General features: G+C 61.6%; 56 protein-coding genes (1 of these 56 only partly in view). 38 read left to right on the top strand and 18 right to left on the bottom strand.

Annotated elements, in window-relative coordinates; all coding sequences use genetic code 11:
* The 3 genes in view from zwf to BLQ55_RS10060 are tightly spaced (at most 17 nt apart) and all read left to right on the top strand, a layout consistent with a single transcriptional unit that may run on beyond the window.
* A protein-coding gene (gene zwf / locus BLQ55_RS10070) for a glucose-6-phosphate dehydrogenase (RefSeq protein ID WP_092203908.1) crosses the window boundary here: on the top strand, positions 1–1,464 show its 3' portion. It extends 6 nt beyond the left edge of the window; the window shows 1,464 of its 1,470 coding nt (coding positions 7–1,470); its start codon lies off the left edge, out of view; its stop codon occupies positions 1,462–1,464.
* Entirely contained in the window at positions 1,451–2,164 is a 714-nt protein-coding gene (pgl, locus tag BLQ55_RS10065) for a 6-phosphogluconolactonase (protein WP_092203906.1), read from the top strand. Before zwf ends, pgl begins: the two co-directional genes overlap by 14 nt.
* A 17-nt stretch (positions 2,165–2,181) precedes the next feature.
* The gene (locus BLQ55_RS10060; protein ID WP_060738863.1) at positions 2,182–2,847 is read left to right on the top strand and encodes a bifunctional 4-hydroxy-2-oxoglutarate aldolase/2-dehydro-3-deoxy-phosphogluconate aldolase; all 666 of its coding nucleotides are present in this window, start codon (positions 2,182–2,184) and stop codon (positions 2,845–2,847) included.
* Between the two features lie 262 nt (positions 2,848–3,109).
* On the opposite strand, the gene BLQ55_RS10055 is transcribed toward BLQ55_RS10060, so the two are convergent.
* Both BLQ55_RS10055 and BLQ55_RS10050 read right to left on the bottom strand, forming a co-directional pair.
* Positions 3,110–4,297 carry an aminotransferase class V-fold PLP-dependent enzyme gene (locus tag BLQ55_RS10055; protein ID WP_092253666.1) on the bottom strand — a complete coding sequence of 396 codons (1,188 nt, stop codon included), beginning with the start codon at positions 4,295–4,297 and terminating at the stop codon, positions 3,110–3,112.
* A gap of 16 nt (positions 4,298–4,313) precedes the next feature.
* A complete protein-coding gene (locus tag BLQ55_RS10050; protein WP_092203902.1) occupies positions 4,314–4,550 on the bottom strand; it encodes a DUF3820 family protein in 237 nt (78 codons plus the stop codon).
* Positions 4,551–4,757: 207 nt separating this feature from the next.
* Between BLQ55_RS10050 and BLQ55_RS10045 the strand changes: the two genes are divergently transcribed.
* From BLQ55_RS10045 to BLQ55_RS10030, 4 genes are all read left to right on the top strand, one after another.
* Complete coding sequence (locus tag BLQ55_RS10045; RefSeq protein ID WP_092203900.1) at positions 4,758–5,225, top strand: ferritin-like domain-containing protein; 468 nt, start codon at positions 4,758–4,760, stop codon at positions 5,223–5,225.
* A gap of 242 nt (positions 5,226–5,467) precedes the next feature.
* Positions 5,468–7,468, top strand: coding sequence for an FUSC family protein (locus BLQ55_RS10040; protein WP_092253664.1), 2,001 nt, complete (start codon positions 5,468–5,470; stop codon positions 7,466–7,468).
* Complete coding sequence (locus tag BLQ55_RS10035) at positions 7,455–7,661, top strand: DUF1656 domain-containing protein (RefSeq protein ID WP_092203896.1); 207 nt, start codon at positions 7,455–7,457, stop codon at positions 7,659–7,661. The genes BLQ55_RS10040 and BLQ55_RS10035 overlap by 14 nt, the downstream gene beginning before the upstream one ends.
* 9 nt (positions 7,662–7,670) lie before the next feature.
* Positions 7,671–8,534: an efflux RND transporter periplasmic adaptor subunit gene (locus BLQ55_RS10030; RefSeq protein ID WP_092203894.1), complete on the top strand. Its 864-nt coding sequence runs from the start codon at positions 7,671–7,673 to the stop codon at positions 8,532–8,534.
* Between the two features lie 152 nt (positions 8,535–8,686).
* Here BLQ55_RS10030 and BLQ55_RS10025 read toward each other — a convergent pair whose 3' ends face one another.
* Entirely contained in the window at positions 8,687–9,157 is a 471-nt protein-coding gene (locus tag BLQ55_RS10025; RefSeq protein ID WP_092253662.1) for a MaoC family dehydratase, read from the bottom strand.
* Positions 9,158–9,197: 40 nt separating this feature from the next.
* Positions 9,198–10,142, bottom strand: coding sequence for an alpha/beta hydrolase (locus tag BLQ55_RS10020; RefSeq protein WP_092253660.1), 945 nt, complete (start codon positions 10,140–10,142; stop codon positions 9,198–9,200).
* A 224-nt stretch (positions 10,143–10,366) separates the two neighbouring features.
* Here BLQ55_RS10020 and fadD2 point away from each other — a divergent pair, with 224 nt between their 5' ends.
* On the top strand, positions 10,367–12,055 hold the full coding sequence (gene fadD2, locus BLQ55_RS10015; protein WP_092253658.1) for a long-chain-fatty-acid--CoA ligase FadD2: 1,689 nt from the start codon (positions 10,367–10,369) through the stop codon (positions 12,053–12,055).
* 363 nt (positions 12,056–12,418) lie between these two features.
* Entirely contained in the window at positions 12,419–14,110 is a 1,692-nt protein-coding gene (gene fadD1 / locus BLQ55_RS10010) for a long-chain-fatty-acid--CoA ligase FadD1 (RefSeq protein ID WP_092203888.1), read from the top strand.
* 208 nt (positions 14,111–14,318) lie between these two features.
* Here the strand turns inward: fadD1 and BLQ55_RS10005 are convergent, their stop codons facing one another.
* The gene (locus BLQ55_RS10005) at positions 14,319–14,696 is read right to left on the bottom strand and encodes a hypothetical protein (RefSeq protein ID WP_060738853.1); all 378 of its coding nucleotides are present in this window, start codon (positions 14,694–14,696) and stop codon (positions 14,319–14,321) included.
* A gap of 196 nt (positions 14,697–14,892) precedes the next feature.
* Here BLQ55_RS10005 and BLQ55_RS10000 point away from each other — a divergent pair, with 196 nt between their 5' ends.
* From BLQ55_RS10000 to def, 3 genes are all read left to right on the top strand, one after another.
* Complete coding sequence (locus BLQ55_RS10000; protein ID WP_060738852.1) at positions 14,893–15,084, top strand: CsbD family protein; 192 nt, start codon at positions 14,893–14,895, stop codon at positions 15,082–15,084.
* Between the two features lie 173 nt (positions 15,085–15,257).
* A complete protein-coding gene (locus tag BLQ55_RS09995; RefSeq protein WP_060738851.1) occupies positions 15,258–16,208 on the top strand; it encodes a YihY/virulence factor BrkB family protein in 951 nt (316 codons plus the stop codon).
* Positions 16,205–16,744 (top strand): peptide deformylase, encoded by a 540-nt coding sequence (gene def / locus BLQ55_RS09990; protein WP_092203886.1) that lies wholly within the window; start codon positions 16,205–16,207, stop codon positions 16,742–16,744. The genes BLQ55_RS09995 and def overlap by 4 nt, the downstream gene beginning before the upstream one ends.
* A 122-nt stretch (positions 16,745–16,866) precedes the next feature.
* Here the strand turns inward: def and BLQ55_RS09985 are convergent, their stop codons facing one another.
* The 3 genes from BLQ55_RS09985 to BLQ55_RS09975 all read right to left on the bottom strand — a co-directional run bounded on the left by BLQ55_RS09985 (position 16,867) and on the right by BLQ55_RS09975 (position 19,321).
* Positions 16,867–17,286: a GNAT family N-acetyltransferase gene (locus BLQ55_RS09985; protein WP_092203884.1), complete on the bottom strand. Its 420-nt coding sequence runs from the start codon at positions 17,284–17,286 to the stop codon at positions 16,867–16,869.
* Between the two features lie 290 nt (positions 17,287–17,576).
* Positions 17,577–18,131: a hypothetical protein gene (locus BLQ55_RS09980; protein WP_092203882.1), complete on the bottom strand. Its 555-nt coding sequence runs from the start codon at positions 18,129–18,131 to the stop codon at positions 17,577–17,579.
* 158 nt (positions 18,132–18,289) lie between these two features.
* Positions 18,290–19,321: an HTH-type transcriptional regulator GntR gene (locus BLQ55_RS09975; RefSeq protein WP_092203880.1), complete on the bottom strand. Its 1,032-nt coding sequence runs from the start codon at positions 19,319–19,321 to the stop codon at positions 18,290–18,292.
* Positions 19,322–19,537: 216 nt separating this feature from the next.
* On the opposite strand from BLQ55_RS09975, the gene BLQ55_RS09970 reads away from it, so the two are divergent.
* Positions 19,538–20,071, top strand: coding sequence for a gluconokinase (locus BLQ55_RS09970; protein WP_092203878.1), 534 nt, complete (start codon positions 19,538–19,540; stop codon positions 20,069–20,071).
* A gap of 91 nt (positions 20,072–20,162) precedes the next feature.
* A complete protein-coding gene (locus tag BLQ55_RS09965) occupies positions 20,163–21,515 on the top strand; it encodes a GntP family permease (RefSeq protein WP_092203876.1) in 1,353 nt (450 codons plus the stop codon).
* A gap of 182 nt (positions 21,516–21,697) precedes the next feature.
* Here the strand turns inward: BLQ55_RS09965 and alaC are convergent, their stop codons facing one another.
* Complete coding sequence (gene alaC / locus BLQ55_RS09960; RefSeq protein WP_060738844.1) at positions 21,698–22,915, bottom strand: alanine transaminase; 1,218 nt, start codon at positions 22,913–22,915, stop codon at positions 21,698–21,700.
* 207 nt (positions 22,916–23,122) lie between these two features.
* Between alaC and BLQ55_RS09955 the strand changes: the two genes are divergently transcribed.
* A complete protein-coding gene (locus tag BLQ55_RS09955; protein ID WP_092203874.1) occupies positions 23,123–23,785 on the top strand; it encodes a LysE family translocator in 663 nt (220 codons plus the stop codon).
* A gap of 80 nt (positions 23,786–23,865) precedes the next feature.
* Positions 23,866–24,354 carry a GyrI-like domain-containing protein gene (locus tag BLQ55_RS09950; protein WP_092253656.1) on the top strand — a complete coding sequence of 163 codons (489 nt, stop codon included), beginning with the start codon at positions 23,866–23,868 and terminating at the stop codon, positions 24,352–24,354.
* A 135-nt stretch (positions 24,355–24,489) separates the two neighbouring features.
* Here the strand turns inward: BLQ55_RS09950 and BLQ55_RS09945 are convergent, their stop codons facing one another.
* The gene (locus BLQ55_RS09945) at positions 24,490–24,975 is read right to left on the bottom strand and encodes a GNAT family N-acetyltransferase (protein ID WP_092203870.1); all 486 of its coding nucleotides are present in this window, start codon (positions 24,973–24,975) and stop codon (positions 24,490–24,492) included.
* 142 nt (positions 24,976–25,117) lie between these two features.
* Between BLQ55_RS09945 and BLQ55_RS09940 the strand changes: the two genes are divergently transcribed.
* The 4 genes from BLQ55_RS09940 (at position 25,118) to BLQ55_RS09930 (ending at position 27,362) form a co-directional block, all read left to right on the top strand.
* Positions 25,118–25,552 carry a YybH family protein gene (locus tag BLQ55_RS09940; protein WP_092203868.1) on the top strand — a complete coding sequence of 145 codons (435 nt, stop codon included), beginning with the start codon at positions 25,118–25,120 and terminating at the stop codon, positions 25,550–25,552.
* A 68-nt stretch (positions 25,553–25,620) separates the two neighbouring features.
* Positions 25,621–25,965 (top strand): YciI family protein, encoded by a 345-nt coding sequence (locus tag BLQ55_RS09935; RefSeq protein WP_092203866.1) that lies wholly within the window; start codon positions 25,621–25,623, stop codon positions 25,963–25,965.
* Between the two features lie 27 nt (positions 25,966–25,992).
* Positions 25,993–26,124: a hypothetical protein gene (locus tag BLQ55_RS32455; protein WP_256326558.1), complete on the top strand. Its 132-nt coding sequence runs from the start codon at positions 25,993–25,995 to the stop codon at positions 26,122–26,124.
* Positions 26,124–27,362 (top strand): RNA polymerase sigma factor, encoded by a 1,239-nt coding sequence (locus BLQ55_RS09930; RefSeq protein ID WP_092253654.1) that lies wholly within the window; start codon positions 26,124–26,126, stop codon positions 27,360–27,362. The genes BLQ55_RS32455 and BLQ55_RS09930 overlap by 1 nt, the downstream gene beginning before the upstream one ends.
* Before the next feature lie 427 nt (positions 27,363–27,789).
* Here BLQ55_RS09930 and BLQ55_RS09925 read toward each other — a convergent pair whose 3' ends face one another.
* The 4 genes from BLQ55_RS09925 to BLQ55_RS09910 form a co-directional block, all read right to left on the bottom strand.
* On the bottom strand, positions 27,790–29,133 hold the full coding sequence (locus BLQ55_RS09925; protein ID WP_092203862.1) for an imelysin family protein: 1,344 nt from the start codon (positions 29,131–29,133) through the stop codon (positions 27,790–27,792).
* Between the two features lie 260 nt (positions 29,134–29,393).
* Positions 29,394–31,445, bottom strand: a complete 2,052-nt coding sequence (locus BLQ55_RS09920) for a putative bifunctional diguanylate cyclase/phosphodiesterase (protein ID WP_092253652.1) — start codon at positions 31,443–31,445, stop codon at positions 29,394–29,396.
* Positions 31,446–31,739: 294 nt separating this feature from the next.
* A complete protein-coding gene (locus BLQ55_RS09915) occupies positions 31,740–32,336 on the bottom strand; it encodes a superoxide dismutase (protein WP_003198616.1) in 597 nt (198 codons plus the stop codon).
* A gap of 175 nt (positions 32,337–32,511) precedes the next feature.
* Entirely contained in the window at positions 32,512–33,114 is a 603-nt protein-coding gene (locus BLQ55_RS09910; RefSeq protein ID WP_092203858.1) for a LysE/ArgO family amino acid transporter, read from the bottom strand.
* Positions 33,115–33,211: 97 nt separating this feature from the next.
* Here BLQ55_RS09910 and BLQ55_RS09905 point away from each other — a divergent pair, with 97 nt between their 5' ends.
* The 4 genes from BLQ55_RS09905 (at position 33,212) to BLQ55_RS09890 (ending at position 37,211) form a co-directional block, all read left to right on the top strand.
* A complete protein-coding gene (locus BLQ55_RS09905; protein WP_060738833.1) occupies positions 33,212–34,120 on the top strand; it encodes a LysR family transcriptional regulator ArgP in 909 nt (302 codons plus the stop codon).
* A gap of 42 nt (positions 34,121–34,162) precedes the next feature.
* The gene (locus tag BLQ55_RS09900) at positions 34,163–35,155 is read left to right on the top strand and encodes an NAD-dependent epimerase/dehydratase family protein (RefSeq protein WP_092253650.1); all 993 of its coding nucleotides are present in this window, start codon (positions 34,163–34,165) and stop codon (positions 35,153–35,155) included.
* A gap of 106 nt (positions 35,156–35,261) precedes the next feature.
* Positions 35,262–36,137, top strand: a complete 876-nt coding sequence (locus BLQ55_RS09895; RefSeq protein ID WP_092203854.1) for an ATPase — start codon at positions 35,262–35,264, stop codon at positions 36,135–36,137.
* A gap of 231 nt (positions 36,138–36,368) precedes the next feature.
* Entirely contained in the window at positions 36,369–37,211 is an 843-nt protein-coding gene (locus BLQ55_RS09890) for a cache domain-containing protein (RefSeq protein ID WP_092203850.1), read from the top strand.
* Between the two features lie 143 nt (positions 37,212–37,354).
* Here BLQ55_RS09890 and rapA read toward each other — a convergent pair whose 3' ends face one another.
* Positions 37,355–40,201 carry an RNA polymerase-associated protein RapA gene (rapA, locus tag BLQ55_RS09885; protein ID WP_092166068.1) on the bottom strand — a complete coding sequence of 949 codons (2,847 nt, stop codon included), beginning with the start codon at positions 40,199–40,201 and terminating at the stop codon, positions 37,355–37,357.
* Between the two features lie 230 nt (positions 40,202–40,431).
* Here rapA and BLQ55_RS09880 point away from each other — a divergent pair, with 230 nt between their 5' ends.
* From BLQ55_RS09880 to ccoM, 3 genes are all read left to right on the top strand, one after another.
* Positions 40,432–40,773, top strand: a complete 342-nt coding sequence (locus BLQ55_RS09880; protein ID WP_092203848.1) for an aspartate-semialdehyde dehydrogenase — start codon at positions 40,432–40,434, stop codon at positions 40,771–40,773.
* A 94-nt stretch (positions 40,774–40,867) separates the two neighbouring features.
* Positions 40,868–41,029: a hypothetical protein gene (locus tag BLQ55_RS32135; protein ID WP_003184513.1), complete on the top strand. Its 162-nt coding sequence runs from the start codon at positions 40,868–40,870 to the stop codon at positions 41,027–41,029.
* A gap of 144 nt (positions 41,030–41,173) precedes the next feature.
* Positions 41,174–41,290, top strand: a complete 117-nt coding sequence (ccoM, locus tag BLQ55_RS32690; protein ID WP_025212288.1) for a cytochrome c oxidase subunit CcoM — start codon at positions 41,174–41,176, stop codon at positions 41,288–41,290.
* 255 nt (positions 41,291–41,545) lie between these two features.
* On the opposite strand, the gene BLQ55_RS09870 is transcribed toward ccoM, so the two are convergent.
* Together BLQ55_RS09870 and BLQ55_RS09865 are read right to left on the bottom strand one after the other, a co-directional pair.
* Positions 41,546–43,021 (bottom strand): inorganic phosphate transporter, encoded by a 1,476-nt coding sequence (locus tag BLQ55_RS09870; RefSeq protein WP_060738827.1) that lies wholly within the window; start codon positions 43,019–43,021, stop codon positions 41,546–41,548.
* 366 nt (positions 43,022–43,387) lie between these two features.
* Positions 43,388–43,588 carry a hypothetical protein gene (locus BLQ55_RS09865; RefSeq protein ID WP_003198635.1) on the bottom strand — a complete coding sequence of 67 codons (201 nt, stop codon included), beginning with the start codon at positions 43,586–43,588 and terminating at the stop codon, positions 43,388–43,390.
* A 575-nt stretch (positions 43,589–44,163) separates the two neighbouring features.
* Between BLQ55_RS09865 and pcaR the strand changes: the two genes are divergently transcribed.
* The 11 genes from pcaR to pcaC all read left to right on the top strand — a co-directional run bounded on the left by pcaR (position 44,164) and on the right by pcaC (position 55,227).
* Positions 44,164–45,006: a pca regulon transcriptional regulator PcaR gene (pcaR, locus tag BLQ55_RS09860; protein ID WP_072409756.1), complete on the top strand. Its 843-nt coding sequence runs from the start codon at positions 44,164–44,166 to the stop codon at positions 45,004–45,006.
* Between the two features lie 141 nt (positions 45,007–45,147).
* On the top strand, positions 45,148–46,494 hold the full coding sequence (locus tag BLQ55_RS09855) for a 4-hydroxybenzoate transporter PcaK (RefSeq protein ID WP_092253649.1): 1,347 nt from the start codon (positions 45,148–45,150) through the stop codon (positions 46,492–46,494).
* 286 nt (positions 46,495–46,780) lie between these two features.
* Positions 46,781–47,641 carry a CoA transferase subunit A gene (locus tag BLQ55_RS09850; protein ID WP_072409760.1) on the top strand — a complete coding sequence of 287 codons (861 nt, stop codon included), beginning with the start codon at positions 46,781–46,783 and terminating at the stop codon, positions 47,639–47,641.
* Complete coding sequence (locus BLQ55_RS09845; protein WP_092203844.1) at positions 47,638–48,417, top strand: CoA-transferase subunit beta; 780 nt, start codon at positions 47,638–47,640, stop codon at positions 48,415–48,417. Before BLQ55_RS09850 ends, BLQ55_RS09845 begins: the two co-directional genes overlap by 4 nt.
* Complete coding sequence (gene pcaF, locus BLQ55_RS09840; protein ID WP_176814202.1) at positions 48,414–49,619, top strand: 3-oxoadipyl-CoA thiolase; 1,206 nt, start codon at positions 48,414–48,416, stop codon at positions 49,617–49,619. Before BLQ55_RS09845 ends, pcaF begins: the two co-directional genes overlap by 4 nt.
* Positions 49,620–49,656: 37 nt before the next feature.
* Entirely contained in the window at positions 49,657–50,361 is a 705-nt protein-coding gene (pcaH, locus tag BLQ55_RS09835; protein ID WP_092144292.1) for a protocatechuate 3,4-dioxygenase subunit beta, read from the top strand.
* A gap of 1 nt (position 50,362) precedes the next feature.
* The gene (gene pcaG / locus BLQ55_RS09830) at positions 50,363–50,929 is read left to right on the top strand and encodes a protocatechuate 3,4-dioxygenase subunit alpha (RefSeq protein ID WP_092203840.1); all 567 of its coding nucleotides are present in this window, start codon (positions 50,363–50,365) and stop codon (positions 50,927–50,929) included.
* A gap of 205 nt (positions 50,930–51,134) precedes the next feature.
* The gene (locus BLQ55_RS09825) at positions 51,135–52,433 is read left to right on the top strand and encodes an MFS family transporter (RefSeq protein WP_092203838.1); all 1,299 of its coding nucleotides are present in this window, start codon (positions 51,135–51,137) and stop codon (positions 52,431–52,433) included.
* A 213-nt stretch (positions 52,434–52,646) separates the two neighbouring features.
* The gene (locus BLQ55_RS09820) at positions 52,647–54,011 is read left to right on the top strand and encodes a 3-carboxy-cis,cis-muconate cycloisomerase (protein WP_092253646.1); all 1,365 of its coding nucleotides are present in this window, start codon (positions 52,647–52,649) and stop codon (positions 54,009–54,011) included.
* 12 nt (positions 54,012–54,023) lie between these two features.
* The gene (gene pcaD, locus BLQ55_RS09815) at positions 54,024–54,824 is read left to right on the top strand and encodes a 3-oxoadipate enol-lactonase (RefSeq protein ID WP_092203834.1); all 801 of its coding nucleotides are present in this window, start codon (positions 54,024–54,026) and stop codon (positions 54,822–54,824) included.
* A gap of 10 nt (positions 54,825–54,834) precedes the next feature.
* The gene (pcaC, locus tag BLQ55_RS09810) at positions 54,835–55,227 is read left to right on the top strand and encodes a 4-carboxymuconolactone decarboxylase (protein ID WP_092203832.1); all 393 of its coding nucleotides are present in this window, start codon (positions 54,835–54,837) and stop codon (positions 55,225–55,227) included.
* Positions 55,228–55,452: 225 nt separating this feature from the next.
* Here the strand turns inward: pcaC and BLQ55_RS09805 are convergent.
* Positions 55,453–55,737, bottom strand: a 285-nt coding sequence (locus BLQ55_RS09805) for an OprD family outer membrane porin (protein WP_143011715.1), incomplete at its 5' end; no start/stop codon positions are given.

Genomic DNA, 55,737 nt, shown 5'->3' with positions numbered 1-55,737 from the left:
TCGATTACGGTTGAACCGTGCACCTTTGCCTTGTTCGGCGCGTTGGGCGATCTGGCCTTGCGCAAGCTCTTTCCTGCCCTGTACCAGCTCGATGGCGCCCAATTGTTGCACGAGGACACGCGGATCATCGCGCTGGCCCGTGAGCCTGGCGGTGAGCAGCAGCACCTGGCATTCATCGCCGCCGAGCTGCGCCGTTATGTCGGCGAAAAAGACCTGGACGAAGCCGTGCTCGAGCGCTTCCTGGCGCGTTTGACCTATCTGCACGTGGATTTCCTCAAGGCCGACGATTATGTCGCCCTGGCCGAAGCGGCCGGTTCGGCCCAGCAGGTCATTGCCTATTTCGCCACCCCGGCGGCGGTGTATGGGGCGATCTGCGAGAACCTGGCGAAGGTCGGCTTGAGCGAGAATACCCGGGTCGTGCTGGAGAAACCCATTGGCTCGGACCTGGAGTCGTCGCGCAAGGTCAACGATGCCGTGGCGCAGTTCTTCCCGGAGAACCGTACTTATCGCATCGACCATTACCTGGGCAAGGAGACGGTGCAGAACCTGATCGCGCTGCGGTTCGCCAACAGCCTGTTCGAAACCCAGTGGAACCAGAACTACATTTCCCACGTGGAAATCACCGTGGCCGAGAAGGTCGGTATCGAAGGCCGCTGGGGCTATTTCGACAAGGCCGGCCAACTGCGGGACATGATCCAGAACCACCTGCTGCAACTGCTGTGCCTGATCGCCATGGACCCGCCGGCCGACTTGTCCGCCGACAGTATCCGTGACGAGAAGGTCAAGGTGCTCAAGGCCCTCGCGCCGATCAGCCCGGAAGGCTTGACCACCCAGGTGGTGCGCGGCCAGTACATCGCCGGCCACAGCGAGGGCAAGTCGGTGCCTGGCTACCTCGAAGAACCCAATTCCAACACCCAGAGCGACACCGAGACGTTCGTCGCCCTGCGCGCCGACATCCGCAACTGGCGTTGGGCCGGGGTACCGTTTTACCTGCGTACCGGCAAGCGCATGCCGCAGAAGCTGTCGCAGATCGTCATCCACTTCAAGGAACCGTCCCACTACATCTTCGCGCCCGAGCAGCGTTTGCAGATCAGCAACAAGCTGATCATCCGCCTGCAACCGGACGAAGGGATTTCCTTGCGGGTGATGACCAAGGAGCAGGGCCTGGACAAGGGCATGCAATTGCGCAGCGGTCCGCTGCAACTCAACTTCTCCGACACCTATCGCAGCGCACGGATTCCCGATGCCTACGAGCGGTTGTTGCTGGAAGTCATGAACGGCAATCAGAACCTGTTTGTCCGTAAAGACGAAATCGAAGCCGCGTGGACGTGGTGTGACCAGTTGATTGCCGGGTGGAAAAAATCCGGCGATGCGCCCAAGCCGTATGCGGCTGGGTCCTGGGGGCCGATGAGCTCCATTGCTCTGATCACGCGGGATGGGAGGTCATGGTATGGCGATATCTGAAGTGAAACTGCCCCAGGGCGTCAGCGCCCGTGAATTCAAGAACCCGGTGCTGCTGGCCGAAGGCCTGGCGCTGAACGTGGCCGAGCAGTTGCGCAATGCGATCGATGCCCGCGGCACGGGGACCCTGGTGGTGTCCGGTGGCCGCAGTCCGGTGGCGTTTTTCCAGCACTTGGCCAAGCAGCCGCTGGACTGGTCCAAGGTGGTGGTCAGCCTGGCCGACGAGCGCTGGGTACCGGTTGAACACGCCGACAGCAACGCCGGTTTGCTCAAGCGTTACCTGTTGCAGGGCGCAGCGGCCAAGGTCCAGTTCCTGAGCCTCTACAGCGCCAGCGCTCACCTGGAAGCGGCTGCCGAGCAGGCCGATCGTTTGCTGGCCGAGCTGCCGCCCATCGACGTGCTGGTATTGGGCATGGGCGATGACGGGCATACCGCCTCGCTGTTCCCCGGCAGCCCGAACCTGGCCCAAGCCCTGGACGCCAATGGCGCACGCCGCTGCTGGCCGATGCTGGCACCGACCGTGCCGCATCAGCGCTTGACCATGAGCCGCGCCTTGCTGGCTTCGGCGCAACACAAAGTGCTGTCGATTTCCGGTCAGTCGAAATTGACCACCCTGAACGCTGCGGTGGCAGGTGACGATGTCGCCGAAATGCCGATCCGTGCGTTTTTGCAACCTACGTTAGAGATTTACTGGTGCCCATGAACCAAGGATCAGCCGCTATGACAAACCCATCCCCGACCGTTTCCATGGCGGACAAAGTTGCCCTGATCGACAGCCTCTGCGCCAAGGCGCGGATCCTGCCGGTGATCACCATCGCCCGTGAACAGGACATCCTGCCGCTGGCCGATGCCCTGGCCGCCGGTGGCCTGACGGCGCTGGAAGTGACGTTGCGTTCCCAGCACGGCCTCAAGGCCATCCAGGTGCTGCGCGAGCAGCGTCCGGAACTGGTGACCGGCGCCGGCACGGTACTCGATCGCCACATGCTGGACGCCGCCGAGGCGGCCGGCTCGCAGTTCATCGTCACCCCGGGCATCACCCGTGACCTGCTCGAAGCCAGCGTCTACAGCTCCATCCCCTTGTTGCCGGGCATCAGCAATGCCTCGGGCATCATGGAAGGCTACAGCCTGGGCTATCGCCGCTTCAAACTGTTCCCGGCCGAAGTCAGCGGTGGCGTCGCGGCCATCAAGGCCTTGGGCGGCCCGTTCGGCGAAGTGAAATTCTGTCCGACCGGCGGCGTGAGCCCTGCCAACATCAAGAGCTACATGGCGTTGAAAAACGTGATGTGCGTGGGCGGAAGCTGGATGCTTGATCCGGAGTGGATCAAGAACGGCGACTGGGCCCGCATTCAGGAATGCACTGCCGAGGCCTTGGCGCTGCTGGACTGATTGTTTTACCGAACCTCGTTGGGTGTTCTACGGTTTTACGGTGCGCTTGGTCGGCGCGCCGTTTTTTTTGCCTGGGGTTTTATGCTGGCACAGATTTCCTGTGGCCAGAGAGCAAGCTCCCGCTGGGCTGTGTAGGAGCTGGCGAAGCCTGCGATCTTTTGATCTTTCGCTTGAGACTCAAGTGTCTGGGCAAAGATCGCAGCCTCGCTCCGCTCGTCAGCTCCTACAGGTCCAGCGGGAGCAGGCTCCCTCGTCACAGGGGCTAGGTGCGGCTCAGATGGATCAGCGCCTGGGTCAACCGCTCGATATCACTCGCCAAGGTAATCAACCCTGGGGTAATGCGGATGCATGGCCCGACGCTGGTATGGCGCACCACGGTAAAAATCCCATGCTCATCGAGCAGTCGAGCGGCCATCGTCTGTTGGTCGGCCTGGTTGGTGAAGCGCATCGCCGTGATGCCGCAATAGAGGCGCCGGTCATCCGGGGTCATCACCTCGATGCCCGGCACATCGCGCACGGCATTCACCCACAGGTCGCGCAGGTAGCAGAGGCGCGGGCCTTTGGCCAGGGCGCCGCCCAGGCTGCGGTGTTCTTCGAAGACCAGGGGCAGGGTGAGCAAGGCCGGGATATTGGGCGTGCTGTGGGGTGTGCGCGAGCGGATGTCGGTGGCGGGGTAGTGGTCTTCGTCCATGTCCGGATCGATGTCGGCCAACCGCTGCGGGGCGATGTACAGGAAGCCCTGGGAGAGCGGGCCGCCGATCCACTTCTGCAGGTTGAACCCGGCAAATTCGATCCCGAGCTTCTTCAGGTCGAAATCGATCTGGCCCAGGGCGTGGGCACCGTCGAGGATGATATCGACGGCAAACGCCCGGGCGTTCTCGGCAATGGCCTGGACCGGCATCACCAGCCCGGTCAGGTGGTTGACGTAGGTCAGCGCCATCAGTTTGAGGCGAGGGTAGCGAATGAATGCTTCGCGGTAAGTGCTCACCAGGCTGTCGAAACTGGCGGGGTGCTGGTGGACGATTTCGATCACCTCCGCGCCACGTTGGCGGGCCAGCCAGCGCATGGCGCTTTTGACCGAGGCATATTCCATGTCACAGATCAGCACTTGATCGCCCGGCTTGAGGCCGTTGTAGTTGCGAATCAAGGTTTGCAGGGCATCCACCGCGCTGTTGGCCAACGTCACGCTCTGGGGGGAGGCGTGGATCAGCCGGGCCACCTGTCGCCGAATGGCTTCGCCGTGTTCCCGGTCGAACTGCTGGCGCACATACACCGAGTTGCCGCGGTTGATGAACTCGATGTTGCGCTGGTATTCCTCCACCACGGTGCGGGACATGCGTGCGAAGTAGCCGTTTTCCAGATTGAGTGGCCCGGCGGGATCGATGTCGTAGCGGTCGACAAAGGTTCGCCAGAAGGCTTCATCGTGGGCGCGCAGCGTGTTCTCGGGCATGGCGGGTCTCAGTCAGTCAATGGCGAGGTTTGGGCAGGCCATGTTTGGCGCGCAGCGGGTCGAGCAGGTCGGACAAGCCGTTATGATCGATTTCCTGCATCAATGCCAGCAAACCGCCGAGTTCACCGTGGGGGAAACCCTGGCGAGCGAACCAGTTGAGGTATTGACCTGGCAGGTCGGCAAGGATTCGACCCTTGTACTTGCCAAAGGGCATTTGACGCGTGACGAGCAACTCGAGCTTTTCCGGATTCATGGCAATCGTCTTGATTTCAAATCTGTCTCGAAAATACAGGCATTCTGCATGCAGGCCAAATGACAGATCATGCAAATAGCGCGGATACAGATTTCAGGGTATTTATTAACTAATTGATTTTTAAGTGTTTTTATTGGTTTTGATGGCTGGCATGGCTGATGCAATATCCCTTGCAGGTTTTCTATTCACCAGCAAAGGAACTGAAAAATGACTGACATCAACAAAGAATCCATCTCCGTCTTGAACGACCTGATCGAGACCTGCAAGGATGGCCAGGAAGGGTTCAAGACCTGCGCTGAAGACATCAAGCATCCAGAGCTCAAGACGCTGTTCGTCCAGCGCTCCGCCGATTGCGCCACCGCGGCGGCCGAGCTGCAGGCAGCCGTTCGTTCGTTGGGCGGTGATCCGGAAACGTCCACCAGCGTTGCCGGTGACCTGCACCGTCGCTGGGTGGACGTGAAATCCATGTTCACCGGCAAGGATGAAGAAGCGGTGCTCAACGAAGCCGAGCGCGGCGAGGACCATGCGCTCAAGGCTTATAAAGAGGCGCTGGAGAAAATCAACAAGCACAACCTGGTGGGCATTCGTGACCTGGTCGAACGTCAGTACCATGGCGTGCAACGCAACCATGACCAGGTCAAGGCTCTGCGCAACCAGGCGCGTGCCCAGAGTTAAACACGCAGCCAACGCCAAAAAAAACGCCAGCCTGCCTGGCGTTTTTTTGTTTGGGGCTCGGATTGAAGGTGACACTGTTGTGGCGAGTCAGGTTGGCGCACTCAGCCTCGATCAGAAAAAGTGTGTTGTTGAATCCATCCATAATCAGCTCTGGACTCTAATAGGTAGCTAGCTAATAATTGCGCCGCCTATCCCTCCGCATTGCATCTATTGTTATTGGCGTCCCCCAAAGAGTTTTTCGCGTGCCCATTACCTTCCAGGCTTTGTTCGCCCCCGACCGCCTCGCTGTGCAGTTCGCCATCAAGACCGTGCTTGGCGCCGGGCTGGCGTTATGGCTGGCGTTGCGCTGGGGGTTGGAGCAGCCGTCGTGGGCGCTGATGACGGCGATCATCGTCGCCCAGCCACTGTCCGGGATGGTGGTGCAGAAAGGGCTGGCACGATTGGTCGGCACGTTGGTGGGCACCGTCATGTCGGTGGTGTTCATGGGGCTGTTTGCCCAGGCGCCCTGGTTGTTCCTGCTGGCCTTGGCGCTCTGGCTGGGCCTTTGCACGGCCTGTTCGACGCTGCTGCGCAGTGCCTGGTCGTATTCATTCGTATTGGCCGGCTACACGGTGGCGATCATTGCCCTGCCGGCCATTTCCCATCCGCTGGGGGTGTTTGACCAAGCGGTGGCGCGCTGTACCGAGATCAGCCTGGGCATCGTCTGTGCCACGGCGGCCAGTGCCTTGCTCTGGCCGTTGCGGGTCGAGCGGCAACTGGCCGGTCAGGCCCTGGCTGCCTGGCAGAGTGGCATGCAGGCGGCCCGTGCGACCCTGGCGGGCGATGCCCAGGCCCGTAAAGGATTGCTGGAAATTCTGGGCAGGATCGTCGCGGTGGATGCCCAGCGCGAACATGCCTGGTTCGAAGGCAGCCGAGGTCGACAGCGAGCCCGGGCCATCAGCGGCTTGAGCCAGAAATTGCTGATGCTGCTGCGTATCTCGCGCTCGGTGCGCCGGCAGTGGAAGCAGCTTGACCCCGAGGAAGCGGTGGCGCTCCAGCCATGGATGAACGAGGTGCGGCAAGCCCTCGATGCCGACAGTGCGACCCTGCAGGCCCTGCGTCCCCGGGTATGGGATGCGTCCCACGACCCCCAGATCAGCGCGGCGCAAAGTTACTGCCTGGCGCGGTTCGCCTTGTTGCTCGATACCGCCCTGGCCGCCTGCGCCGCCCTGACGGCGGTGCAGGAGGGCAGGGAGGCGGCGGATCCACCCCGCACCTTGACGCCCCATCGCGACTTGTCCCTGGCCATGGTCTTCGGCGCGCGTAGCGCCCTGGCATTCCTGGCGGTGGCCTGTTTCTGGCTGGCGACCGCCTGGCCCGCCGCATCGGGTGCGCTGGTACTGACGTGCGTGGTGTGCAGCCTGTTCGCCAGTCGCGAAAACGGCGCGCAGATCGGCATGAGTTTTCTGCGGGGCATCTTTTTGGCCGTGCCGACGGCGTTCGTGATCGGCGAGCTCGTGCTACCGCAATGGAGCAGTTTCGCGATGCTGTGCATGGCCATGGGCGTGCCGTTGTTTTTCGGGGCATTGGGCATGGCCAAGCCGCAGATCTTCGCCACGGCGACGTCGTTCTGCCTGCATTTCGTGGTGTTGATTTCACCGCTCAATGCCATGAAATACGACGTCGCGGCGTTCTTCAACAATGCCCAGGCCATGATGATCGGCGTGGGCGCGGCGGTGTTGGCCTTCAATCTGTTGATTTTGCGCAACCCGGCCTGGCACAGCCGCCGTCTGCTGGCCGCGACCCTTCACGATCTGGTGCGCCTGACCCATCGCCGCCTGCCGGGGGCCGAGAGTTGGTTCGGCGGGCGCATGGCCGACCGGCTGTTGCAGCTCGCCAGGCATTACCCTGAACTGCCGGCGCAGTCGCGCAGCCGTTGGGATGATGGTTTGCTTGGCCTGGACATCGGCGATGAGCTGTTGCATTTGCGCCTGAGCCTGGCCGTCGCCCAAGTGCCCGATACCCGGGCGCAGCGCCGTTATTTCGAAGCGCTGGAGCAGGTGCTCGAACGTGGTCCGGCCGGTGACCAGGCCGATGCGCTGGCCCCGGCGAGCGCCGAGTTCCTGGACGTGTTGTCGACCCAGCCGCCCGGCGATGCACTGAAGCTGGCCCAGGGCGCGGTGGTGCAATTGCAAAACAGCTGGCGCGCCTGGTGCAGCCAGCACGAACCTGAACGACGGGAGCACAGCCATGGGCTTGCGTGAGTGGTCGATTGGCGGGGTGTTGCTCAGCCCGTTCCTGATTTATTTGGTACTGGCGTTGCTGGTGACCGGCGCGTTGCGCCTGTTGCTCAGCCTGGTGCCGGCCGGGCGGTGGATCTGGCATGAAGCCTTGTTCGACTGCGCCCTGTATGTCTGTGTCCTGACTGTCATTACCGTGGTCCTCGGGCCGCTATAGGAGTTGAACATGCGTACTTCCGTACGTGTCGCCGTCACGCTGTGCATGGTGGCCGTGGCGATCTTCGCCGGCTTTCACCTGTGGCAGTACTACATGCTCACGCCCTGGACTCGCGATGCGCGGATCCGCGCTGACGTGGTAGTGATCGCACCCGACGTGTCGGGCTGGGTGCGCGAGCTCAAGGCTGTGGATAACCAGCAGGTCAAGGCCGGTGATCTGCTGTTGAGCATCGACCGCGAGCGTTTCGAGGCGGCGGTGGAGAAGGCCCGGGCCGTGGTCCAGACACGCCAGCAGCAACTGAGCCTGCGCGAACACGAAGCCAGTCGCCGCGCCGCCCTGGGCCCCCAGGCCATCAGTGCCGAATTGCGGGAAAACGCCCAGATCAACGCTGGCATCGCCCGCGGCGAACTGCGCGAAGCCCAGGCCGAGGCCAAGGTCGCCGAGCTCAACCTGGCCCGCAGCCAGGTCCTGGCCCCCCGCAGCGGCCATATCACCAACCTGCGCCTGGCCGAAGGCAACTACGTGAATGCCGGCCAGCCGGTCATGGCGCTGATCGATGACTCGACGTTCTATGTGCAGGCCTATTTCGAAGAAACCAAATTGCCCAGGATTCGTGTGGGCGATCCGGTCAAGATCTGGCTGATGAGTGCCGGCCATGCGCTGGAGGGGCATGTCGAAAGCATCAGCCGCGGCATTACCGACCGCAACACCAACCCCGATGCGCAGTTGCTGGCGGAGGTGGAGCCGACCTTCAACTGGGTGCGCCTGGCCCAGCGGATCCCGGTGCGGATCAAGTTGGACAAGGTGCCGGAGGGGGTGAACCTGAGCGCCGGGATGACGGCGAGCGTGCAGGTGCGCGAAGACCAGCCATAATTTTGTGGCGAGGGGATTTATCCCCGTTGGGCTGCGCAGCAGCCCTTGTGCCCAGGCTGACACACGGCAGGGATTTGAGGTATTGGGGCCGCTTCGCGCCCCAGCGGGGATAAATCCCCTCGCCACATGTCATTCACTTTAGATCGCGGTAATCAACCGACAGTGATCGCCGGCAACGTCGGCAAGGTCACGGTCTGCTGCTTGCGCGGGGCGAGGATTTCGGCTTCGCCGTCCACCACCAGCTCGTCGCGCTGATTGAACACGCGGGTGGCGATGCGCACACGAAATTTCGGCATCTTTTCCAGGATTTCCAGGCGCACGGTCAGGGTGTCGCCGATTTTCACCGGTTTCTGGAAGCTCATCTGCTGGCCGATATAGATCGTGCCCGGCCCAGGCAGCTCGCACGCCACCGCCGCGCTGATCAGCGCACCGCTGAACATGCCGTGGGCGATGCGCTCCTTGAACATGCTCGCCGCGGCGAATTCGGCGTCCAGGTGCACCGGGTTGTGATCGCCCGACATCGCTGCGAACAGCTGGATGTCGCGTTCCTCGACGGTCTTGCTGTAGCTGGCGGTCTGGCCGATTTCGAGGGCTTCGTAAGGGATGTTGGTAACCTGGGTCATCTGTTTCAGATCCTGTGGAGTAAAGGAAAACGCTGCAAGCCTACTCGCTGCGTGGCGGCCGCTTGTGTTCCAGGGCCTGGGCAATCCAGGCCAGCACGTCGGCGGTCACTTCATCGCGGTTGGTTTCATTGAACAATTCGTGCCGGGCCTGCGGGTAAATCGTCAATTGCAGGTGCTGGCTGCCGGCGTCGCGCAGGGCGTCGGCCAGATCCTTCAGACGCTTGCCTTCGCTCACCGGATCACATTCGCCACCGATCACCAGCAGGGGCAGGCCCGGATCGATCTGGGCGAGATTGGACGCTTTGCTGATTTGCTGCAAGCCGCCGAGCAGGTCGACCCACAGTTGATTGGTGCAGCGAAAACCGCACAGCGGGTCGTGGACGTACTTGTCGACTTCGGCCGGATCGCGGCTGAGCCAGTCGAAGGGGGTACGCGTCGGTTTGAATTTCTTGTTGAAACTGCCGAACGACAGCCACTCGATCAAGGCACTGCGCCCCGTCGCACCCTGGCGCCGACGTTCGAAGCGGGCGATCAGGCGAGCGCTGCGGTAGAGCGCCACCGGCTGGAAGTTCGAACCGCTGAGAATCGCCCCGTGCAGGCTGGCGCTGTGATGCAGCAGGTAACCCTGGGCGATGTAGCTGCCCATGCTGTGGCCCAGCAGCAGGATGGGCGTATCAGGGTGCTGCTGGCCGATGTGATGGTTGAGGCTGGCCAAATCACCCACGACCTTGGCCCAGCCGTCTTCGTCGGCAAAGTGGCCGAGTATCGCTCCCTCGCCGGTCTTGCCATGGCCGCGCAGATCCATCCCATAGACCCCATAGCCTTCGTCGCACAGCGCCTGGGCCAGGCGGGCGTAGCGGCCACTGTGTTCAGCCATGCCATGGGCCAGCATGATCACCGCCACCGGGGCGGTTTCGGGCAGCCACTGGTTGACGAACAGGCGGCTATGGTCGGTCGCGGTCAGCCAGAACGTTTGGTGGATCATGGCGATTCCTTTGCACAAAGTCAGACGCAGCGTCGCTGCATTGTATAGCGCATCCGTTGCGTCTCGCCTGATCAGGCCACGCCATGGCAAGAAGATTCACACAATCTATGACGCAGGTTGCCATATTTGCCTGATTGGCCATAGCTGCTAGTGTCCCAGGAGCTCCGCCTCTGCAAGCGATACAGACGCGGCCCGGACATGCTCAGGTAAAGAGGACAAAAACAATGCAGCCTGATTTCTGGAATGACAAACGCCCGGCCGGCGTGCCCCTGGACGTCGACCTGGGGACCTACAAGTCGGTGATCGAGGTGTTCGAGCGTTCCTGCAAGAAATTTGCCGACCGTCCGGCGTTCAGCAATATGGGGGTGACCCTCACCTATGCCGAGCTCGAGCGCTACAGCGCGGCTTTCGCCGGTTACCTGCAAACCCATACCGACCTGGCGCCTGGCGATCGTATCGCGGTGCAGATGCCGAATATCCTGCAGTACCCGATCGCCGTGTTCGGTGCCTTGCGCGCCGGGCTGATCGTGGTCAACACCAACCCGCTGTACACCGCGCGGGAAATGCGTCATCAGTTCAAGGACTCCGGTGCCCGGGCCCTGGTGTACCTGAACATGTTCGGGCAGAAAGTCCAGGAGGTGTTGCCCGATACGGACCTGCAATACCTGATCGAAGCGAAGATGGGCGACATGATGCCCACCGCCAAGGGCTGGCTGGTCAACACGATGGTGAGCAAGGTCAAGAAAATGGTCCCGGCCTATTCGCTGCCCCAGGCCATTTCCTTCAAGAGCGCCTTGCGCCTGGGACGCGGCCAGGGCATCAAGCCACTGACCGTCAGCCTCGACGATATCGCGGTATTGCAATACACCGGTGGCACCACCGGGTTGGCGAAGGGCGCGATGCTGACCCACGGCAACCTGGTGGCCAACATGCAACAGGCCCGGGCCTGCCTGGGGCAGCTCGGCGATGACGGCCAGCCGCTGCTGCGCGAAGGCCAGGAGGTCATGATCGCGCCACTGCCGCTGTACCATATCTATGCGTTCACGGCGAACTGCATGTGCATGATGGTGACCGGCAACCACAACGTGTTGATCACCAATCCACGGGACATCGGCGGCTTCATCAAGGAACTGAAGAACTGGCGTTTCTCGTTGCTGCTGGGGCTCAACACGCTGTTCGTGGCGTTGATGGACCATCCGGATTTCAAGAGCCTGGATTTTTCCCACCTCAAGGTCACCAACTCCGGCGGCACCGCGTTGATCAAGGCCACCGCCGAGCGCTGGCAGCAGCTCACCGGTTGCGGGATTACCGAGGGCTATGGCCTGACCGAAACCTCACCGGTGGCCAGTGCCAATCCTTATGGCGGCAAGTCTCGACTGGGCACGGTGGGGATGCCGGTGCCGGGTACGCTGATGAAAGTGATCAACGACGATGGCGTCGAGCAGCCCCTGGGCGAGCGCGGCGAGCTGTGCATCAAGGGGCCGCAGATCATGAAAGGCTATTGGAACAAGCCCGAGGCCACGGCCGAAGTGCTGGACAGCGAGGGCTGGTTCAAGTCTGGCGATATCGCGGTGATCGACCCGGACGGGTTTGTGCGCATCGTCGACCGCAAGAAAGACATGATCATCGTCTCGGGTTTCAATGTGTACCCCAACGAGATCGAAGACGTGGTGATGGCCCATCCCAAGGTGGCCAACTGCGCGGTGATCGGCGTGCCGGACGAGCGTTCGGGGGAGGCGGTGAAGTTGTTCGTGGTGGCGCGGGAAACCGGGGTCAGCCTTGAAGAACTCAAGGCCTATTGCAAGGAGAATTTCACCGGCTACAAGATTCCCAAGCACATCGTGTTGCGGGATTCATTGCCGATGACGCCAGTGGGCAAGATCCTGCGGCGGGAGTTGCGGGATATCGCCTGAGGCGCCTGCCTCATGGATCACTGTGGGAGCGAGCTTGCTCGCGATAGCGGTAGGTCAGTAACAGAGATGTGGGCTGATACACCGCCATCGCGAGCAAGCTCGCTCCCACCGTTTTTATATATTCGGGGTCATTATCCAAGACTTAGAATTTTTACTCTAAAAATGACCATAAAATATTCATGAGTCATATTTATGACTGTGGGGGTTGTTTTTGGCTCTAGGCGACCCTCGGCAAAGCTGCTACTCTCGGCGCGCTTTTGTGACTTCTCGGCCTTGATTCAAGCCAGATTCACCAATAAACACACACCAATAATAATCGCATCAAATGCGGTGAGAATTCGCGTTGCTGAGGAGTGGGCTTCCATGATCGAAGACTTTTGGAAGGATAAGTACCCAGCTGGGATTGCTGCCGACATCAATCCAGACGAGTATCCGAATATTCAGGCGGTGTTGAAGCAGTCCTGCCAACGCTTTGCCAACAAGCCGGCATTCAGCAACCTCGGCAAGACGATCACCTACGGTGAGCTCTACGAGTTGTCCGGGGCGTTTGCCGCGTACCTGCAACAGCATACCGATTTACAGCCGGGCGATCGAATCGCCGTGCAGTTGCCCAACGTTCTCCAGTACCCGGTGGCGGTGTTCGGTGCGATCCGTGCCGGGTTGATCGTGGTCAACACCAACCCGTTGTACACCGCGCGGGAAATGGAACACCAGTTCAACGACTCCGGTGCCAAAGCCCTGGTGTGCCTGGCGAACATGGCGCACCTGGCCGAAACCGTGGTGCCGAAGACGGGCGTCAAGCACGTTATCGTCACTGAAGTCGCCGACCTGCTTCCGCCGCTCAAGCGCCTGTTGATCAACAGCGTGATCAAGTACGTCAAGAAGATGGTCCCGGCTTATCACTTGCCCAAGGCCGTCAAGTTCAACGACGTGTTGAGCAAAGGCCACGGCCAGCCGGTGAACGAAGCCAACCCCACCAGCGACGACGTGGCCGTGCTGCAATACACCGGCGGCACCACCGGCGTGGCCAAGGGCGCGATGCTCAGCCACCGCAACCTGGTGGCCAACATGTTGCAGTGCAAGGCGCTGATGGGCTCCAACCTCAATGAAGGTTGCGAGGTGCTGATCACGCCACTGCCGCTGTACCACATCTATGCCTTCACCTTTCATTGCATGGCGATGATGCTGATCGGCAACCACAATATTCTGATCAGCAACCCGCGTGACCTTTCGGCGATGGTCAAGGAACTGTCGAAGTGGAAGTTCAGCGGTTTCGTCGGCCTCAATACGCTGTTCGTGGCCCTGTGCAACAACGAAGCCTTCCGCAAGCTGGACTTCTCGGCACTGAAAGTCACCCTGTCCGGAGGCATGGCCTTGCAACTGGCCGCGGCCGAGCGCTGGAAAGCGGTGACCGGTTGCCCGATCTGCGAAGGTTATGGCATGACCGAAACCAGCCCGGTGGCCACCGTCAACCCGATCCAGAACATCCAGATGGGTACCATCGGTATTCCTGTGCCGTCGACGCTGTGCAAGGTGATCAATGACGCGGGTGTCGAGCAGCCATTGGGCGAAATCGGCGAGTTGTGCGTGAAAGGTCCACAGGTGATGAAGGGCTACTGGCAGCGTCAGGACGCCACCGACGAGATCCTCGACAGCGAAGGTTGGCTCAAGACCGGTGATATCGCGCTGATCCAGCCGGACGGCTACATGCGCATCGTCGATCGCAAGAAGGACATGATCCTGATCTCCGGTTTCAACGTGTACCCCAACGAACTGGAAGACGTGCTGGCAACCCTGCCGGGCGTGCTGCAATGCGCGGCCATCGGCGTACCGGACGAAAAATCCGGCGAGGCGATCAAGATCTTCATCGTCGCACGGCCCGGTGTGACGTTGACCAAGGAACAGGTAATGGAACACATGCGTGCCAACGTCACCGGCTACAAGGTGCCCAAGGCCGTGGAGTTCCGCGATGCCTTGCCGACCACCAACGTGGGCAAGATCCTGCGCCGCGAGTTGCGGGATGAAGAACTCAGGAAGTTGGGGTTGAAGAAGTAAGACCGTTACCCATGAAAAGCCCCGCTGATGCGGGGCTTTTTGTTGGCTGCGATTTCCTGGGCAAGAAAGCTTGTGTGGCGAGGGAGCTTGCTCCCGCTGGACGCGCAGCGGCCCCTTGCGGTGTGTCCGTCAGATCGAAGGGGGCTGCTGCGCAGCCCAGCGGGAGCAAGCTCCCTCGCCACAGGGAACCGGTGCTTCCCGGGTCCGGTTACAACCGGAACTGCGCAAAATCCAGGTTGGTGCCACCCGGCCGCATGTCCTGCAGGTAGGCGTCCTTGTCGGCGCTCAGTTCCAGGCTCAAGGCGGCCTTGCGTTTGCCCTGGTTGCGCACTTCCAGGCCTTCCATTTTTTCCCGCAGGAACACGGTCGGCACCTTCAAGTGCAGCAGCTCATCGGTGGCCGGCGTGTGCAGCAGCAGGTGGATCCATTCGTACTGACCGATGGCCAGGCGCGCCACCGGGATATCGAACCAGAAGATGTTGCGGTTGCGGTTCAATTCGCTGAAATGGCAATTGTTGACGCCCAGTACGGCGCCGCCCAGTTCCTGATTCCTGCGGGCGATGGCCTGCTTTTTATCGAGTTTCATAACGTTCCTACGGGGTTGGAGCTTCAAGCCACGGCCTGAATACGTGGGGCATTCTCGGGGGTTGATCGACAAACATAAAGTGCAACCTGCATTCGACGCTGAAATGTGCCGCTGAAAAAAATGAAACTCCCGGCGAACGGCCCCGGTCAACCCTTATGTAATGACTTTTCGTAGCGTTGTTCACAGGAGAGACACCATGGGTAGCACGAGCGATAAAGTGAAGGGCGTCGCCAACGAAGCCGTTGGCAACATCAAGCAAGGCGTCGGCAAGGCCACCGACAATGACCGTATGCGCGCCGAGGGCGTGGTCCAGGAGAAAAAAGGCGAGGCCCAACAAGCCGTGGGCAAGGCCAAGGATGCGGTCAAGAAAGGCGTCGACAAGGCATAACCGGCCTGTAGTGAAGCGAATGGAACGGTCATCTGCGGATGGCCGTTTTCATGTCGGCTCGAACTTGCACCGGGGAAATTGTTCCAAAGTCGCCAAACAGGTTACTTTGTCTTGGATAACAACCCCATGAGTCGCCAGGCGACCTTCCTTTTTTGCGGCGAAAGGAGACGCACATGATGTTTCCGGCCTTGAAAGGCTTACCTTTGCATCGTGTGATGATGCGTACCGTGACCGAGTTCGTCGACGACGAGATGTCGACCTATGCCTCGGCACTGGCCTACCAGATGCTGTTTTCGCTGTTTCCGTTCATTCTCTTCCTGATTGCCTTGATCGGTTTCCTGCACCTGCCGGACTTCTTCTCCTGGCTGCGCCTGCAATCGGAGCTGGTGCTGCCCCCCCAGGCCCTGGAGCAGGTCAACCCGGTGATCGACCAGCTTCAGCAGTCCAAGGGTGGGTTGCTGTCCGTGGGTATCGTCATCGCCTTGTGGACCGCTTCGGCGGGCGTGCGCCTGATGATGAGCGCGATGAACGCCGCCTACGATGTGGTGGAAGGACGTCCGGCCTGGAAGCGCTTCCCGCTGTCGATTTTCTACACGGTCGGCATCGCCGGCATGCTGCTGGCCGCTGCGGCGTTGATGGTGCTCGGGCCGCAGGTAATGGGCTGGATTGCGGCCCAGGTCGGCCTGGAGGAGTTCATCGTCACGCTCTGGACGATCGTGCGTTGGCCGGTGATCGTGTTCTTGCTGATGGTGGCCGTGGCGCTGATCTATTACGTGATGCCCGACGTCAAGCAGGAGTTTCGCTTCATCACGCCGGGGTCGGTGCTGGCGGTGGTGGTGTGGATCATCGCTTCCCTGGGCTTCGCGTTTTACGTCAAGACCTTTGCCAACTACAACGCCATGTATGGCAGCATCGGCGCGATCATCGTGTTGTTGCTGTATTTCTATATTTCTTCGGCGGTGCTGTTGCTCGGCGCGGAAATGAATGCGGTGATCGAGCACATGTCCACCGAGGGCAAGAACCCGGGTGAAAAGAGCGCGGGCGAGCACGAAAAACAGCATGTGTCGGGCCTGGGGCGCGACCATTCCATCCCTCAAACCCATCCTGACGAAGCCCGACCATGATCCGTGAAATCCTGAAAATGGGCGACGAACGCCTGCTGCGCATCGCCCCGCCGGTGCCCGCCGAAATGTTCGACAGCCCGGAGTTGTGGCAATTGATCGACGACATGTTCCAGACCATGGAAAGCGTCGGCGGCGTCGGTCTGGCGGCGCCGCAGATCGGCGTCGACCTGCAGCTGGTGATCTTCGGCTTCGAGCACAGCGAGCGTTACCCCGACGCCGAGGCGGTGCCCCAGACCATCCTGATCAACCCACTGATCACCCCCCTGGGCCCGCAGATGGAAGAGGGCTTCGAAGGTTGCCTGTCGGTGCCGGGCCTGCGCGGTGCGGTGGAGCGCTACCAACACATCCGCTATGAGGGCTTCGATCCCAAGGGCGAGCCGATCGTGCGTTACGCGTCGGGCTTTCATGCGCGGGTGGTGCAGCATGAATGCGATCATCTGATCGGGCGCTTGTACCCGTCGCGCATCACTGATTTCAGCAAGTTCGGCTTTACCGAAGTGATGTTCCCGGACCTGGACCCCGCCGCCGACGATTGATACCCACCCCTGAACCCCGTGGGAGCGAGCTTGCTCGCGATGGCGGTGTGTCAGCCGCCATTGATGCAGCTGACCTGACGCCACCGCGAGCAAGCTCGCTCCCACAAGGGACTGCCCTGATCTCAGGGTTTTGCAGGCTCCCACCCCATCGCAATCATCGGCTTGCTGCGGGCATACCGGCTCAGGCGCTCGGCCATCGCATAGGGCAGTTCAGGGTCGAAGCTGAAGCCACGCCGCTCATAAAAGCCGCGCAAGTCCGGGTGGCAGAACAGCCACACCGGTTTGTCCACACCGTTCACCGCTTCGGCGATCAATCGCGCGGCTATGCCCTGGACGCGGTACGCCGGGTCGACGAACAACCCCGTCAACCAATGCCCACCCGACACGGGCCGCAAGCACAGGGCGGCGACGATCTCATCGCGCCGTGCCACCCACAGCTGCGCGTCACGCACCGCTTTCATCGAGGATTGGTGAGCGCGATAGAACTTGTTCATCAGCGGCCAAAGCGATGCTTCGAGCGCTGCGTAATGGATTTCGGACATGGTTGGGTCGTGGCGCAGAAGGGGGAGGCAATTATAAAAGAACGCGACTGCGGCGATAGGTGTATACCTGACTTCACATCCCGTATGACTGGAGTACGTATCATGGCCAAAGGCATGGATTCAAAAAAAGCGGCAAAGAAAAAACCGGCGAAGACTGCCGATGAGAAGCGCGCCGACAAAAAAACCAAAAAGGTGAACCTGTTCGGTCATTGAGCCGGTACCGCTTCGGCGGGCCTCAGGTTTGAGCTGGGCGGTCACCCCAGCTCAAACGCTTGGTGATGTGCCGAGGCTCAAAGCGAGGCGAGAAACATGTCCGTGGCCGAGGCTTTGTCGCCCGTGCGGCTTTCTTGGGCCTTTTCCACTTGGGCCATCGCCGACTTGTCCTGCATGCGCTGGGCAATCTCCTGGCTGACCGCCATCTGCTTCTCGGGCGGCATCGCTTCGAACGCTTCCTCGGTAATGCCCATCTCTTCGAGAATACTGTCGCGCAGGCGCTCTTCGGGCGTCTTGCTCATGTAGTCCTTGAACTGCGCCGTGGCGGAGCCGCCCAGTGTCGTGGTTTCTTCAGGCATTGATGAAGCCACGGTCTGCAGTTGCACGCGCGTCTTGGCGAACGCCTCATCCACCTTGTCGCTGATGGCGGTGGCGGCATTGACCTGTTGCGTGGCTCGTCGGGTGAAGGAATCCTGGACCTGGGCACTGCCCTGGCTGGCCTGGGCCTGGACATTATTGCGCAATGCCTGCAGCGCGGCGCTTTGCAGGCCGCTGGCGGCTTCGGCGGTGGGATCCTCGCCCGGGCGTTTGAGTGGCAAGACCATCGCTTGCTGTTTGGCACTGACCAACATGATGAACACCTGTAGGTAATGGCTGAGCGATGGGCAGGAGCAATTCCCATGCCGCCTTCGCAAGGCCCGTATTCCAAAGGGTCTGGACAAGCGCGCGGCGAGCGGGGCGGCCAACCCTTGCCGTCCGACGGCATGGATCGACCGCTTGAGCGTGCGCCTCAGGTGCTTTCGCGAACCTTGAGCTCGAAACCCAGGTCCACCACCGGCTGCGCGATGCGGTTGCCGGCCATCAGCGTCAGCATCTGTTCGGCGGCGCGGCGACCGATGGCTTCCCGTGGGGTGCTGATGCTGCTCAGGCGCGGCACCATATGGGCCGAGGCGGGCAGGTCGTTGAAACCGAGGATCGACACCCGCTCGGGGATCTTGATGCCGCAGCGCAATGCTTCGAGCAGGGCGCCGTGGGCCAGGTCATCGTTGCCGAAGAAGATCGCATCGACGTCCGGGTGACTGGCCAGCAATTGCAGGAACAGCTCGCCGCCCAGGCCCACCGATGATGGACGCGGTGTCAGTACTTCCAGGTCCGGGTCGTACAATCCGACGTTCTGCAAGGCACGCCGGAAACCCTCGCCGCGCAGCAGGGTGCGTTGGTCCAGCTGCGCGCCGATGTAGGCAAGGCGCTTGCGGCCCTTGGAAATCAAGTGCTCGGCCGCCGTTTCGCCAGCCTTGAGCTGGGAAAAACCGACGCAATTGAGCCCGGCGCCGGGGTCCAGTTCCATCATGTACACGCACGGTATGTTGCTGGCCTCGATCATGCGCCGGGCGCTTTCGGTGCGGTCGAAACCGGTCAGCAGCAACCCCCGTGGCTGGTAGGCCATGTAGTTGCGCAACAGGTCTTCTTCCTCGTCCCGGGAGTAGTGGTAGTTGCCGATCACCACTTCGAAACCCTTGGGTCGCAGCACCCGATGGATGGCTTCCAGGGTGTCGATGAACAACAGGTTGGACAACGACGGCACCAGCACCACCACCGAATGGCTCTGGGCCGAAGCCAGGGCGCGGGCGGCGGGATTGACAACGTAGTTGAGTTCCACGGCGGCCTGGCGGACTTTTTCCACCAGTTCCGAGGCGACGGTGCTGACGCCACGCAGGGCACGGGAGGCGGTGATAGGGCTGACACCGGCCAGGCGTGCGACTTCGTTGAGCGTGGGGCGACCGGTGGTGCGAGGATTCTTATCGTTTTTAGGGGCGGTCATCAGGGCGGCTTGCCAAACAAAAATCAAGGCACTAAGGTAGCGCTGTCTCGACGCCGCTGCAAATGCGTGAGCGGGGGTTGCCTGATCCCCTGTCCACGGGTGTCGTGAACGAACATGCTGCAACCACAAAAATGACAAGAAGGCGTCGGCAACTTCTGCTTTTGCTGCGGTGTCATAACTGGCAAAGGTAGCGCTGTCTGCGCGCTGAGGTGTTACATGAACAATCCCATCTCCGCCCTGGTCATCATGGGCGTTGCCGGTTGCGGCAAAACGTGCGTCAGCCAGGCCCTGTGCCAGTTGAGCGGCGCCACCGCCATCGAAGGCGACACGTTCCACCCCGCGGCCAACATCCAGAAGATGAGCGCCGGTATCCCCTTGAACGACGACGACCGTGCCGGCTGGCTCGACAGCCTGTGCGACGAGTTGCGCCGTGTCGATGCCACGGGCGAGCGCCCGGTGCTGACCTGCTCGGCCCTCAAGCACAGTTATCGCGAGCGTCTGCGCAGCGCCTTGCCCGGCCTGGGCTTCGTATTCCTTGAGTTGACCCCCGAAGTGGCCGCCGACCGCGTTTCCCATCGTCCCGGCCATTTCATGCCGTCGACCCTGATCGACAGCCAGTTCGCCACCCTTGAATCCCCTGTCGGCGAGCCCCTGACCCTGGCTCTGGACGCGTCCAGCCACAGCGTTGACGAACTGGCGCAGCAGGCTTACGTCTGGTGGTTGGCCCACGGTTTGAAGCTGGCCAGCTGATTTCAAAAAATTTGCGTCAGAAAGATAGCGCTGTCCCGACGACTCATAAATAACTGCTTCAATAACAACAACAAATCAGGAGACACCTCCCATGTTCGGCATGTCCCACGAGACGTTCCTACTGCTTGATGCAGTGGTCACGGTGATCGGACTCATCGTCCTCATCACCAAGTTCAAATTCCACCCGTTCATTGCGCTGACCATCGCCGCCGCGTTCCTCGGCCTGACGTCGGGCATGCCGACCGGCACCATCATCAAGGCGTTCCAGGACGGCTTCGGTGGCGTGCTGGGCTTTGTCGGCATCATCCTGGCGCTGGGCACGATGCTCGGCAAAATGATGGCCGAGTCGGGCGGGGCCGATCAGATCGCCCAGACCCTGATCCGCGCCTTCGGCAAGGACAAGGTGCAGTGGGCGATGATGTTCGCCGCGTTCCTGGTGGGCATCCCGCTGTTCTTCGAAATCGGCTTCGTGCTGCTGATCCCGCTGGTGTTCATCGTTGCGCGCCGCACCGGCGTGTCGATCATCAAGATCGGTATCCCGCTGCTGGCCGGTCTTTCCGCGGTCCACGGCCTGGTGCCGCCGCACCCGGGGCCGCTGCTGGCGATTGGCGTGTTTGGCGCCGACATCGGCAAGACCATTCTCTATGGTCTGATCGTCGCGCTGCCGACTGCCATCATTGCCGGCCCGATCTTCGGTACATTCATTGCCAAGCACATCCCCGGCCATCCGAACCAGGAACTGGTGGACCAACTGGCCCGCGAGACGAGCGCCGCCGAGCTGCCAAGCTTCAGCATCACCCTGATCACCGTGCTGTCGCCGGTGTTCCTGATGCTGCTCAAGACTTTTGCTGACGTGGCGCTGCCGGACGGCAACCTCTTCCGCGCCTGGATGGACATGATCGGCCACCCGATCTCGGCGTTGCTGCTGGCATTGTTGCTGTCGCTGTACACCTTCGGCTACAAGCAGGGCATCGGTTCCAGCCAGATGCTCAAATGGCTGGACGCCAGCCTGGCGCCGACCGCCGCGATCATCCTGATCATCGGTGCCGGTGGTGGCTTCAAGCAGATGCTGGTCACCAGCGGCGTGGGCGATGTGATCGGTCACATGGCGGTGAGTGCGCAGATCTCGCCGATCCTGCTGGCGTGGTTGGTGGCGGCGGTGATCCGTATCGCCACAGGTTCGGCGACGGTGGCGACCATTACCGGTGCCGGTATCGTGGTGCCGGTGGTGGGGATGATGCCGGGTGTGAACCGTGAGCTGCTGGTGCTGGCGACCGGTGCCGGCTCGTTGATCCTGTCCCACGTCAACGATGCGGGTTTCTGGCTGGTCAAGCAGTACTTCAACATGACCGTGGCCGAGACGTTCAAGACTTGGACCGCGATGGAAACCATCCTGTCGGTGGTGGGGTTGATCTTTATCCTGCTGCTGTCGCTGGTGGTCTAAGCGACAACCTATAACCCTTTGTGGGAGCGAGCTTGGTGGGAGCGAGCTTGCTCGCGATAGCGGACTTGCAGTCGATACTTTACTGACTGTTGTACCGCTATCGCGAGCAAGCTCGCTCCCACACTGGTTTCGGGTGATCAGTAGAGCCAGGGCGGGAGCCTACTCCCACTGTTGGTTCTAGATCAGGCGTTAGGTTTGCTTACCAACCCATCCGCCCTGAACATCCCACGGATCCCACGCACCGCCTGGCGAATCCGGTCCTGGTTCTCGATCAGCGCAAAGCGCACGTGATCATCCCCATACTCCCCGAACCCCACCCCCGGCGAGACACAGACCTTGGCCTCGGCCAGCAGCTTCTTGGCGAACTCCAGCGAGCCCAGGTGCGCATAGGCCTCGGGGATCTTGGCCCAGACGTACATTGATGCCTTCGGGTTCTCTACCATCCAGCCCAGCTCATGCAGGCCCTTGACCAGCACGTTGCGGCGCTGGCGGTACTGCTCGGCGATGTCGCGCACGCATTGCTGGTCGCCTTCGAGGGCGGCGATGGCCGCCACCTGCAGCGGCGTGAAGGTGCCGTAGTCGTGGTAGCTCTTGATCCGCGCCAGGGCGTTGACCAGTTCCGGGTTGCCCACCATGAACCCGATGCGCCAGCCGGCCATGTTGTAGCTCTTGGACAGGGTGAAGAACTCCACCGCGATGTCTTTCGCGCCCGGCACTTGCATGATCGACGGGGCTTTCCAGCCGTCATACACGATGTCGGCGTAGGCCAGGTCGTGGATCACCAGCACGTCGTACTGCTTGGCCAGGGCGATGACCCGCTCGAAGAAGTCCAGCTCCACGCACTGGGCGGTGGGGTTGGACGGGAAGCCGAGGATCATCATCTTCGGCTTGGGGATCGAGCCGCGAATGGCCCGCTCCAGTTCGTCGAAGAAATCCACCCCAGGCACCAACGGCACCGAGCGCACCTGGGCGCCAGCGATCACCGCGCCGTAGATGTGGATCGGATAGCTGGGGTTGGGCACCAGCACCGTGTCGCCCTGGTCCAGGGTGGCCAGCATCAGGTGGGCCAGGCCTTCCTTGGACCCGATGGTGACGATGGCTTCGGTCTCCGGGTCGATGTCCACCTCATAGCGGTCCTTGTACCAGCGCGAAATGGCGCGGCGCAGGCGCGGGATGCCTTTGGAGGTGGAATAACCGTGGGTGTCTTCGCGCTGGGCGACGGTGACCAGTTTTTCCACGATGTGTGGAGGCGTGGCGCCGTCGGGATTACCCATGCTCAAGTCGATGATGTCTTCGCCGCGCCGACGCGCAGCCATCTTCAGCTCGGCAGTGATATTGAATACATACGGGGGGAGTCGATCGATGCGCGCAAAGCGGCGCGGCGAACCTTGTTCGGCCATTATTGCCTCGAGATACGTGAGCGCCCGGAACCGTCCGAGCGACGTTGGCCACTGCGGTGGCCTGCGGCGCAAGATAATCGGGCGGATGTCGGATTGTCCAGTAGCCGCGGCGAACTATTTTCGACGACACTGTCGTCCTGGCCGCGGCGCCATCGATGGTCGCAGCGGCTTGTTGAACCTGCCTCACCAATCCTGATGGAATGAATGATGGAATTTTCCAGCGGTTTCCTGCTGAGCCTTTCGCTGTGCCTGGACATTGGCGTGGCCAATATCGCGATGATCACCCTGGCGATGCAGCGCGGCTATTTCCAGGGGTTCGCCCTGGGCCTGGGCACCTGCGTGGGCGATCTGATCTATGCCGTCCTGGCCTTGGCCGGCATGACTGTGCTGCTGCAATACGAAGCGGTGCGCTGGGTGCTGTGGGTCGGCGGCTCGGTGCTGTTGCTGTACTTCGCGGCCAAGATGATCCACTCGGCGATCTATCACAGCGCGGTACTGGCCGAGGCCGGTGAAGTGCAGGGCAACTCTTCGCGCCAGGAGTTCTTGCGCGGGATTTTCCTGGCCATGTCATCGCCCAGTGCCATCCTCTGGTTCGCGGCGGTGGGCGGTACGCTGATCGCCCGTTCGGGTGGCGGAACCTTGCTCAGCTCGGCGCTGTTTCTCAGTGGTTTTCTCTGCGCCGGGCTGCTGTGGTGCGCGGCCTTGTGCCTGGCGGCGACCCAGGGCGGCAAACTGTTGGGGGATAAGTTGTTGCGTTATTCCTATTGGGCATCCGCCGCGATCTTCTGTTATTTCGCGGTGTACGTGATTGTTTCTGGCTACAACGAGTTTGTAGGAAACGCCGTCACCGGGGCCCTGCCTGGCATCTGATTAGCGAAACGGCCCTGGCAATCACGGTTTGGCTTCTATACTGCCAAGCCCGACTTCACGTTTTGCTGGAGTGTTGCCGCATGGAAAAGCCCGAACGCGATTGCACAGCCGTACCACGCTTTGAACAGGGACGTTTTCAGCTCGTCGCCGGCTTTGGTGCTCGGTTTACCCAGGACACCGCCCAAGACATCCCTTTGCTCTGGGAAAAGTTCCTGCCCTGGCTCGGCAAGGTGCCAGGGCAGAAAGATGAAGTGACCTACGGTGTGTGTTGCAACCCGGACGGGAAGGGTGGGTTCGAATACATCGCCGGCGTTGAAATCAGCCGGCTCGACGATTTGCCGGAGCAATACCGCTGGATCGAAATCCAGCCAGGCCATTACGCGGTCTTCGAACACAAAGGGCCGTTGAAAAAACTGCCGGATACGTTTCAGTACATCTGGAAAGAATGGCTGCCCCATTCCGGTTACGAAGCGGCGGATGAGCCTGAATTCGAGCGCTACAGCGAAGACTTCAACCCCAGGACCGGCCAAGGCACCCTGGAGATCTGGATCCCGATCAAGCCAAGCTGATCGTCGCAGGTCCCCTGTGGGAGCGAGCGTGCTCGCGATAGCGTCAGGCCAGCCACTTTGATGTTGACTGAAACACCGCTATCGCGAGCAAGCTCGCTCCCACATTCAGCACCTATCGATCGTTGATTCTGTTTGTCAGAACGTCAACCCCATACGCCGCTCATAACCGATGCGGCCCTTATAGGCTTCGCCACTGTCGACCCAGCCCAACCGGGCGTACAGGCCAATGGCCGAGACGTTATCGGGATCGACCGAGAGCTCCAATCCGTGGATGTCCGGCCAGGCGGCTCGTGCCACGGCGGGCAGCGCCTGCAGGCAGGCCTTGCCATACCCTTTGCCCTGGGCCCGGTGGTCGACTTGCAAGGCATGCAGGGTGGCGCTGTGTTCGTTGGCCCAGGCGGGCAGTACCGGCGGGCGCTTGAGCAGCAGGAAGGCCACCGGCACCTCGCCAGCCAATAGCGCAAAGCCTTTGACCCCTGGGCCGGGCCGGGACAGCAGCATGTGCAGGGCGCCATGGATATCGCCGGCGAACCTGATCTGTTCGGGGTGGAGTTCGATGGCGCTGACCTGTTCGCGTTGCAGCGCGGTCAGGTCTTCGTAGGGGACGAGTCGAGCGGTCACAGAAACGTCCAATGCTTGCCGGCAGAATAGGACTGGGATTCTAGCGAATTTTCTCTTTGGAATTATTTTTGTTGGATTGTCGATTCGCTGTTTTTCCAAACGACAAAGGGTGTCTTCAACAAAAAAACTGCGGAGAATCACCATGGATACCCAAGCCACTGAAACCCGGATCCAGGCCTTGATCGACACCTACCGTCAAGCCGTCATGGCCAAGGACGTCGAAAAAGTCATGGCGCTCTATGACGATAACATTGTGTCGTTCGATGCCATCCAGGCCCTGCAATTCAAGGGCAAGACCGCTTACCGGGCTCATTGGCAAGCCTGTATGGAAATGTGCCCCGGCCCGCACAAGTTCGACTTTCATCAGGTCAAGATTACCCCGGCCGACAACATCGCCTTCGCCCACTGGCTGGCCTATTGCGGCGGCACCAACGAGAAAGGCGAGGAACAGGCCTGCTGGATGCGTGTGACGGCCTGCTACCAGCGTGTAGCCGGACAATGGCTGATCGTCCATGAACATTGGTCCGCTCCGTTCGACCCGATGGCCGGGACGGCGCTGTTCGACCTGCAACCCTGATCGTCGGTTTTTTTCGCCGGGCGTCATTCTGCCGTCCATAGTTGATCAGTCCGAACACGGAGCCTTCCATGAAGTACCTATGCCTGGTGTATAGCAACGAACAGACGCTGCACAACTCGCCCGACAGCCCGGAGGACGCCGAGTGCATGGCCTATGCCGAATCGATCCAGGGCAGTGGGCGCATGCTGGCCGCCGAAGCCCTGGAGTCGGTACAGACCGCTACCACGGTGCGCATGCGTGGCGGCAAGCTGTCGATCACCGACGGCCCCTTCGCCGAAACCAAGGAGCAGCTGGCGGGCTTCTACCTGATCGACGCCAAGGACCTCAACGAAGCCATCCAGGTCGCCGGCCATATCCCGGCGGCCCGGGTCGGCTGCGTTGAAGTGCGACCGGTACGCCAACTGAACCCCTGAACAACAATCACACACAGGATTTCATTCATGAACCTCACCGCTGCCCCTTGCGCGTTATCCATCAACCGGGTCATCGATCGCCAGGCACACGACCCTGAGGGTTGGGGCCAGGGCCTGGACCGGCTTGAGACGCTGGTTGCCCAAGGCATGCCCGACTGATGTCGGTCGAAACGGTCAAGGCGCGGGTCGAGCAGGTTTATCGACAAGACTCGCGGCGGATCCTGGCGACGCTGATTCGCCTGCTGGGTGATTTCGAACTGGCGGAAGAGGCCTTGCACGAGGCCTTTTTCATTGCGGTCGAGCGCTGGCAGCGCGACGGTGTGCCGGACAACCCGCGGGCCTGGCTGGTGTCTGCGGGGCGCTTCAAGGCCATCGACAGTTTGCGCCGACGCGCGCGTTTCGCCGCGTCCCAACCGATGTTGATCGCTCAACTCGAGGCGCTGGAACAGGATCCGTGGAGTGACGAAGACGTGGAAGACGATCGCCTGCGGCTCATCTTTACCTGTTGCCACCCGGCCCTGGCGGCGGATGCCCAGGTGCCCCTGACGCTACGGGAAGTCTGCGACCTGAGCACCGAACAAATCGCCCGGGCGTTTCTCGCCGCCCCGGCGGCCATTGCCCAGCGCATCGTGCGGGCAAAGGCGAAAATCCGTGATGCCAGGATCCCCTATCAGGTGCCGTCCCGCGCGGAACTGCCGGAGCGGTTGGACAGCGTGCTGCGGGTGATCTACCTGGTGTTCAACGAAGGCTATTCGGCCTCGATGGGGGCCGAGTTGACTCGCGAAGACCTCACGCGCGAAGCCATCCGTCTCGGGCGTCTGCTGATGGAGTTGCTGCCCGAGGCCGAGGTCATGGGGCTGCTGGCGTTGATGTTGCTGCACGAATCCCGGCGCCCGGCGCGAACGTCGTCGACCGGTGAACTGATTCTGCTGGATGAGCAGGTGCGATCCTTATGGGATGCCGAGCTGATCGCCGAGGGCTGTGCGTTGGTGGAAGCCGCGCTGAAAACCCGACGGTTCGGGCCGTACTGCCTGCAAGCGGCGATTGCGGCGGTGCATGCCGAAGCGCCGACGGCTGAGCAGACCGATTGGCCGCAGATCGTCGGGCTTTACGATGTGCTGCTGCGGGTCGTGCCGTCGCCGGTGATCGAACTCAACCGCGCCGCCGCCCTGGCCAAGCGCGACGGACCACAGGAAGGGCTGCGCCTGGTTGACGGGATACTCGCCCGGGGGGATTTGACGGACTATCACCTGGCCCACTCGGCGCGGGCGGAGTTCTGTCGGCAGTTGGGGCGGGTGGACGAGGCGAGGGCCGCCTACCAACGCGCGCTCGAACTGACGCAGCAACTGCCGGAACGGCGGTTTATCGAAGGGCGGCTTGCCGGGTTGCAGCCATGAACCACCGTGCGCCCCTTGTGGGAGCGAGCTTGCTCGCGCTAGTGGTAGACCCGCCTACATCAATATTGACTGATAGACCCCCATCGCGAGCAAGCTCGCTCCCACAAGGGTAGTGATGACTGATCTCGCATTTTCGAAATACCAGAAAGCACTGTGGGAGCGAGCCTGCTCGCGATAGCGGTAGACCAGCCAACATCAATATCGACTGATAGACCCCCATCGCGAGCAAGCTCGCTTCCACAAGAATGGTGATGACTGGTCTCGCATTTTCGAAACACCAGAAAACCCTGTGGGAGCGAGCTCGCTCGCGATAGCGGTAGACCAGCCAACATCAATATCGACTGATAGACCTCTGTCGCGAGCAAGCTCGCCCCCACAGGTTTTGTGGCTTGGCTGGCTGCGTTGACCCGCAGCCAGCCGGCGTTGATCAGAACTCGTGATCAGCGTTGTCCGGGTTCAGGTCGCTGATGCCCAGTTTGCCCGCAGCCTGTTCGATCGAACCGGTCTGCTTGACCAGTGCGGCGATGGCGTCGCGCACGATCTGGTTACCGGCAGTGTTGCCGGCGGCGATCAACTGGTCGTAGTGCTCACCCTTGTTGGCGTGATCGACCATGACCTGGATCTTGGCCTCGGTGTCGGCCAGGTCGGCCTTGAGCGCGGTGTCCGCGGCCGGGTCGGCCTTGGCGACCAGGGACGACAGGCTGGCGCCGGTCATCTTGGTGCCGTCGACACGGGTGTATTCGCCCAGGTACACGTTACGCACGCCCTTGGCATCGTAGAAGTGCGAGTTGTGGGTGTTGTCGCTGAAGCAATCCTGTTCGTCTTCCGGCGAGTTGGCTTCCAGGGACACCTTCATGCGCTCGCCCGCCAGTTCACCCAGGGACAGGCTGCCCATGCCGAACAGCATCTTGCGCAGGCCGCTTTCGGCCGGCTCGGCTTCCAGGGTGGCGCGGTAGTTGTCGGCCACGTTCGGCTTCCAGTTGCCGACCATTTCTTCCAGGTCGCTGACCAGCAGTTGGGTCACGGACTTGAGGTAGGCACGACGACGGTCGTTGTGGCCGCCAGTGGCGCCGGCGCCTTCCAGGTAATCCGAAGCGGGGCGATTGCCGGCGCCCGGGCCGGTGCCGTTGAGGTCCTGGCCCCACAGCAGGAATTCGATGGCGTGGTAACCGGTGGCGACGTTGGCCTCGGAACCGCCCAGTTCGTTCAGGCTGGCGAGTTTTTCCGGGGTGATGTCCTTGACGTCGACCTTGTCTTCGCCAACCTGGACTTCGGTATTGGCGATGATGTTGGCGGTGGCGCCCGGGTTACCCAGGGCGTGCTCGTAGGACTTGTCGACGTAGTCGATCAGGCCTTCGTCCAGGGGCCAGGCGTTCACCTGGCCTTCCCAGTCGTCGATGATGGTGTTGCCGAAGCGGAACACTTCGCTTTGCAGGTACGGCACGCGTGCGGCGATCCAGGCAGCCTTGGCGGCTTTCAAGGTGTCGGCGTTCGGCTTGGCCAGGAACGCGTCGACGGCGGTTTGCAGGGTCTTCGCAGTGGATTCGGCATCGCTGTAGACGGCATAGACGATGTCGGCATAGTGCGCGACAACAGCCTTGGCGGCGGCTTCGTCGACTTTGCCGGCGGCAGCAGGGGCGACCGGTGCCGAGGTGCTGGCGGCCGGCGTTGGCGCTTGCGGCGCGGCGGCCTTGTCTTTGCCTTCGCCGCAACCGGCGAGGGAAATAGCGATGGCCAGCAGACTGGCGGTAGCCAGGGGCATACGAATCATGGCGAACATCCTGCTTCGGTGATGGATGGGACAGGCGCGAGGGTGCGCAAAAACTGCGACATAATGCGAAAGATTTGCATTATGTGTAAAGGGTTATGGTTGTAAATATTTCTTATTTAATGAAGGGATCGGCAGCGTCCCGTAGGAGTTGCCGAGCGAAGCGAGGCTGCGATCTTTCCACTGCCCATCGAGTCTGGAGCGAAAGATCAAAAGATCGCAGGCTTCGCCAGCTCCTACAGGAACGTGGCAAAAGAGAGGAATCAGAGGATGGACACCTTGCTGCGCTCGGCCTGCTTCAGGTAAAGGCCCAATTCCCGCGCCGGTAGCGGCTTGCTGTAGTAATAGCCCTGACCTTCGTGGCAGCCCTCGGCGATGATGTAGGCTTCCTGCTCGACCGTCTCGACGCCCTCGGCAATGACCTGCATCCCCAGGCTCTTGCCCAATTGGATGATGGCCCGGACGATGGTTGCGTCGTCTTCGTCGTCGAGCAGGTCCTGGACGAAGCTCTTGTCGATCTTGATCTTGTCCAGCGGCAGGCTCTTGAGGTAGCTCAGGGACGAATAGCCGGTGCCGAAGTCATCGATGGCAATCAGCGCTCCGGAGCGACGCAGGCTAAGCAGGTGTTGGGCCGCGGTGGTGATGTCTTCCATCAGGCCGGTCTCGGTGACCTCCAGCTCGAGGCTGCGCGGTGGCAGCCGGTATATCTGCAGGAGATTGTTCACCACCCGTGGCAGTTCGGCATGGTGCAGTTGCACGGTCGACAGGTTGACCGCCATGCGCAGGTCGAGGAAACCCTGGTCGTGCCATTCGCGCAATTGCCTGCACGCCTGGTCCAGCACCCATTCACCGATGGCGATGATGGTGCCGTTCTGCTCGGCCAGGGGAATGAACAGGTCCGGCGGCACAAGGCCGTGCTCGGGATGGTGCCAGCGGATCAGGGCTTCGGTGCCCACCACCCGCAGGTCGCGGTAGCTGATCTGTGGCTGGTACACCAGGGAGAACTGCTCGCGGACCAGGGCCTCGCGCAGGTCTTTTTCCAGCTCGCGGCGGCGGCGCATCTCGCTGTCGACGCTGGCGATGTAGAACTGGTAGCGATTGCGCGAGCGACTCTTGGCCAGGGTCATGGTCTGCTCGGCTTTCTGCAACAGTTTCTCGGTGCTGTCGCCGTCTTCAGGGAAGAGGGTGATGCCGATGGTGGCCCGCAGGCGGATTTGCTGATCGTCGATGGCGAACGGTGCTTCCAGGTCATCGAGGATGCTCTGGGCCAGTTCGGCGGCCTCGTAAGGCTGTTCGATGTCGGCCTGGACCAGGGCGAACTGGTCGCCCCCCAGCCGCGCCAGTGCGCCGAGCCGCCCACTGTGGGCCCGCAGTCGATCGGCCAGGGCCAGCAGCAACTGATCGCCGGTCTGATAGCTGAACTGTTCGTTGATGCCCTTGAAATCATCCAGCCCTACACACAACACCGCCACCCGACGTTGCAGGCGTCCGGCGTCCACCAGGATCTTGTCCAGCTGCTGTTGAAGTTGCTGGCGGTTGGGCAGACCGGTGAGAAAGTCGTACTGGGCCATTCGCAGCAGGCTGTTTTCCGCTTCGTGACGCAGGTGCGTGTTGCGCTCGATGGATTCGAGCAGTTGGTTGGCCGTATTGATCCACAGGCCCAGTTCGTTTTGCTCGTGGCCGCGCAACTGCGGGATCTTGTGCGCGCTGGGGCGATCGGGGTTGATTTCGGTCAGGTGCTCGATGATCCGCGACAACGGCTTGGTCAGCAGCCAGTGATAGACCAGGTACAGCACCAGGCCCATGGCCAGGGCCCGCAGCATCCCGGAGATGAAAATGATCACCGAGCTGACGATGAAACCCTCGCCGTAGGTGGCCGTGTCGAGGGTAATGCTCAGGTCGCCGTAATATTCGCTGTAGGGGCCACGTCCCACCAGTTGCGTGGTGAAGGTGCGCTCCTTGCCCAGGATCAGGTCGGTCAGCCAGCGGCTTTCAGAGTGCTGCAAGGGGCGGGTTTTTTCGGCGAGCATGGTTTCGCGGGGATGGCCGATGGACGCCATGCGCACGGCTTGGTCCTGGAACAGGCCTTCGATCACTTGCATGCCCATTTCCCGGTCCAGGCTGTAGACGGCCTGGGTCGATGGATCGCGGAACATGTCGAGGATACGCTGGGCATCACTGGCGACGGCCTGGTTGGTTTTGTAGGCATCGAACACAATCTGGGCGCAGCTCAAGACCATGCCAACGATCAATGCCGAGAGGAGCACGACCCGGAGCAACTTCACAGACAAGCTGTTCTTGAGTTCCAGCTTCAAAGAGTGGTTCCTTGTTCCGTGCGGGTAGCGTCAAGTTGCCATGAGTATTGGCAATCCTGTGATGTCAGTCAAAGGGACAATCAAACACAAGGGTTTTCGCTTGAAACCTGGCCGATGTACGTTTTTTCCAGAGTGATTGCTCTACGACCATTGTGTCGGTTGCAAGGCACCGCAACTTGAGGCCTGCCGGGATTTTTTCTTGGGTTCCGGACACGAGGTATTTGGCTTGCGATCAATTTTCTCACGCAAAAAAAACCCGGCACGGCGCCGGGTTTCCTTTGTCTGGCATCGAGCTTAGGCAGTAAAGGCTTTGCCTTCGAACTGCTCGGCGACGAATTTCCAGTTGACCAGGTTCCAGAACGCTTCGACGTATTTCGGACGAACGTTGCGGTAGTCAATGTAGTAGGCGTGTTCCCACACGTCGCAGGTCAACAGCGGGGTGTCGCCGCTGGTCAGCGGGTTGCCGGCGCCGATGGTGCTGGCCAGGGCCAGGGAACCGTCAGCCTTTTTCACCAGCCAGCCCCAGCCGGAACCGAAGGTGCCGATGGACGTCTTGCTGAACTCTTCCTTGAACTTGTCGAACGAGCCGAATGCCTTGTTGATGGCTTCAGCCAGGGCGCCGGTTGGTTGACCGCCGGCGTTTGGCGCCAGGCAGTTCCAGTAGAAGGTGTGGTTCCAGACCTGAGCGGCGTTGTTGAAGATGCCGCCCGAGGAAGTCTTGACGATTTCTTCCAGGGTCTTGCCTTCGAACTCGGTGCCAGGCACCAGGTTGTTCAGGTTCACGACGTAGGTGTTGTGGTGCTTGTCGTGGTGATATTCCAGAGTTTCTTTGGAGATGTGCGGCTGCAGTGCGTCGTGTGGATAGGGCAGCGGCGGCAATTCGAAAGCCATGGTGATTCTCCTAATCAGGTCAGTTGCGGTGAGCGCAAGGCCGATCACGGGCGGCCAGACTAGCGCCGGGGAGTTTGTACTCTTTGCGGCGCAGGAGTCGGATCATAGCACCGGGGGTGCGGCATAACCACGCAACAACTGTGTGGAATAGAGGTTCCAGAGCGGTTTGGAATAATCAGCCGGCGACAATCAATTGCATCGCCACGGTAAACATCATCACCGCCACCAACAGGTCAAGGATCCGCCAGGTGCTTGGACGGGCCAACCAGGGGGCCAGCCATGCGGCACCGATGGCCAGGGTGAGGAACCACAGCAGCGAGGCACTGGCCGCGCCCACCACATAGGCGCCGGGCACGCTCTGCTGGGCACCGAGGGAGCCGATCAGCAGCACGGTGTCGAGGTAGACGTGGGGGTTGAGCAACGTCACCGCCAGCGCGCTGAGCAAGACTGCCCGCAGCGAGCGCACAGCCTGGTTTTCACCCTGTTGCAGGCTCTGCTTCGAACAGGCCCGGCGCAAGGCCAGGCTGCCGTACCAGAGCAGGAACGCCGCGCCGCCCCAGCGGGCAATCGACAGCAGTAACGGGCTCTGGGCCAGCAAGGTCGCCAAGCCGAACACTCCGGCGGCGACCAACAGGGCGTCGCAGGCGATGCACAGCGCCGCGACCGGCAAGTGGTGCTCGCGGCGCAGGCTCTGGGCCAGCACGAATGCGTTCTGGGCGCCGATGGCCATGATCAGCCCGAGGGCCACCAAGAGCCCGTTCACATAGCTTTGCCACATTGTTTTATCCCCCGGCAGTTGATGAATTGCTGGCCATTCTCCTGTGGCGAGTTGTATAAGAAAAACAAATATTGCTGATTGCTCATTAGGGAAACTGATGTTCGATTACAAATTGCTCTCTGCCCTGGCCGCCGTGGTCGAGCAGGCCGGTTTCGAGCGCGCGGCCCAGGTGCTGGGTTTGTCGCAATCGGCCATTTCCCAACGGATCAAGCTGCTGGAGGCGCGTGTCGGTCAGCCCGTTCTGGTGCGTGCCACACCGCCAGCACCCACGGAAATCGGTCGTCGGTTGCTCAACCACGTGCAACAGGTGCGGCTGCTCGAGCGCGACCTGCAGAGCCTGGTGCCGGCGCTGGATGAAGAGGGCCTGCCGGAGCGTTTGCGCATCGCCTTGAACGCCGACAGCCTGGCAACCTGGTGGGCCGCTGCCGTGGGAGATTTCTGCGCCGACCATCACCTGTTGCTCGACCTGGTGGTGGAAGACCAGACCGTGGGCCTCAAGCGTATGCGCGCCGGTGAAGTGGCGGCCTGTGTCTGCGCCAGCGAACGCCCGGTGGCGGGTGCTCGCAGCGTGCTGCTGGGGGCGATGCGCTACCGGGCGTTGGCCAGTCCGGCCTTCATCGCCCGGCACTTTCCCGACGGCGTGCGGGCCGATCAACTGGCTCGTACGCCGGCATTGGTGTTTGGCCCGGATGATTTCCTGCAGCATCGCTACCTTGCGTCCGTAGGCGTGGAGGGCGGTTTCGAGCATCATTTATGCCCCTCGTCCGAAGGTTTCATCCGTCTTGCCGAGGTGGGGTTGGGCTGGGGGCTGGTGCCGGAGCTGCAAGTGCGCGAACAGCTGGAACGGGGCGTGCTGGTGGAATTGTTGGCAGATAAACCGATCGATGTGCCGCTGTACTGGCATCATTGGCGCAATGGTGGACAGTTGCTCGGCTTATTGACTGAGCGATTGATCGCAGCGGCAAGCAGCACGCTGCAAGCGGTAAGTGAAAAGCGCTTGGCTTGACGCTTGTGGCTTGTAGTTCGAATCTGATTTTTAGGAGCATGCATGAAGATTTTGGTCACCGGCGCGAGCGGCTTCATCGGCGGGCGTTTTGCGCGTTTCGCCCTGGAGCAGGGCCTGGATGTACGGGTCAACGGTCGCCGGGCCGAGAGTGTGGAACACCTGGTGCGTCGCGGTGCGCAGTTCGTCCAGGGCGACCTGAACGACCCTCTGCTGGCCCGCGACCTGTGCCTGGATGTCGAGGCCGTGGTGCATTGCGCCGGCTCCGTGGGACTGTGGGGGCGCTACCAGGATTTCCATCAGGGCAATGTCCAAGTCACGGAAAATGTCGTCGAAGCCTGTCTCAAGCAGAAGGTGCGCCGCCTGGTTCATCTGTCCTCGCCGTCCATTTACTTCGACGGCCGTGACCACCTCGGATTGACCGAAGAACAGGTGCCCAAGCGCTTCAAGCACCCTTACGCCGCCACCAAGTACCTGGCCGAGCAGAAAGTCTTCGGTGCCCAGGAGTTCGGCCTCGAAGTGCTGGCCCTGCGCCCGCGTTTCGTGACCGGTGCCGGTGACATGAGCATTTTCCCGCGCCTGCTGAAAATGCAGCGCAAGGGACGACTGGCCATTGTCGGCAACGGGTTGAACAAAGTGGACTTCACCAGTGTGCAGAACCTCAACGAAGCGTTGCTCAGCAGTCTGCTGGCCACCGACTCTGCCTTGGGCAAGGCCTACAACATCAGCAACGGGGCACCGGTCCCGCTGTGGGACGTGGTCAACTATGTGATGCGCCAGATGGAAGTCCCGCAGGTCCGGCGTTATCGTTCCTACGGCTTGGCCTACAGCCTCGCGGCCCTGAATGAAGGATTCTGCAAGTTGTGGCCAGGTCGTCCCGAGCCGACGCTGTCGCGCCTGGGCATGCAGGTCATGAACAAAAATTTCACCCTGGATATCAGTCGTGCCCGGCATTATCTCGATTACGATCCGCAGGTCAGCCTGTGGACCGCCCTCGATGAATTTTGCGCCTGGTGGGGTGTCCAGACAGCCCGCTGATCGGCCCATCCTGAACCGAGTGCCGGGTTCGGGGTCAATCGGTGCGGCGGGCGAGAGGGTTATACTCGCCGCATCAAGCCATTATCGGTTTCCCAAAGGTCGAACCATGCCCATGCGTAACGATGCCAACGACGACTTCGATGATGTACCGAGCCTGCGGATGCGGGCCGATATTCCCGATGACGATGATTTCATGCCCAGCCGCCAGCCTCACGTGCAAGCGCGCCCGGCGCCCGTTGCCGCGGCCAAGGTCAAGGGGCCCAGCACCGGGCCGCTGTGGGCATTGGTCGGCGCGCTGCTGTGTGCATTCGGTTTCCTGGCCTGGTGGAGCTTCCAGCAGATTTCCCTGATGGAGCAGCAACTGGTGGCGACCCAGGAAAGCTTCGCCCGGATCAGTGAGGATGCGGCAGGGCGCTTGCAGGACATTTCCGGCAAGGTGGTCGCCGGGCAGTCCAACGTCATGAGCGACAGTGAAGCCTTGAAGCTGCAAATCAAACAGTTGGAGAACAAGCTGCAGGAACAGGGGCGGCAATTCGACGGCAAGCTGCAGGAGCAGTACAGACTACAGCAGGCCACGTTCGGCCCCTCTGCCGACCTGGACAAGGAACTGGCCCAGCTCATCGCCCAGGCCTCGGAACAGCAGAACACCAACACGCAGTTGCAGGCGTCCAACAAGGAGCTTCAAGCCCAGGTCAAGGCGCTGGCGGCAGAAGTGACCGCCCTGAAGAGCCAGGGCGAGGGTGGGGCCTTGGATGCCCAGCTCAAGAGCATCGGTGCTGACATCACCGCCCTGAAAAGAGCCACCTCCAACTCTGCCATCGACCGCCTGGAGCAGGAAGTGATCGTGCTCAAGAGCCAGCAGGACAAGGGCGGCAACACGGCCGAGTTTGACGCCTTCCGCGGCCAGGTCACCCGTAACATCAACACGTTGCAGGCGCAGATCCAGAACTTGCAGCAGCAACTGCGCGCTGGGGCTCAATGAACTTACGGCGGTCCATGATTTTTGCGGCCGCCGCAGATCCCTCGTAGGCGCTGCCGAAGGTTGCGATCTTTTGATCTTTGATCTTTGATCTTTGATCTTTGATCTTTGATCTTTCGCTTTCGATTCAATTTATAGGGGCAAGATCGCAGCCTCGTTGCACTCGTCAGCTCCTACATATCAGCCCACGCCGTCTACGCTCTTGAAACACCAACAAGAACGAGGGGCGCACGCATGGGGTTTTTTCACAGGATGGCCTGGCTGGGTGCAATGCTCATGCTGGGGTTGGCTCAGGCCCAGGCGGCCACTGCGGACGATGGCCAGGCGGCCCGGGCACTGCTGGAGAAGGCCTTGGCCTATTACCACGACAACGGCGACAAAGCCTTTGCCGCGTTCAGTCGCCAAGGGGAATTCGTCGACAAGGATCGCTACGTGTTCGTGGTGGATACCCGAGGTGTAATGCTCGCCAGCGGCGGGCCGTCCCAGGCGTTGATCGGGCGGGACGTGTCCGATGTGCTGGGGCCGGATTTGCGCAAAGCCTTCAAGGACGCCTTGAAAACCCCCGAGGCCAGTGGCATCCAACAAGCCGAATACCGCTGGCAGAACTGGACGGACGGCAAGGTCGAGCGCAAGCATGTGTATTTCCAGCGTGTTGGCGAACGAATCCTCGCTGTCGGCTACTACCTGCCCCGGGCTTCCGCCGAACAGGCCAGGGCGTTGCTGGACAAGGCCTCGAATGACCTGCAAAAAAACGAGAAGGCCACGCTGACGGCGGTCAACTCCCTCAAGGGCGGTTACCTGCAGGATGACTTGTATGTCTTTGTCGTCGACCTCGATACCCGGCGCTATGTCGGCCATGGTACCAATTTGCGCTTGATCAATACCGACTTCGCCAAGGTCAAGGACCCGGATGGCAAACCGGTGGGCGAGCCGATCCTGGCGCTGATCGGCAAACAGGGCGAGGGAGAGTACGAGTACCGCTGGAAGAATCCGGTGACCGGCAAGGTCGAGGATAAACACGCGTACCTGAAGAAGGTCGGGCATTTCCTGGTGGCGGTGGGGTATTACAGCCCTTGATGCGAGGCGCTGGACATTGTGGCGAGGGAGCTTGCTCCCGCTGGAGTGCGCAGCGCTCCCCAAAAAAGGGGGCTGCTACGCAACCCAGCGGGAGCAAGCTCCCTCGCCACAGGTGAATCCCAACAGCCTTCAGACGGTGGCAATCAGCCCGCCACCAACACCCGGATCGCCTCCAGGCGCAACGCCGCCTTCTCAAGCATCGCCAGGCCTTGCTCGCGCTGTTGGCGCAGGGCCACCAGCTCGCTGTCGCGCACGGTCGGGTTGACCGCTTGCAGGGCGGTCAGGCGGGCCAGTTCCTCGTCGGTATCGGCGGCCAGGCGGCGCTGGGCCTCGGCCACGCGTTCGGCGTGACGTGGGGCGATTTTCTCTTCGCCAGCGTTGATCCGTGGTGTGAGCTGGTCGCGCTGGGCCTGGATGAACTTGTTGGCGCTGGCGCGGGGCACGCTTTCGAGTTGGTCGTTCAGGGTTTCGAACGAGACCCGGGCGGCCAGGTCGTTGCCGTTGGCGTCCAGCAGGCAGCGCAGGGCGGCCGGCGGCAGGTAGCGGCCCAGTTGCAGCGAGCGCGGGGCGACCACTTCACTGACGTAGAGCAGCTCCAGCAACACGGTGCCGGGCTTGAGGGCCTTGTTCTTGATCAGCGCCACGGCGGTGTTGCCCATGGAGCCGGACAGCACCAGGTCCATGCCGCCTTGCACCATCGGGTGCTCCCAGGTGATGAACTGCATGTCTTCGCGCGACAGCGCCTGGTTGCGGTCGTAGGTGATGGTCACGCCTTCGTCGTCGCCCAGTGGGAAGCTGGCGTCGAGCATCTTTTCGCTCGGCTTGAGGATCAGCGCGTTTTCCGAATGGTCCTCGCTGTCGATACCAAAGGCGTCGAACAGGGTTTCCATGTAGATCGGCAGGGCAAACTGGTCGTCCTGCTCGAGAATGGCCTCCACCAGCGCATCGCCTTCACCGGCACCGCCGGAGTTGAGTTCCAGCAAGCGGTCGCGACCGGTGTGCAGCTCGGCTTCCAGGCGTTCGCGTTCGGCGCGGGCCTCGTCGATCAGCGCTTGCCACTGGCCATCGTCGGCTTCTTCCAGCAAGGGCAGCAGGCGCGGGCCGAACTGGTGCTGCAAGGCGTTGCCGGTCGGGCAGGTGTTGAGGAAGGCATTCAGGGCTTCGTGATACCACTGGAACAGCCGCGCTTGCGGGCTGGTTTCCAGGTAGGGCACATGCAGCTCGATGGTGTGCTTCTGGCCGATCCGGTCCAGGCGGCCGATACGCTGTTCCAGCAGGTCCGGGTGCGCCGGCAGATCGAACAGCACCAGGTGATGGGCGAACTGGAAGTTGCGGCCTTCACTGCCGATTTCCGAGCAGATCAGCACTTGGGCGCCGAACTCTTCGTCGGCGAAATAGGCCGCCGCACGGTCACGCTCCAGGATATTCATGCCTTCGTGGAACACCGTGGCCGGGATGCCGGAGCGCACACGCAAGGCATCTTCCAGGTCCATGGCCGTTTCGGCGTGGGCACAGATCACCAGCACCTTGGTGCGCTTGAGCATTTTCAGGGTGTCGATCAGCCACTCGACCCGCGGGTCGAAACGCCACCAGCGCTCCTCCTCGCTGGCGTCCGGCTGGGCCTGGAAGCTGACTTCCGGGTACAGCTCGGCGTGATCGCCCAACGGCAATTCGAGGTATTCGTCCGGGCAAGGCAACGGGTAGGCGTGCAGCTTGCGCTCCGGGAAGCCCTGCACAGCGGCGCGGGTGTTGCGAAACAGCACGCGGCCGGTGCCGTGGCGGTCCAGCAGCTCGCGCACCAGGCGGGCACTGGCTTCGACATCGCCATCATTGACGGCGGTCAGCAAGGCTTCGCCTTCATTGCCCAGGAAACCCTGGATGGTCTTGTGGGCTTCGGGCGAGAGGCGGCCTTTGTCCAGCAACTCCTGCACGGCTTCGGCCACCGGGCGATAGTTTTCGCTCTCGGCGCGGAAGGCCTTGAGGTCATGGAAGCGGTTCGGGTCCAGCAGGCGCAGGCGGGCGAAGTGGCTGTCCTGGCCCAGCTGTTCCGGGGTCGCGGTGAGCAGCAACACGCCAGGGATGGTTTCGGCAAGCTGCTCGACCAGGGCGTATTGCGGGCTGACCTGGTCTTCGTGCCACACCAGGTGGTGGGCCTCGTCGACCACCATCAGGTCCCAGCCGGCGGCGAATAGCGCGTCCTGGGCCTTCTCATCGTCCACCAGCCACTCCAACGCCACCAAGGCCAGTTGGGTGTCTTCGAACGGGTTGCTGGCATCGCTTTCGATGAAGCGTTCTTCGTCGAACAGCGCGACCTGCAGGTTGAAGCGCCGGCGCATTTCCACCAGCCATTGATGCTGGAGGTTTTCCGGTACCAGGATCAGTACGCGGTTGGCGCGGCCGGACAGCAACTGACGGTGGATGACCAGGCCGGCCTCGATGGTCTTGCCCAGGCCCACTTCGTCGGCCAGCAACACCCGCGGGGCAATCCGGTCGGCCACTTCACGGGCAATGTGCAGTTGATGGGCAATGGGCTGGGCACGTACCCCGCCCAGGCCCCAAAGCGAAGACTGCAACTGGCGACTGGTGTGTTCCAGGGTGTGGTAGCGCAAGGAGAACCAGGCCAGCGGGTCGATCTGGCCGGCGAACAGACGGTCGCTGGCCAGGCGGAACTGGATGAAGTTCGACAGTTGAGTCTCGGGCAGGGTGACGACTTCGTTCTGCCCGTTGAGGCCGTGGTAGACCAGCAGGCCATCGACGTCATCGACTTCGCGCACGGTCATTTTCCAGCCTTCGAAGTGAGTGATCACATCGCCCGGCGAAAACCGTACACGGGTGAGGGGCGCATTCCGTAGCGCGTACTGGCGGGTGTCGCCAGTGGCCGGATAGAGCACGGTCAATAAGCGGCCGTCCTGTGCCAGAACGGTGCCTAAACCCAGCTCGGCTTCGCTGTCACTGATCCAGCGTTGCCCCGGTTGATACTGCTGCGCCATGCTGCCTGACTCCCGCCTTGAAAAAGCCGGTTATCTTAACGGAAGGATCCTTCAGACCAAAGGATTTACGTACGCTGATTCATTACCAACGGCACGGAACTTACGCTTGCCCAGCGATCAAACAAGCTCGGCCTTGGTGAACGCTGCAATTGCCAACTGGGTCACAAGTTTCGGACCGGCGGTTCAAGCTGCTCCTTTAGCCGCCGACAACCTGAAGACAGGAGAACTTTATGTTGCCACCCATGCTCCCTTTGAGCGCCGTACCCATCACCGCTCAACAGGATCCGGTTCGCCAGCGACCGGACATACCGCCCGTGGTCCCGGTGCAGCAAAGCTCCAATGAAAGCACTATTGACCTGCAAAAACGCGACCCGGAAGAGGCCGCGCTGCTGTTGCGCGAGGAGCAGCGTCGCCAGCAGGAACGCGACCGCCGCCGCCGCGAGGCCGATGAAGACCCAGAAGTGCACTTGGCCGTACCGGGTACCGAGCTCAACGCCGACAACACCGTGCCAGTGGTGCCGCTGATAGACGACGAGACGCGCCAGGGCCTGTGGGTCGATATCCAGATCTGATCCAGGCGCCTGCCTGCACGCACAGGCTGGTCAACGCCGCCAACAGCCCGCATCATGGGCGCATCCGCAATTCACTGCACGATGCCTACACGCCATGAGCCAAGACGACAAGCTGATCGACCTCAGTGCCGAGCGCGCCAAGCGCGTTCACGACCTCAACGAAAAACGCCTCAATGAAGTCCGCCAGGCTTTCGAGCAGGCCATGCCGCTGGGTAAGCCCAAGAAAAAGCCGAAAAACAAACCGAAAAAGCGCTGAACCTCCTCGATCCATTGATGCAGATCAGTTATTTCCCCTCCTTTGCGCCCCGTCGCGGGCGTTATTGACCCCGGTCAATTTTCATCCAGGCCTGATTGGTTACCTTGAACCCATCGCAACAGGGGCAAGACCAGGAGGTCAGTCATGTTTTTCGATAATGTGGTGTTTGCCGGGGTGTTGACGGTCGGCCTCATGTTCGTGTTTTTCGCAGGTTTCGGATTATTCATCTGGAAAGACGCACACAAGCGGAAAAAACCGTAGGTCTTTCCGGCTACAACGAGCACGCAAGGCATTTTGGGCGACTTCGGTCGCCCTTTTTTTTGGCCAATTCTTGCTCTTTCAACGCAAAACAATTGGGGAGCGAGCTTGCTCGCGATGAGGGGCCTGTCAGTCGACATCGACGTTGGCTGATACACCGCTATCGCGAGCAAGCTCGCTCCCACACGGGGTGGGTGTTTTGGGCATAAAAAAAGGTGCGAACCGCAAGGGTCGCACCTTTTTTACCGGCCGCTGGAATCAGCTGCCGAGGGCCTTCGATGCCAGCCAGAACAAGCCGGCCGACAGGGCAACCGTCGCCGGCAGGGTCAGCACCCAGGCCAGCAGGATGTTGCGCACGGTGCCACCTTGCAGGCCGCTCTTGTTGGCGACCATGGTGCCGGCCACGCCCGAGGACAGGACGTGGGTGGTGGAAACCGGCAGGCTGAAGATGTTCGCCGCGCCGATCATGCACGCGGTTGTGATCTGGGCCGACATGCCCTGGGCGTAGGTCATGCCTTGCTTGCCGATCTTCTCGCCGATGGTCAGCACTACACGCTTCCAGCCGATCATGGTGCCCAGGCCCAGCGCCAGTGCCACGGCCAGAATTACCCAGAACGGGGCGTATTCGGTGGTGGCGGTCAGGTCCTTGCGCAGCTTGTTCAGGTCGTCTTTCTCACGAGCGGCCAGGCCTGGCAACTTGCCGACCTTCTTCGCCGTGTCGTCCAGGCAAAGCAGGTAGCGACGGACCTCGATGCGTCGTTCCGACGGCAGCGAATGGTAGTCCGCCACGCCTTTGAGCGTGTCGAGCAGGGCATTGATGGTCGGTTCGGTCTGTTGCGGGTTGCAGCGGAATTTCTCCGGCAGATCGCCTTCCACGCTTTTGCCCAGCGCCAGGAATTCACCCAGGGACTCGTTGTTGCGTTGGTAGAACTGGCTCAAGTGCAGCGTCGCGTCTCGGGTCCGCTCGATCTGGTAGGTGGTGCTGCCCAGGTCGAGTACGAACTGCGCCGGCACGATACCGATCAGCACCAGCATGATCAGGCCGATGCCTTTCTGGCCATCGTTGGAGCCGTGGACAAAGCTGACGGCCATGGCCGAGATCACCAATACGAGGCGATTCCAGAACGGTGGGTGCTTTTTGTCGTCGATCTGGCGGCGCTGTTCCGGTGTCTTGTGCATCTTCGACAGCGGACGCCACCATTTCAGGCCAATCAGCACCAGGGCGGCGATCAGGAAACCGGCCATGGGCGAGAACACCAGGGAGGCGCCGATATCGATCGCCTTCTGCCAGTTCACCCCGTCGGCCAACGGGATATCGTTGATCAGTGCATTGGCCAGGCCCACGCCGAGGATCGAACCGATCAACGTGTGGGAACTGGACGCGGGGATACCGAAGTACCAGGTGCCCAGGTTCCAGGTGATGGCCGCTGCGAGCAGCGAAAACACCATGGCCAGCCCGTGTCCGGTGTTCACATTGATCAGCAGCTCCACGGGCAGCAGGTGAACGATGGCGTACGCCACCCCCACGCCGCCCAGCAGCACACCGAGGAAATTGAACACACCGGAAAAGAACACCGCCAGGTGAGGCGGCATGGCTTTGGTGTAGATAACAGTGGCAACCGCGTTAGCGGTGTCATGAAAGCCGTTGATGAACTCGAAGGCGAGGACAAAAGCCAGGGCGAGCAAGAGGCTCACAAGCACCCAAGCATCCAGTCCGCTGAATAAATCGATCATGAAGGTTTTCTGACCCGGTCGTAAGGGGGCGCGATTATGCCAGAAAACCTCGGTAATCGATGCACTGCCTGCTCATCGGTAACATTCTTCAACGAAATAATTTGTAGGAAAGCCTCAAGCGCGAGGTTTTTCGCGGGGTACGTAACCCCTTGATTCAGGGGCGCAAAGCGCATTCGGCCAGGATCGCCGCCAGCTATAGGACGCCTTGAGGAATTGTATGAAATATCTGAAAAGGAGGTCGGCCAGGCCCCTTCCCGATTGTCGGACGGGGAGTGGAGGGCGGCCCGCTCATGGCGGGCGTGCGCTATCGCCTCCGGCCAGGGTGGCGGCCGGAGACCTCTTCACAAGAACGTCGGGCCCGGAGCGTCACTGCTCTTCGGCTTTGAGTTCTTTTTCCATTTTCTGAAGTTCCTGGGTGAAGGCCTGGTCCTGAACGGTGGCGCGCTTACGCCAGGGTTTGCGTTCCGGTTCAGGTTGCGCGGCGTAGGTGGTGATTTCTCCGCCGTAAACTTCCTTGTAACGTTGTTCCTGGCGCTCAAGTTCCGCGCGCAGTTCGTCTTTCGTCACAGTTTTACCTAAATTAATTGAAGTTGAATCTGGTGATACGCACTGCATGTGGACATGCAGACGGCCACGGCACCAGAGCTGACAGCTGACGTAGCATCAGGGCTTCGCATTGTTGCCAAACAGGGGAAGCGACCATGAAGGTGCCTCGGGCATCGGGGTCGCAACCACGATGCCTGCGTACGGGAACGGTCGACTGGCCGTACCGTCGCTGTTTGCATTATAGCGGCCCAGCCGAATAACACTATCGGGAAAAAGTAAAAGGCATTGTTGTTGTGTGAACTCATGTTTGTATGTGCAACTTGTACTGCCGCTCGCAGAAGATACCGGCTAGTGCCGCTATCCAGATGCCGTTCCCGCCGACTAGTTCAATATTGCTAACATCGTCAGGTCAAACCCTGTGTTGTTTCCCGCAAAACTTACTATCGATCACGTCCGCGGCAGTCCGCTTATTCGGCGCCTGGCCTGATTGCGATTATCGGTCGACGGTTCGATAATCGAACGATCTTGACCGGCGGCCCTTGCTTGCCCATCGGGCAGCCGCTTGAATAGCCGTCACTCCCGGGGAAGGATCAGACATGAACGACCAATTGCGCAATGCCTTCACTTCAGTCGCGCCACCGATCGTCGCCTCGCCGGCCAAGCGGATCCAGGCCCTGACCGGTGATCCCGATTTCATGACGTCCCTGGCCCGCGGGTTGGCGGTGGTCCAGGCCTTCCAGGAGCGCAAGCGGCACCTGACCATCGCCCAGATCAGCCACCGCACGGAAATCCCCCGCGCCGCCGTCAGACGTTGCCTGCATACCTTGATCAAGCTTGGTTACGCCACCACGGATGGGCGCACCTATTCGCTGCTGCCTAAAGTGCTGACCCTCGGTCACGCCTATCTGTCCTCCACGCCCCTGGCCGTTTCTGCCCAGCCGTACCTGGACCGCATGAGCGAGCAACTGCACGAAGCCTGCAACATGGCCACGCTCGAAGGCGACGACATCCTCTACATCGCCCGCTCCGCCACCACCCAGCGCCTGATTTCGGTTGACCTGTCGGTGGGCGGGCGCCTGCCAGCCTATTGCACCTCGATGGGCAGGATTCTCCTGGCGGCCCTGGATGATGCGTCGCTGCGCGATTACCTCGACCACGCCGACCTGCAAGCCAAGACCAGCCGCACGTTGCACACACCCCAAGCGTTGCTCGAGTGCCTGCAACAGGTGCGGCAGCAGGGCTGGTGCATCGTCGACCAGGAACTGGAACAGGGCCTGCGTTCGATTGCTGTGCCGGTGTACGACGCTTCCGGTCAAGTGGTGGCCGCGCTCAACGTCAGTACCCATGCCGGGCGGGTCAGTCGCAATGAGCTGGAACAGCGCTTCCTGCCAGGCCTGCTGGGGGCCAGTCGCGACCTGAGCGCGCAACTGTTCACTTAAGCTGTTCGATAAACGCACACAGTCGGCGGCGATGAATTGACGGTCTTTGCCTGGCCTCATTAATGTCGCGCAGCGTCATCCGGCGTATTTCGCCGGTCTCTGATTCGTTCGCCTGCGTTTCTTGCGTGGAATAAAAATAAAATGAACCAGCCCCAGACCTCCGTAGGCCACTGCCTCGATGTGCAGTCCTTCATCAATGCCCAACCCATTTCGCGCTATCAGTGGCGGGTGGTGATCCTCTGTTTCCTGATTGTGTTCCTCGATGGCCTCGATACTGCCGCCATGGGCTTCATCGCCCCGGCCTTGTCCCAGGACTGGGGCATCGATCGCGCCAGCCTCGGCCCGGTGATGAGCGCTGCGCTGATCGGCATGGTGTTCGGCGCGCTGGGCTCCGGGCCGTTGGCTGACCGCTTCGGGCGAAAAGTCGTACTGGTGGGAGCGGTCCTGCTGTTTGGCGCGTTCAGCCTGGCGTCGGCCTACAGCACCAACGTCGATCAACTGCTGGTATTGCGTTTCCTGACCGGCCTGGGCTTGGGCGCCGGGATGCCGAACGCCACCACCTTGCTCTCGGAATACACCCCGGAACGCAAGAAGTCCCTGTTGGTGACCAGCATGTTCTGCGGCTTCAACCTGGGCATGGCCGGCGGCGGATTCATCTCCGCCAAGCTGATACCGGCGTTTGGTTGGCACAGCCTGCTGCTGATTGGCGGGATCCTGCCGTTGATCCTGGCAGTGGTGTTGTTGTTCTGGCTGCCGGAGTCGGCGCGTTACCTGGTGGTGCGCAATCGCGGTACCGACAAAGTGCGCAAGACCCTGGCGCCGATCGAGCCTCACACGGTGGCCCAAGCGGCGAGCTTCAGCGTGCCGGAACAGAAAACCGTGAAAGCCCGCAACGTGCTGGCGGTGATTTTCTCCGGCACCTACAGCGCTGGCACCCTGCTGCTGTGGCTGACCTATTTCATGGGCCTGGTGATTGTCTACCTGCTGACCAGCTGGCTGCCGACCTTGATGCGCGACAGCGGCGCGAGCATGGAACAGGCCGCGTTTATCGGCGCGTTGTTTCAATTCGGCGGCGTGTTGAGCGCCGTCTTCGTCGGTTGGGCAATGGACCGGTTCAATCCGCACAAGGTCATCGGCCTTTTCTATCTGATGGCCGGGTTGTTTGCCTACGCGGTGGGGCAGAGCCTGGGCAACATCACCTTGCTCGCCACCCTGGTGCTGGTGGCCGGCATGTGTGTCAACGGCGCGCAATCGGCGATGCCTTCCCTGGCGGCGCGTTTCTACCCGACCCAGGGTCGGGCCACCGGTGTCTCGTGGATGCTGGGCATCGGTCGCTTCGGCGCGATCCTCGGGGCCTGGATGGGCGCGACCCTGCTGGGCCTGGGGTGGAACTTCGAGCAGGTCCTGACGGCCCTGGTCATTCCGGCGGCCCTGGCGACCACGGCGGTGGTGATCAAAGGCATGGTCAGTCATGCGGATGCGACCTAAGCCAGTGCGTAAGCCTGTGTGGGAGCGAGCTTGCTCGCGATAGCAATGTGTCAGCGGGTGATGCCTGTCTGATCCACCGCCATCGCGAGCAAGCTCGCTCCCACAGGGTGGGCGCTGTGTGCTTGGATAAATCGATAGCCAAACAACAATCTGTTCGATAAACGAACACTCAGTCGATTATCGGATTGTTTGGCCTTTTCCCGAAGCTTAATCTTCCAGTCACTCCGGCGCTTAACCTCGCGCCTTTTTCTTCATGTCGGTCTACTGGAAAACGGGAGCCTGCCCCATGGCTGAAATCCTTTCGCTGCACGACGCGGTGAAGCAATTCGTCAACGACGGCGATACCGTCGCGCTCGAAGGCTTCACTCACCTGATTCCTACGGCGGCGGGTCATGAAATCATTCGTCAGGGCAAGAAAGATCTGACCCTGGTGCGCATGACCCCTGACCTGATCTATGACCAGTTGATCGGCGCCGGTTGTGCTCGCAAATTGATTTTCTCCTGGGGCGGCAACCCTGGCGTCGGGTCGTTGCACCGCTTGCGCGATGCCGTGGAGAAACAATGGCCGCACCCGCTGGAGATCGAGGAACACAGCCACGCCGACCTGGCCAACGCCTACGTCGCCGGCGCCTCCGGCCTGCCATTCGCGGTGTTGCGGGCCTACGCCGGCTCCGACCTGCCGAAGGTCAACCCGCTGATCAAGAGCGTAACCTGTCCCTTCACCGGCGAAGTATTGGCCGCCGTGCCTTCGGTGCGCCCTGATATCACGGTGATTCACGCCCAGAAAGCCGACCGCAAGGGCAACGTGCTGCTGTGGGGCATTCTCGGTGTGCAGAAAGAAGCCGCCCTGGCCGCCAAGCGTTGCATCGTCACCGTGGAAGAAATCGTCGACGACCTGAATGCGCCGATGAACGCCTGCGTGCTGCCGACCTGGGCGTTGAGCGCGGTGTGCCACGTACCGGGCGGCGCCCATCCGTCCTACGCCCACGGCTACACCGAGCGTGACAACCGTTTCTACCAGGCGTGGGATCCGATCGCCCGCGACCGTGAGACGTTTACCGCATGGATCAACGAATACATCCACGGCACTCGGGATTTCAGTGAATTCCAGGCCAGACTGGCAGCCGCTTCGCAGGTGAAACCATGACCTACTCCACCAACGAAATGATGACCGTCGCCGCGGCGCGTCGCTTGAAAAACAATGCCGTGTGCTTCGTTGGCATCGGCCTGCCGTCGAAAGCGGCCAACCTGGCGCGGCTGACCTCGTCGCCAGACGTCGTGCTGATCTACGAGTCCGGCCCGATCGGTGCCAAACCCAGCGTACTGCCGCTGTCCATTGGCGACGGTGAGCTGGCGGAAACCGCCGATACCGTCGTACCGACCGGTGAGATTTTCCGCTACTGGCTGCAGGGCGGGCGTATCGATGTCGGTTTCCTTGGCGCGGCCCAAGTCGACCGTTTCGGCAACATCAACACCACAGTGGTGGGCGACTACCATCAGCCGAAAGTCCGCCTGCCGGGTGCCGGTGGCGCACCGGAAATCGCCGGCTCGGCCAAGAGCGTGTTGATCATCCTCAAGCAGTCGGCGCGTTCGTTTGTCGACAAGTTGGATTTCATCACCTCGGTCGGGCATGGCGAAGGTGGCGATTCGCGCAAGCGTCTCGGTCTGCCGGGCGCAGGGCCCGTGGGCATCATCACCGACTTGTGCATCATGGAGCCGGAAGCCGGCAGCCATGAATTCGTGGTCACCGCGCTGCACCCCGGCGTGACCCGCGAGCAAGTCATTGCGGCCACCGGGTGGGCGATCCGTTTCGCCGACCAGGTGCAAACCACCACCGAGCCGACCGAGGTGGAGCTGCGTGCACTGCGTGACCTTGAAGCTCGCACCGCGGCGGCCCACGGCCAGGCACCGGGAGAAGCCTGATGCGCGACGTTTATATCTGTGATGCGATTCGAACCCCCATCGGTCGATTTGGCGGCGGTTTGTCCGCGGTCCGCGCCGATGACCTGGCGGCTGTGCCGATCAAGGCGCTGATGGAACGCAACCCATCGGTGGACTGGAATGCGGTGGACGAGGTGTTTCTCGGCTGCGCCAACCAGGCGGGCGAAGACAACCGCAACGTGGCGCGCATGGCGCTGCTGTTGGCGGGCCTGCCGCAGAGCATTCCCGGTGTGACCCTCAATCGTCTTTGCGCCTCGGGCATGGACGCCATCGGCACCGCGTTCCGCGCCATCGCCAGCGGCGAGATGGAACTGGCGATCGCTGGCGGTGTGGAGTCGATGTCCCGTGCGCCGTTCGTGATGGGCAAGGCTGATACCGCGTTCTCGCGCAACATGAAACTGGAAGACACCACCATCGGCTGGCGCTTCATCAACCCGTTGATGAAAGCCCAGTACGGTGTGGACGCGATGCCGCAGACCGCCGATAACGTGGCCGATGACTACGCCGTGTCCCGCGCCGACCAGGACGCTTTCGCCTTGCGCAGCCAACAGCGCACGGCGGCGGCCCAGGCGGCGGGTTTTTTCGCCGAAGAAATCGTGCCGGTGCGCATCGCCCATAAAAAAGGCGAAACCGTGGTCGAGCAGGACGAGCACCCACGCGCCGACACCACGCTGGAGACCTTGAGCAAACTCAAGCCAGTCAACGGGCCGGACAAGACCGTCACCGCCGGCAACGCGTCGGGTGTCAACGACGGTGCGGCGGCACTGATCCTGGCCTCGGCCGAGGCGGTGAAAAAACATGGCCTGACGCCTCGCGGCAAAGTGCTGGGCATGGCCAGTGCCGGCGTCGCGCCACGGGTGATGGGCATCGGCCCGGTACCGGCGGTGCGCAAACTCACTGAGCGCCTGGGCCTGGCGGTCGCCGATTTCGACGTGATCGAACTCAATGAAGCGTTTGCCAGCCAGGGCCTGGCGGTGCTGCGTGATTTGGGGCTGGCGGACGATGCGCCGCAGGTCAACCCGAACGGCGGCGCCATCGCCCTCGGCCATCCCCTGGGCATGAGTGGGGCGCGGTTGGTGATGACGGCGCTGCATCATCTGGAAAAGACCGGCGGCAAGAAGGGCTTGGCGACCATGTGTGTCGGCGTCGGCCAGGGTCTGGCGTTGGCCATCGAACGCGTCTGACGCGTCGCTCTACTAATAAGAAACCGAGGAATGCTTCATGACTGACAAGCCTGGTTATCGTCGCCCCCAAGCGGGCACCCAGCCGGAGTATCTGCACCCGCCGTACCAGTCCACCAACCTGCGCTCGCCGTCCAAGCCATTGGTGTTCCTGCCGCATTCGTTGTCGGAAATCACCGGCCCGACTGTCGGCGCCGACCGCGTGCAGGAAAAGGATCATGACCTGACCGCCCAGCATGCCGGCGAGCCACTGGGTGAACGGATCATCATTCACGGGCGCGTGCTGGATGAGCACGGCCAGCCGGTGCCAGGCATCCTGGTGGAGATCTGGCAGGCCAACGCCGCCGGTCGCTACAACCATGACCGTGACAACCATGACGCGCCGCTGGACCCGAATTTCACCGGCACCGGTCGCACCGTCACCGACGCCGACGGCTGGTATCAGTTCCAGACCATCAAGCCCGGCGCTTATCCGTGGGGCAACCACCACAACGCCTGGCGCCCGGCGCATATCCATTTCTCACTGTTCGGGCCGAGCATTCTGACGCGCCTGGTGACGCAGATGTACTTCCCTGGCGATCCGTTGCTGGAATACGACCCGATCTACAACTGCGTGCCGGACACGAGTGCCAAGGAACGCCTGATCGCCCGTTTCGACCTGGAAAAAACCGTCCCTCACTACGCCCTCGGTTACCGCTGGGACATCGTCTTGCGCGGCCGCGATGCCACGCCGATGGAGAAATAAGATGACGCTCACCGCCACCACGTCCCACACCGTTGGCCCGTACTACCACATCGGCCTGACCTGGCTGAACCGCGAAGACCTGACCGTCGCCGAAACCCTCGGCCAACGCGTAGCGATCACCGGGCAGGTGGTCGACGGCAACGGCCAGTTCGTCAACGACGCGATGCTGGAAGTCTGGCAGGCCAACGCCGCCGGCAAATACGCCCACCCGGAAGACGACCAGGACAAACCCCTGGACCCGCATTTCGAAGGCTTCGGCCGAGTGCCGGTGGATGCCGAAGGGCGTTTTCGCTTCACCACCATCAAGCCGGGCACCGTGCCGGGATTGGGTGGCACGACCCAGGCACCGCACCTGGTGGTGCTGGTGTTCGCTCGCGGGTTGGTCAAGCACTTGCTGACGCGCATCTATTTCGACGGCGAACCGGCCAACGAAACCGACCCGCTGCTGGCCTGCGTCCCCGAAGAACGTCGCGGCACAATCGTAGCCAAGCCTGATGCGTCGGGCGTGTACCAGTGGAACGTGATCCTTCAGGGCACAGATGCCGAGACGGTGTTCTTCGATTACTGAGTGAGCCAACAGTGGCGCCATCGCGGGCAAGCCTTGCTCCCACAGAGGTTGTTGCCATTGCCCACCGCATGTCGGGTCCCCCTGTGGGAGCAAGGCTTGCCCGCGATGGCGTCAGTCCAGGCAATCCAGGCAATGCAATACTGTGGAACGGGTCTGTTACGAAGTGTGTCTAGACTTTGTTAAGTCCCCAACGAGTGAATAATCCATGGCCACCCCAATCATCAGCCACTACACCGGCGAAGAACGCAGCAAGCGCATCTTCGCCATTGTCGGTGCTTCATCCGGCAACCTGGTCGAATGGTTCGACTTCTACGTCTATGCGTTCTGCGCGATCTATTTCGCGCCGGCGTTCTTCCCATCCGACAACCCGACGGTGCAACTGGTCAACACGGCCGGTGTGTTCGCCGCCGGGTTCCTGATGCGACCCATCGGTGGCTGGATTTTCGGCCGGGTGGCGGACCGTCACGGGCGCAAGAATTCGATGATGATCTCGGTGCTGATGATGTGTTTCGGCTCGTTGCTCATCGCCTGCCTGCCCACCTACAAGGACATCGGCGTCTGGGCGCCGGTCCTGCTGTTGTTCGCACGCCTGCTGCAAGGTTTGTCGGTGGGCGGCGAGTACGGCACCACCGCCACCTACATGAGCGAAGTCGCCCTCAAGGGCCAGCGCGGTTTCTTCGCCTCGTTCCAGTACGTGACGTTGATCGGTGGGCAACTGCTGGCGGTGTCGCTGGTGGTGATCCTGCAACAGTTTCTCAACGAAGATGAACTGCGTGCCTACGGCTGGCGGATCCCGTTCGTGGTCGGCGCCGTGGCCGCATTGATTTCGCTGTTCCTGCGTCGGTCCCTGAAAGAAACCAGCAGCAAGGAAATGCGTGAGAACAAGGACGCTGGCAGCATCGCGGCGCTATTTCGCGACCACAAGGCCGCGTTCGTCACCGTGCTGGGCTATACCGCCGGCGGTTCGTTGATTTTCTATACCTTCACCACGTACATGCAGAAATACCTGGTGAACACCGCCGGCCTGCACGCCAAGACCGCCAGCTACATCATGACTGGCGCGCTGTTCCTGTACATGTGCATGCAGCCGTTGTTCGGCATGCTGGCGGACAAGATCGGCCGACGCAATTCCATGCTCTGGTTCGGTGCCCTGGGGGCGTTGTGCACGGTGCCGATCCTGCTGACCCTCAAAAGCATCAGCAGCCCGTTCCTGGCGTTTATCCTGATCACATTGGCGCTGGCGATCGTCAGTTTCTACACCTCCATCAGCGGCCTGGTGAAAGCGGAAATGTTTCCACCTGAAGTGCGGGCGCTGGGGGTGGGGTTGGCCTACGCGGTGGCCAATGCCGTGTTCGGTGGCTCGGCCGAATACGTCGCCTTGAGCCTGAAAGCCCAGGGCATGGAGAACGCCTTTTATTGGTATGTCACGGTGATGATGGTCGTGGCGTTCCTGTTCAGCCTGCGCCTGCCCAAGCAACCGGCGTATTTGCATCACGACCTTTGAATCCACCTGATCATTTGAGGCTTGTTTGAGTCATTGTGGCGAGCTGCTGGTTTTGTAGGAGCTGGCGAAGCCTGCGATCTTTTGATCTTTCACTTGGGACTCAAGCGCTTGTGGAAAGATCGCAGCCTCGCTTCGCTCGACAGCTCCTACGGGGCAAGTCAACGGGAGCGAGCTTGCTCGCCACAGAGGCATCCACCTTTCGAAGGACTGTTTATGAGCGAACGACCGGGCAATCAGCTATTCGATGCCTACTTCACCGCCCGCGACATGCGCGAGGTGTTCTGCGATGCGGGCCGGGTCCAGGCCATGCTTGACGTCGAAGCCGCCTTGGCCCGGGCCGAGGCGCGGGTCGGGGTGATTCCGCAAAGTGCCGTGGCGCCGATCGAGCAGGCTTGTCGTGCGCAGCTGTACGATTTTTCGGCACTGAGCGAAGCGATCGCCAGTGCCGGCAATTCGGCTATCCCGCTGGTCAAGGCGTTGGGCAAGCGCATCGCCGCCGAGGATGCCGAAGCCGAGCGCTACGTGCACCTGGGCGCCACCAGCCAGGATGTGATGGACAGCGGGCTGGTGCTGCAACTGCGCCAGGCGCTGGGGCTGATCGAAGGCGAGCTGGCGCAACTGGCCGCCATCCTGGCCCGACAAGCCGAACGCTACGCCGCCACACCGTTGGCCGGGCGCACCTGGCTGCAACACGCCACGCCGGTGACCCTGGGGATGAAAATCGCCGGTTGGCTGGGGGCGATCACCCGCAGTCGCCAACGCTTGAAGGCGCTCAAACCACGCTTGCTGGTGCTGCAATTCGGCGGCGCCTCCGGGACGCTCGCCGCCTTGGGCGATCAGGCCTTGCCAATCGCCGAAGCCTTGGCCGCCGAACTGCAACTGACTTTGCCGGAGCAGCCGTGGCACACCCAGCGAGATCGTCTGGTGGAGTTTGGCTCGGTGTTGGGCCTGATCGCCGGCAGCCTGGGCAAACTGGGCCGTGATATCAGCTTGTTGATGCAGACCGAGGCCGGCGAAGCGTTCGAGCCTTCGGCGCCGGGCAAGGGCGGCTCGTCCACCATGCCCCACAAGCGCAACCCGGTGGGCGCGGCGGTGCTGATCGGTGCGGCGACGCGAGTCCCCGGTTTGTTGTCGACGCTGTTCAGCGCCATGCCCCAGGAGCACGAGCGCAGCCTGGGCCTGTGGCACGCCGAATGGGAAACCTTGCCGGAAATCTGCTGCCTGGTCTCCGGTGCCTTGCAACAGGCGCGGCTGCTGGTCGAAGGGCTGGAAGTGGATGCGGCGCGCATGGCCCGCAATCTGGAACTGACCCAGGGACTGGTGCTGGCCGAAGCGGTGAGCATTGTCCTGGCCCAGCGTGTCGGGCGCGACACGGCCCATCATTTGCTGGAGCAATGCTGCAAACGCGCCGTGGCCGAACAGCGGCATCTGCGCGAGGTGCTGGGAGACGAACCCCAGGTCACCGCGCAGCTATCGGCATCCGAGCTGGATCATCTGCTCGACCCGGCGCACTACCTCGGCCAGGCCCAGACCTGGGTCGCCCGAGCCGTGGCCGAACACCTTGCCTTGAACGTCTGAAAGGAGATTGTTGTGGGATTCGTCAAACTCGCCGAGGGCGATCTGAATTACCTATTGGACGGGCCGCAAGACGCCCCGGTGCTGCTGCTCTCCAACTCACTGGGCACCGATCTGCACATGTGGGACGAGCAGGTCGCGGCCTTCAGCGAACACTTTCGCGTGCTGCGTTTCGACACTCGCGGCCATGGTCAATCGCTGGTCACCGAAGGCCCCTATAGCATCGAACAGCTGGGTCGCGACGTGCTGGCGATGCTCGATCAGTTGGGCATCGATAAAGTGCATTTCTGTGGCTTGTCCATGGGCGGGTTGATCGGCCAGTGGCTGGGGATCAATGCTGGCGAGCGCCTGCACAAACTGGTGGTGTGCAACACCGCCGCCAAGATCGGCGACCCGTCGGTGTGGAACCCGCGCATCGAAACCGTGCTGCGGGACGGTAAAGCGGCGATGGTCGCGCTGCGGGATGCTTCGATCGCCCGCTGGTTTACCGCGGATTTTTCCGAGGCTCATCCTGCGAAGGTGAAGAAAATCACCGACATGCTCGCTGCCACATCGCCCCAGGGCTACGCGGCCAACTGTGCGGCCGTGCGTGATGCCGATTTTCGTGAGCAATTGTCGTTGATCCGTGTGCCGCTGCTGGTGATCGCCGGCACCGAAGATGCCGTGACACCGCCGTCGGGTGGGCACTTTATCCAGGAGCGGGTCAGTGGGGCCGAGTACGCCGAGTTCTACGCCGCGCACCTGTCCAACGTCCAGGCCGGCGCTGCGTTCAGCACCCGGGTGCTGGATTTCCTGCTTGATTCCAGCCGCGCCTGAGGAGTTTTTTGTGGACGAGAAACAACGTTACGATGAAGGCATGAAAGTACGCCGCGCGGTACTGGGCGATGCCCATGTCGACCGCAGCCTCGATGCCCTGACCGAGTTCAACAGCGAATTCCAGGAGATGATCACCCGCCATGCCTGGGGCGACATCTGGACCCGTCCAGGCCTGCCACGCCATACCCGCAGCCTGATCACCATCGCCATGCTGATCGGCATGAACCGCGCCGAAGAACTCAAGCTGCACCTGCGCGCCGCCGCCAACAACGGCGTGAGCCGCAGCGAGATCAAGGAAGTGATCATGCAGAGCGCCATCTATTGCGGCATCCCGGCAGCCAACGCCACCTTCCACCTGGCCGAATCGGTCTGGGATGAACTGGGCGTCGAATCCCGGGCTTAAGGGGCGCTTCATCCCCTGTGGGAGCGAGCTTGCTCGCGATAGCGGTGGTTCAGTCGGCGAAGGTGTCGATTGTGTCGCCGCCATCGCGAGCAAGCTCGCTCCCACATTGGATCTGCGGCGAACGTAGATTATGTGATCACCGCCAGTCCTCCTGTGGGAGCGAGCCTGCTCGCGATAGCGGTGGAACAGCATCGAACATCTCAGCAGGCTCACCGCATCCAGGCTTTACAGCAAGCTGATCGGATAGCTGATGATCAACCGATTCTCATCGAATTCATTGGTGCTGTAGTCCCGGCGCATGGTCGAGTTACGCCACTTCACATTCAGGCTCTTCAATGCGCCGCTCTGCACGGTATAGGCCAGCTCGCTTTCCCGACCCCATTCCTTGCCATCGTCGACCGTGGCGGTGTGCACATTGTCACCGCTGATGTAGCGGTTCATCAGGGTCAGGCCCGGCACGCCGACCGCGGCGAAGTTGAAGTCGTGGCGCAGTTGCCAGGATTTTTCCTT

The organism is Pseudomonas sp. NFACC13-1, from assembly GCF_900104425.1.
In the GTDB taxonomy this organism is placed as follows: Bacteria; Pseudomonadota; Gammaproteobacteria; order Pseudomonadales; family Pseudomonadaceae; genus Aquipseudomonas; species Aquipseudomonas fluorescens_AA.
Note: the sequence above shows the minus strand (reverse complement) of the source record. Positions and strands in the feature narration are given on the sequence as shown.

Coding starts and splice junctions, on each gene's coding strand:
- BLQ55_RS09935 (WP_092203866.1), top strand. CDS start 25,621: ATGAAGTACCTATGCCTGGTGTATAGCAACGAACAGACGCTGCACAAC.
- BLQ55_RS09890 (WP_092203850.1), top strand. CDS start 36,369: ATGGGGTTTTTTCACAGGATGGCCTGGCTGGGTGCAATGCTCATGCTG.
- BLQ55_RS09910 (WP_092203858.1), bottom strand. CDS start 33,114: ATGTGGCAAAGCTATGTGAACGGGCTCTTGGTGGCCCTCGGGCTGATC.
- BLQ55_RS09940 (WP_092203868.1), top strand. CDS start 25,118: ATGGATACCCAAGCCACTGAAACCCGGATCCAGGCCTTGATCGACACC.
- pcaR (WP_072409756.1), top strand. CDS start 44,164: ATGAACGACCAATTGCGCAATGCCTTCACTTCAGTCGCGCCACCGATC.
- BLQ55_RS09870 (WP_060738827.1), bottom strand. CDS start 43,021: ATGATCGATTTATTCAGCGGACTGGATGCTTGGGTGCTTGTGAGCCTC.
- def (WP_092203886.1), top strand. CDS start 16,205: ATGATCCGTGAAATCCTGAAAATGGGCGACGAACGCCTGCTGCGCATC.
- BLQ55_RS09825 (WP_092203838.1), top strand. CDS start 51,135: ATGGCCACCCCAATCATCAGCCACTACACCGGCGAAGAACGCAGCAAG.
- BLQ55_RS09905 (WP_060738833.1), top strand. CDS start 33,212: ATGTTCGATTACAAATTGCTCTCTGCCCTGGCCGCCGTGGTCGAGCAG.
- BLQ55_RS09850 (WP_072409760.1), top strand. CDS start 46,781: ATGGCTGAAATCCTTTCGCTGCACGACGCGGTGAAGCAATTCGTCAAC.
- pgl (WP_092203906.1), top strand. CDS start 1,451: ATGGCGATATCTGAAGTGAAACTGCCCCAGGGCGTCAGCGCCCGTGAA.
- BLQ55_RS10055 (WP_092253666.1), bottom strand. CDS start 4,297: ATGCCCGAGAACACGCTGCGCGCCCACGATGAAGCCTTCTGGCGAACC.
- BLQ55_RS09820 (WP_092253646.1), top strand. CDS start 52,647: ATGAGCGAACGACCGGGCAATCAGCTATTCGATGCCTACTTCACCGCC.
- BLQ55_RS32135 (WP_003184513.1), top strand. CDS start 40,868: ATGAGCCAAGACGACAAGCTGATCGACCTCAGTGCCGAGCGCGCCAAG.
- alaC (WP_060738844.1), bottom strand. CDS start 22,915: ATGGCCGAACAAGGTTCGCCGCGCCGCTTTGCGCGCATCGATCGACTC.
- BLQ55_RS10045 (WP_092203900.1), top strand. CDS start 4,758: ATGACTGACATCAACAAAGAATCCATCTCCGTCTTGAACGACCTGATC.
- fadD2 (WP_092253658.1), top strand. CDS start 10,367: ATGCAGCCTGATTTCTGGAATGACAAACGCCCGGCCGGCGTGCCCCTG.
- BLQ55_RS10025 (WP_092253662.1), bottom strand. CDS start 9,157: ATGACCCAGGTTACCAACATCCCTTACGAAGCCCTCGAAATCGGCCAG.
- BLQ55_RS09980 (WP_092203882.1), bottom strand. CDS start 18,131: ATGTTGGTCAGTGCCAAACAGCAAGCGATGGTCTTGCCACTCAAACGC.
- BLQ55_RS09845 (WP_092203844.1), top strand. CDS start 47,638: ATGACCTACTCCACCAACGAAATGATGACCGTCGCCGCGGCGCGTCGC.
- rapA (WP_092166068.1), bottom strand. CDS start 40,201: ATGGCGCAGCAGTATCAACCGGGGCAACGCTGGATCAGTGACAGCGAA.
- BLQ55_RS10050 (WP_092203902.1), bottom strand. CDS start 4,550: ATGAATCCGGAAAAGCTCGAGTTGCTCGTCACGCGTCAAATGCCCTTT.
- BLQ55_RS09985 (WP_092203884.1), bottom strand. CDS start 17,286: ATGTCCGAAATCCATTACGCAGCGCTCGAAGCATCGCTTTGGCCGCTG.
- BLQ55_RS09925 (WP_092203862.1), bottom strand. CDS start 29,133: ATGATTCGTATGCCCCTGGCTACCGCCAGTCTGCTGGCCATCGCTATT.
- BLQ55_RS32455 (WP_256326558.1), top strand. CDS start 25,993: ATGAACCTCACCGCTGCCCCTTGCGCGTTATCCATCAACCGGGTCATC.
- BLQ55_RS09930 (WP_092253654.1), top strand. CDS start 26,124: ATGTCGGTCGAAACGGTCAAGGCGCGGGTCGAGCAGGTTTATCGACAA.
- ccoM (WP_025212288.1), top strand. CDS start 41,174: ATGTTTTTCGATAATGTGGTGTTTGCCGGGGTGTTGACGGTCGGCCTC.
- BLQ55_RS09880 (WP_092203848.1), top strand. CDS start 40,432: ATGTTGCCACCCATGCTCCCTTTGAGCGCCGTACCCATCACCGCTCAA.
- BLQ55_RS09970 (WP_092203878.1), top strand. CDS start 19,538: ATGAACAATCCCATCTCCGCCCTGGTCATCATGGGCGTTGCCGGTTGC.
- BLQ55_RS09895 (WP_092203854.1), top strand. CDS start 35,262: ATGCCCATGCGTAACGATGCCAACGACGACTTCGATGATGTACCGAGC.
- BLQ55_RS09975 (WP_092203880.1), bottom strand. CDS start 19,321: ATGACCGCCCCTAAAAACGATAAGAATCCTCGCACCACCGGTCGCCCC.
- BLQ55_RS09900 (WP_092253650.1), top strand. CDS start 34,163: ATGAAGATTTTGGTCACCGGCGCGAGCGGCTTCATCGGCGGGCGTTTT.
- BLQ55_RS10020 (WP_092253660.1), bottom strand. CDS start 10,142: ATGATCCACCAAACGTTCTGGCTGACCGCGACCGACCATAGCCGCCTG.
- BLQ55_RS10005 (WP_060738853.1), bottom strand. CDS start 14,696: ATGAAACTCGATAAAAAGCAGGCCATCGCCCGCAGGAATCAGGAACTG.
- pcaG (WP_092203840.1), top strand. CDS start 50,363: ATGACGCTCACCGCCACCACGTCCCACACCGTTGGCCCGTACTACCAC.
- BLQ55_RS10035 (WP_092203896.1), top strand. CDS start 7,455: ATGGGCTTGCGTGAGTGGTCGATTGGCGGGGTGTTGCTCAGCCCGTTC.
- BLQ55_RS09915 (WP_003198616.1), bottom strand. CDS start 32,336: ATGGCTTTCGAATTGCCGCCGCTGCCCTATCCACACGACGCACTGCAG.
- BLQ55_RS10060 (WP_060738863.1), top strand. CDS start 2,182: ATGACAAACCCATCCCCGACCGTTTCCATGGCGGACAAAGTTGCCCTG.
- BLQ55_RS09995 (WP_060738851.1), top strand. CDS start 15,258: ATGATGTTTCCGGCCTTGAAAGGCTTACCTTTGCATCGTGTGATGATG.
- BLQ55_RS09965 (WP_092203876.1), top strand. CDS start 20,163: ATGTTCGGCATGTCCCACGAGACGTTCCTACTGCTTGATGCAGTGGTC.
- fadD1 (WP_092203888.1), top strand. CDS start 12,419: ATGATCGAAGACTTTTGGAAGGATAAGTACCCAGCTGGGATTGCTGCC.
- BLQ55_RS09855 (WP_092253649.1), top strand. CDS start 45,148: ATGAACCAGCCCCAGACCTCCGTAGGCCACTGCCTCGATGTGCAGTCC.
- BLQ55_RS09955 (WP_092203874.1), top strand. CDS start 23,123: ATGGAATTTTCCAGCGGTTTCCTGCTGAGCCTTTCGCTGTGCCTGGAC.
- BLQ55_RS09950 (WP_092253656.1), top strand. CDS start 23,866: ATGGAAAAGCCCGAACGCGATTGCACAGCCGTACCACGCTTTGAACAG.
- pcaH (WP_092144292.1), top strand. CDS start 49,657: ATGACTGACAAGCCTGGTTATCGTCGCCCCCAAGCGGGCACCCAGCCG.
- BLQ55_RS10000 (WP_060738852.1), top strand. CDS start 14,893: ATGGGTAGCACGAGCGATAAAGTGAAGGGCGTCGCCAACGAAGCCGTT.
- BLQ55_RS10030 (WP_092203894.1), top strand. CDS start 7,671: ATGCGTACTTCCGTACGTGTCGCCGTCACGCTGTGCATGGTGGCCGTG.